Source organism: Microbacterium sp., assembly GCF_026393345.1.
Taxonomy (GTDB): domain Bacteria; phylum Actinomycetota; class Actinomycetes; order Actinomycetales; family Microbacteriaceae; genus Microbacterium.
In genome coordinates this window covers 1-49,059 of the sequence record NZ_JAPLAI010000029.1, presented here as the reverse complement: position 1 = coordinate 49,059, position 49,059 = coordinate 1, and the positions used below count along the sequence as shown (strand labels likewise).

At 69.4% G+C, this 49,059-nt stretch carries 48 protein-coding genes and 1 pseudogene; 33 read left to right on the top strand and 16 right to left on the bottom strand.

Annotated features, from left to right (window positions below):
• The 4 genes and pseudogenes from NT132_RS03715 to treS form a co-directional block, all read left to right on the top strand.
• Window positions 1-564 (top strand): annotated as a pseudogene (locus NT132_RS03715) (MFS transporter); the annotation flags it as partial.
• Window position 565: 1 nt separating this feature from the next.
• Window positions 566-1,021, top strand: a complete 456-nt coding sequence (locus tag NT132_RS03710; RefSeq protein ID WP_297784957.1) for a MarR family transcriptional regulator — start codon at window positions 566-568, stop codon at window positions 1,019-1,021.
• A 53-nt stretch (window positions 1,022-1,074) separates the two neighbouring features.
• Window positions 1,075-1,563, top strand: a complete 489-nt coding sequence (locus NT132_RS03705; protein ID WP_297784953.1) for a MarR family transcriptional regulator — start codon at window positions 1,075-1,077, stop codon at window positions 1,561-1,563.
• Between the two features lie 248 nt (window positions 1,564-1,811).
• The gene (gene treS, locus NT132_RS03700; RefSeq protein ID WP_297784950.1) at window positions 1,812-4,106 is read left to right on the top strand and encodes a maltose alpha-D-glucosyltransferase; all 2,295 of its coding nucleotides are present in this window, start codon (window positions 1,812-1,814) and stop codon (window positions 4,104-4,106) included.
• A 20-nt stretch (window positions 4,107-4,126) separates the two neighbouring features.
• On the opposite strand, the gene NT132_RS03695 is transcribed toward treS, so the two are convergent.
• The 6 genes from NT132_RS03695 to NT132_RS03670 all read right to left on the bottom strand — a co-directional run bounded on the left by NT132_RS03695 (window position 4,127) and on the right by NT132_RS03670 (window position 12,135).
• A complete protein-coding gene (locus tag NT132_RS03695; RefSeq protein WP_297784947.1) occupies window positions 4,127-5,371 on the bottom strand; it encodes a phosphotransferase in 1,245 nt (414 codons plus the stop codon).
• 131 nt (window positions 5,372-5,502) lie between these two features.
• Window positions 5,503-6,930: an NtaA/DmoA family FMN-dependent monooxygenase gene (locus tag NT132_RS03690; protein WP_297784944.1), complete on the bottom strand. Its 1,428-nt coding sequence runs from the start codon at window positions 6,928-6,930 to the stop codon at window positions 5,503-5,505.
• Window positions 6,927-8,642, bottom strand: coding sequence for an ABC transporter ATP-binding protein (locus NT132_RS03685; protein ID WP_366940349.1), 1,716 nt, complete (start codon window positions 8,640-8,642; stop codon window positions 6,927-6,929). The genes NT132_RS03690 and NT132_RS03685 overlap by 4 nt, the downstream gene beginning before the upstream one ends.
• A gap of 1 nt (window position 8,643) precedes the next feature.
• Window positions 8,644-9,501, bottom strand: coding sequence for an ABC transporter permease (locus NT132_RS03680; RefSeq protein ID WP_297784940.1), 858 nt, complete (start codon window positions 9,499-9,501; stop codon window positions 8,644-8,646).
• The gene (locus tag NT132_RS03675; RefSeq protein WP_297784937.1) at window positions 9,498-10,508 is read right to left on the bottom strand and encodes an ABC transporter permease; all 1,011 of its coding nucleotides are present in this window, start codon (window positions 10,506-10,508) and stop codon (window positions 9,498-9,500) included. The genes NT132_RS03680 and NT132_RS03675 overlap by 4 nt, the downstream gene beginning before the upstream one ends.
• Window positions 10,486-12,135 (bottom strand): ABC transporter substrate-binding protein, encoded by a 1,650-nt coding sequence (locus NT132_RS03670; RefSeq protein WP_297784934.1) that lies wholly within the window; start codon window positions 12,133-12,135, stop codon window positions 10,486-10,488. Before NT132_RS03670 ends, NT132_RS03675 begins: the two co-directional genes overlap by 23 nt.
• A gap of 239 nt (window positions 12,136-12,374) precedes the next feature.
• Between NT132_RS03670 and NT132_RS03665 the strand changes: the two genes are divergently transcribed.
• The gene (locus NT132_RS03665; RefSeq protein WP_297784931.1) at window positions 12,375-12,554 is read left to right on the top strand and encodes a hypothetical protein; all 180 of its coding nucleotides are present in this window, start codon (window positions 12,375-12,377) and stop codon (window positions 12,552-12,554) included.
• A gap of 247 nt (window positions 12,555-12,801) precedes the next feature.
• Here NT132_RS03665 and NT132_RS03660 read toward each other — a convergent pair whose 3' ends face one another.
• The 4 genes from NT132_RS03660 to NT132_RS03645 all read right to left on the bottom strand — a co-directional run bounded on the left by NT132_RS03660 (window position 12,802) and on the right by NT132_RS03645 (window position 16,259).
• On the bottom strand, window positions 12,802-13,191 hold the full coding sequence (locus NT132_RS03660; protein WP_297784928.1) for a nuclear transport factor 2 family protein: 390 nt from the start codon (window positions 13,189-13,191) through the stop codon (window positions 12,802-12,804).
• A 9-nt stretch (window positions 13,192-13,200) separates the two neighbouring features.
• The gene (locus NT132_RS03655) at window positions 13,201-14,031 is read right to left on the bottom strand and encodes a MoaF C-terminal domain-containing protein (protein WP_297784925.1); all 831 of its coding nucleotides are present in this window, start codon (window positions 14,029-14,031) and stop codon (window positions 13,201-13,203) included.
• A gap of 7 nt (window positions 14,032-14,038) precedes the next feature.
• Complete coding sequence (locus NT132_RS03650) at window positions 14,039-15,118, bottom strand: alcohol dehydrogenase catalytic domain-containing protein (protein WP_297784922.1); 1,080 nt, start codon at window positions 15,116-15,118, stop codon at window positions 14,039-14,041.
• Between the two features lie 175 nt (window positions 15,119-15,293).
• On the bottom strand, window positions 15,294-16,259 hold the full coding sequence (locus NT132_RS03645; RefSeq protein WP_297784919.1) for a helix-turn-helix domain-containing protein: 966 nt from the start codon (window positions 16,257-16,259) through the stop codon (window positions 15,294-15,296).
• A gap of 225 nt (window positions 16,260-16,484) precedes the next feature.
• Here NT132_RS03645 and NT132_RS03640 point away from each other — a divergent pair, with 225 nt between their 5' ends.
• Genes NT132_RS03640 through NT132_RS03610 form a run of 7 tightly spaced genes read left to right on the top strand, consistent with a single transcriptional unit; the run spans window position 16,485 to window position 24,027 of the window.
• Window positions 16,485-17,801, top strand: a complete 1,317-nt coding sequence (locus NT132_RS03640; RefSeq protein WP_297784916.1) for an ABC transporter substrate-binding protein — start codon at window positions 16,485-16,487, stop codon at window positions 17,799-17,801.
• Window positions 17,802-17,804: 3 nt separating this feature from the next.
• Entirely contained in the window at window positions 17,805-18,677 is an 873-nt protein-coding gene (locus NT132_RS03635) for a branched-chain amino acid ABC transporter permease (RefSeq protein ID WP_297784914.1), read from the top strand.
• Window positions 18,674-19,675, top strand: a complete 1,002-nt coding sequence (locus tag NT132_RS03630) for a branched-chain amino acid ABC transporter permease (protein WP_297784911.1) — start codon at window positions 18,674-18,676, stop codon at window positions 19,673-19,675. Before NT132_RS03635 ends, NT132_RS03630 begins: the two co-directional genes overlap by 4 nt.
• Window positions 19,672-20,370 carry an ATP-binding cassette domain-containing protein gene (locus NT132_RS03625; RefSeq protein ID WP_297784908.1) on the top strand — a complete coding sequence of 233 codons (699 nt, stop codon included), beginning with the start codon at window positions 19,672-19,674 and terminating at the stop codon, window positions 20,368-20,370. Before NT132_RS03630 ends, NT132_RS03625 begins: the two co-directional genes overlap by 4 nt.
• The gene (locus tag NT132_RS03620) at window positions 20,370-21,086 is read left to right on the top strand and encodes an ATP-binding cassette domain-containing protein (protein ID WP_297784905.1); all 717 of its coding nucleotides are present in this window, start codon (window positions 20,370-20,372) and stop codon (window positions 21,084-21,086) included. The genes NT132_RS03625 and NT132_RS03620 overlap by 1 nt, the downstream gene beginning before the upstream one ends.
• 10 nt (window positions 21,087-21,096) lie before the next feature.
• Window positions 21,097-22,605 carry a GMC family oxidoreductase gene (locus NT132_RS03615; protein WP_297784902.1) on the top strand — a complete coding sequence of 503 codons (1,509 nt, stop codon included), beginning with the start codon at window positions 21,097-21,099 and terminating at the stop codon, window positions 22,603-22,605.
• Window positions 22,606-22,632: 27 nt separating this feature from the next.
• Window positions 22,633-24,027, top strand: a complete 1,395-nt coding sequence (locus tag NT132_RS03610) for an aldehyde dehydrogenase family protein (RefSeq protein WP_297784899.1) — start codon at window positions 22,633-22,635, stop codon at window positions 24,025-24,027.
• A gap of 150 nt (window positions 24,028-24,177) precedes the next feature.
• Here NT132_RS03610 and NT132_RS03605 read toward each other — a convergent pair whose 3' ends face one another.
• Both NT132_RS03605 and NT132_RS03600 read right to left on the bottom strand, forming a co-directional pair.
• Window positions 24,178-25,314: a DUF1611 domain-containing protein gene (locus tag NT132_RS03605; RefSeq protein ID WP_297784896.1), complete on the bottom strand. Its 1,137-nt coding sequence runs from the start codon at window positions 25,312-25,314 to the stop codon at window positions 24,178-24,180.
• Between the two features lie 141 nt (window positions 25,315-25,455).
• Complete coding sequence (locus NT132_RS03600) at window positions 25,456-25,809, bottom strand: UBP-type zinc finger domain-containing protein (protein WP_297784893.1); 354 nt, start codon at window positions 25,807-25,809, stop codon at window positions 25,456-25,458.
• 46 nt (window positions 25,810-25,855) lie between these two features.
• Here NT132_RS03600 and NT132_RS03595 point away from each other — a divergent pair, with 46 nt between their 5' ends.
• The 7 genes from NT132_RS03595 to NT132_RS03565 all read left to right on the top strand — a co-directional run bounded on the left by NT132_RS03595 (window position 25,856) and on the right by NT132_RS03565 (window position 32,310).
• Window positions 25,856-27,487 (top strand): cyclic nucleotide-binding domain-containing thioredoxin-disulfide reductase, encoded by a 1,632-nt coding sequence (locus NT132_RS03595; RefSeq protein ID WP_297784890.1) that lies wholly within the window; start codon window positions 25,856-25,858, stop codon window positions 27,485-27,487.
• Window positions 27,488-27,618: 131 nt separating this feature from the next.
• Window positions 27,619-29,673, top strand: a complete 2,055-nt coding sequence (locus NT132_RS03590; RefSeq protein WP_297784888.1) for a DUF4862 family protein — start codon at window positions 27,619-27,621, stop codon at window positions 29,671-29,673.
• Entirely contained in the window at window positions 29,670-29,795 is a 126-nt protein-coding gene (locus NT132_RS03585; protein WP_297784885.1) for a hypothetical protein, read from the top strand. The genes NT132_RS03590 and NT132_RS03585 overlap by 4 nt, the downstream gene beginning before the upstream one ends.
• A 29-nt stretch (window positions 29,796-29,824) precedes the next feature.
• Window positions 29,825-30,037 (top strand): hypothetical protein, encoded by a 213-nt coding sequence (locus NT132_RS03580; RefSeq protein WP_297784882.1) that lies wholly within the window; start codon window positions 29,825-29,827, stop codon window positions 30,035-30,037.
• 69 nt (window positions 30,038-30,106) lie between these two features.
• Window positions 30,107-30,646: a YaeQ family protein gene (locus NT132_RS03575; RefSeq protein WP_297784879.1), complete on the top strand. Its 540-nt coding sequence runs from the start codon at window positions 30,107-30,109 to the stop codon at window positions 30,644-30,646.
• Window positions 30,647-30,736: 90 nt separating this feature from the next.
• Window positions 30,737-31,312: an NADPH-dependent FMN reductase gene (locus NT132_RS03570; RefSeq protein ID WP_297784876.1), complete on the top strand. Its 576-nt coding sequence runs from the start codon at window positions 30,737-30,739 to the stop codon at window positions 31,310-31,312.
• Window positions 31,309-32,310, top strand: a complete 1,002-nt coding sequence (locus NT132_RS03565) for a tocopherol cyclase family protein (protein WP_297784873.1) — start codon at window positions 31,309-31,311, stop codon at window positions 32,308-32,310. The genes NT132_RS03570 and NT132_RS03565 overlap by 4 nt, the downstream gene beginning before the upstream one ends.
• Before the next feature lie 7 nt (window positions 32,311-32,317).
• Here the strand turns inward: NT132_RS03565 and NT132_RS03560 are convergent, their stop codons facing one another.
• The 4 genes from NT132_RS03560 to NT132_RS03545 form a co-directional block, all read right to left on the bottom strand.
• Entirely contained in the window at window positions 32,318-32,485 is a 168-nt protein-coding gene (locus NT132_RS03560; protein WP_297784871.1) for a hypothetical protein, read from the bottom strand.
• Window positions 32,486-32,560: 75 nt separating this feature from the next.
• Window positions 32,561-32,839, bottom strand: coding sequence for a DUF6510 family protein (locus NT132_RS03555; RefSeq protein ID WP_297784868.1), 279 nt, complete (start codon window positions 32,837-32,839; stop codon window positions 32,561-32,563).
• The gene (locus NT132_RS03550; RefSeq protein ID WP_297784865.1) at window positions 32,839-33,561 is read right to left on the bottom strand and encodes a ferredoxin reductase; all 723 of its coding nucleotides are present in this window, start codon (window positions 33,559-33,561) and stop codon (window positions 32,839-32,841) included. Before NT132_RS03550 ends, NT132_RS03555 begins: the two co-directional genes overlap by 1 nt.
• Window positions 33,558-34,151 carry a sulfite oxidase-like oxidoreductase gene (locus NT132_RS03545; protein WP_297784862.1) on the bottom strand — a complete coding sequence of 198 codons (594 nt, stop codon included), beginning with the start codon at window positions 34,149-34,151 and terminating at the stop codon, window positions 33,558-33,560. Before NT132_RS03545 ends, NT132_RS03550 begins: the two co-directional genes overlap by 4 nt.
• Before the next feature lie 247 nt (window positions 34,152-34,398).
• Here NT132_RS03545 and NT132_RS03540 point away from each other — a divergent pair, with 247 nt between their 5' ends.
• From NT132_RS03540 to NT132_RS03475, 14 genes are all read left to right on the top strand, one after another.
• On the top strand, window positions 34,399-35,580 hold the full coding sequence (locus NT132_RS03540) for a substrate-binding domain-containing protein (RefSeq protein ID WP_297784859.1): 1,182 nt from the start codon (window positions 34,399-34,401) through the stop codon (window positions 35,578-35,580).
• A gap of 4 nt (window positions 35,581-35,584) precedes the next feature.
• The gene (locus tag NT132_RS03535; RefSeq protein ID WP_297784856.1) at window positions 35,585-37,135 is read left to right on the top strand and encodes a sugar ABC transporter ATP-binding protein; all 1,551 of its coding nucleotides are present in this window, start codon (window positions 35,585-35,587) and stop codon (window positions 37,133-37,135) included.
• Window positions 37,132-38,208 (top strand): ABC transporter permease, encoded by a 1,077-nt coding sequence (locus tag NT132_RS03530; protein WP_297784853.1) that lies wholly within the window; start codon window positions 37,132-37,134, stop codon window positions 38,206-38,208. Before NT132_RS03535 ends, NT132_RS03530 begins: the two co-directional genes overlap by 4 nt.
• A gap of 47 nt (window positions 38,209-38,255) precedes the next feature.
• Window positions 38,256-39,629: an aminomethyl transferase family protein gene (locus NT132_RS03525; RefSeq protein WP_297784850.1), complete on the top strand. Its 1,374-nt coding sequence runs from the start codon at window positions 38,256-38,258 to the stop codon at window positions 39,627-39,629.
• Between the two features lie 63 nt (window positions 39,630-39,692).
• Entirely contained in the window at window positions 39,693-41,066 is a 1,374-nt protein-coding gene (locus NT132_RS03520; protein ID WP_297784847.1) for an aminomethyl transferase family protein, read from the top strand.
• A 35-nt stretch (window positions 41,067-41,101) separates the two neighbouring features.
• Window positions 41,102-42,688 carry an FAD-binding oxidoreductase gene (locus NT132_RS03515; protein ID WP_297784844.1) on the top strand — a complete coding sequence of 529 codons (1,587 nt, stop codon included), beginning with the start codon at window positions 41,102-41,104 and terminating at the stop codon, window positions 42,686-42,688.
• 90 nt (window positions 42,689-42,778) lie between these two features.
• Window positions 42,779-43,396: a TetR/AcrR family transcriptional regulator gene (locus NT132_RS03510; RefSeq protein ID WP_297784841.1), complete on the top strand. Its 618-nt coding sequence runs from the start codon at window positions 42,779-42,781 to the stop codon at window positions 43,394-43,396.
• A gap of 216 nt (window positions 43,397-43,612) precedes the next feature.
• Window positions 43,613-44,695 carry an amidohydrolase family protein gene (locus tag NT132_RS03505; protein ID WP_297784837.1) on the top strand — a complete coding sequence of 361 codons (1,083 nt, stop codon included), beginning with the start codon at window positions 43,613-43,615 and terminating at the stop codon, window positions 44,693-44,695.
• 30 nt (window positions 44,696-44,725) lie between these two features.
• Window positions 44,726-45,628, top strand: coding sequence for an ABC transporter substrate-binding protein (locus NT132_RS03500; RefSeq protein WP_297784834.1), 903 nt, complete (start codon window positions 44,726-44,728; stop codon window positions 45,626-45,628).
• Window position 45,629: 1 nt separating this feature from the next.
• Window positions 45,630-46,310 carry a 4-carboxy-4-hydroxy-2-oxoadipate aldolase/oxaloacetate decarboxylase gene (locus NT132_RS03495; RefSeq protein WP_297784831.1) on the top strand — a complete coding sequence of 227 codons (681 nt, stop codon included), beginning with the start codon at window positions 45,630-45,632 and terminating at the stop codon, window positions 46,308-46,310.
• Window positions 46,297-46,860 carry a cupin domain-containing protein gene (locus NT132_RS03490; protein WP_297784828.1) on the top strand — a complete coding sequence of 188 codons (564 nt, stop codon included), beginning with the start codon at window positions 46,297-46,299 and terminating at the stop codon, window positions 46,858-46,860. The genes NT132_RS03495 and NT132_RS03490 overlap by 14 nt, the downstream gene beginning before the upstream one ends.
• Before the next feature lie 47 nt (window positions 46,861-46,907).
• Window positions 46,908-48,062, top strand: a complete 1,155-nt coding sequence (locus NT132_RS03485) for an alcohol dehydrogenase catalytic domain-containing protein (RefSeq protein ID WP_297784825.1) — start codon at window positions 46,908-46,910, stop codon at window positions 48,060-48,062.
• A 522-nt stretch (window positions 48,063-48,584) separates the two neighbouring features.
• Complete coding sequence (locus NT132_RS14345; protein ID WP_366940347.1) at window positions 48,585-48,905, top strand: hypothetical protein; 321 nt, start codon at window positions 48,585-48,587, stop codon at window positions 48,903-48,905.
• Window positions 48,906-48,919: 14 nt separating this feature from the next.
• Window positions 48,920-49,059 (top strand): ACT domain-containing protein (locus NT132_RS03475; protein ID WP_297784961.1); only part of this gene is annotated, 140 nt, incomplete at its 3' end.

Genomic DNA, 49,059 nt, shown 5'->3' with positions numbered 1-49,059 from the left:
GTCATGCAGAACCTGACCCTCATCGTGCAGAACGACACCCCGCCGCAGCAGCTCGGTGCCGCCTCGTCCAACGTGAACTTCTTCCGCACGATCGCGGGCACCATCGGCGTCACGATCATGGGCTCCCTCCTCTCGACGAGCGTGGGCAGCTACATCGCCGACGGCCTGGGCGGTTTCACGCCGACCACGGATGCGGAGCTCGCGGCACTGCAGAAGCTCGGTTCGGGCGACGTGCCGAAGGTCGCGGCCCTGCCTGACAGCCTCCGAGCGATCGTCGAGGGCGCCTACGGCCACGGCATCGCCGACGCGTTCATCATCGCGATTCCGCTCGCGGTGATCAGCATCGTTGCCATCGCCTTCATCAAGAACAAGCCGCTCTCGACAAAGACCGCCGCGGAGCAGCTGCGCGAGCAGGCGGAGGAGTCGATGATCGAGGTCTCGGAGGCCGAGATCGGCGCATCGTCCACCGGCACCGTCCGCATCCCGGGCGGATCGGACGCGGCTACGACCGCGACCGGATCGGTGCAGGTGCTCGAGCGCGAGGAACAGGCGCGCGAGCGCTGAGATGATCGCCATCGACGTGGACGCCACACCGGAGGTCGAGGACGCGCTCGCCGACTTACAGGGTGACCTCAACCTGGTGTTCGCCCGGGTGCGTTCGCTGTGGCGCGAGTCGGCGGCCGCGCTGCATCCCGAGCTGCAGGTCGCGGGGTACAAGCTGCTGACGTTCATCGACAAGGCGGGTACCGCCAACGCCCATCAGCTGGCCGAGCGCTTCGAGATGGACAAGTCCGTCGTCAGTCGCCAGGTGCGGATGCTCGAGGAACTGAACCTGCTCCGCTCGCGTGCGGATGAACGCGACGGACGGCTGCGCGTACTCAGCGCGACCCCGGCCGCATCTGTGGCTCTCCGGACGCTGCGGCATGAGTACGCCGCCCGGATGCGTGAGGGGATCGGAGAGCTGAGTCTGGCGGAGATCCGCGCCGCCTCGAAGGTCTTCAAACTCCTGTCTGAGGTGTGATCGAAGCCCCGCTGTCTCCTGTGTCAGCGGGGCTTCGCCGTACACTGGCGGCCATGACCTCCTCCCACGGCGCCGATCCGGGCGCGGCCGGCGGCGAGGTGCACGGCGGCCTCGACGCGCAGCAGGACGCGGCCGTCACCAGGGTCGAACACGAGCTGGGCCGGCTGATCGCGCGGATCCGCGTGGGCCTCCGCGAAGCCGCGGCCACTGTCCACCCGGAACTGCAACCGCTCGGGTATCAGGTGCTCACCTCCATCGCCTCGGGTAAGGCGACCTCCGCCGGGGAGATCATCGAACGGCTTCGGACGGACAAGTCGGCCGTGAGTCGCCACGTGCGTCAGCTCGAGCGGTGGGGGCTCGTCGAGAGTGTCCGGGATCCGGACGACCGCCACGCCCGCGTCCTGGTCGCCACCGATCTCGCTCAGGCGCGGGTCGCCCTCGCCCGGTCGCGATACGAGGAGCGGATCGGGGAGCGGCTACGGAACTGGTCCGCCCAAGACCTCGACCACTTCGCCGACCTGCTCTCGGACCTCGCCGGCTGACCCCCGGGTCTCCGATGCCCCGGGTCGATCGAACCCGCTCATCCGTCGCACATGAAGGGTGAGCGGTCGCCGTATCCGCGATCTGCGACGGGCGAACGGGCATCGAACCCGCTCATCCGTCGCGAAGGACGGGCGAAGTGACCCCGCATCCGCGATCTGCGACGGGTGAAGGCGCTACGTGCATAGTGCCTGCGGGAGATGGAGGCCAGTCCCTCCCGGTGCGCGGCGGAAGTCCCTAACGTGGAGGGATGGCGAGCGACGACACCCGGCCCGAGGACCTGTACACCGGCCCCATCGACCTGCCCGGGATGGCGGAGCTCGAGGACGAGGGCGACCAGGAGACGGTCGAGATCAGTTACGACGAGGCCCGGTACCCGGCCCGGCCCCGGCGGCTCCGGCCACGGGACCAGTTCCGCGGCGGGCGCGTGCGTCGGATCAAGACCGACCCTCGCACGGCCAACGGGACCAACCCGTCGTACGTGGAATGGCTGGTGCGGCAGTCGATGCTGAAGGATGCGGACGTCCTTGCCCGCCAGCTCGCCGGGCAGCCCGCGATGTGGCGGAACCCCTACGCCCGCCCCGACGCGCGACGGGCCATCGCCACGAGCGATGTGTGGTTCACCGCGTATCCGATCTCCCTCATCACCCGATCGGGGCAATCGTTCCTGGCGGCGCTCGGCGACGAAGAACTGTGGCGAGCGTTCGACCGTGTCGGCATCACCGCGGTCCACACCGGTCCGGTGAAGCGGGCCGGCGGGATCGCGGGATGGCTCCAGACCCCGAGCGTGGACGGGCATTTCGACCGCATCAGCACCGAGATCGACCCCGCGTTCGGCACCGAGGAGGAGTTTCGCGCGCTCTGCGACACGGCGGATGCCCACGGCGGGAGTGTCATCGATGACATCGTGCCGGGGCACACCGGCAAGGGGGCGGACTTCCGTCTTGCCGAGATGGGCTTCAAGGACTACCCCGGGATCTACCACATGGTGGAGATCCCGCCGGAGGACTGGGACCTTCTCCCCGACGTGCCCGACGGCGTGGACAGTATCAACCTCGACCCGGCGACCGAGCGCGTGCTCGCGGAGCGCGGGTACATCATCGGTGCCCTGCAGCGAGTCATCTTCTACACCCCGGGGGTGAAGGAGACGAACTGGAGCGCGACCGCCCCCGCGATCGGGCCGGACGGCATCACCCGACGCTGGGTCTACCTGCACTATTTCAAGCAGGGCCAGCCGTCCATCAACTGGCTCGACCCCACCTTCGCCGGGATGCGGCTGGTGATCGGCGACGCCCTGCACTCCCTCGGCGAGCTCGGCACGACCGCGCTGCGGCTGGACGCGAACGGCTTCCTCGGCGTGGAGGTGAGCGCCGAGGGCCTCCCGGCCTGGTCGGAGGGGCATCCGCTCTCCCATGCGGCCAATCACATCATCGCCGGGATGGTCCGCAAGGTCGGCGGCTTCACCTTCCAGGAGCTCAACCTCACCATCGAGGACATCCGCGACACCGGGGCCGTCGGGGCCGATCTCTCCTACGACTTCATCGGGCGCCCGGGTTATCACCACGCGCTCGCCACGGGGCAGACCGAGTTCCTGCGACTCGCCCTGAACACGTCACTCGACCTCGGGGTGCAGCCGGTGCAGCTGGTGCACGGGCTGCAAAACCATGACGAGCTGACCTACGAGCTGGTCCACTGGGCTGCGCGTCACGGCGACGATCTCTACCGATTCCGTGGCGACGAGATTCCGGGCGGTCAGCTCGCGGAGATCGTCCGCGCCGAGCTCACCGAGAGTCTTACCGGCACCGCCGACTACAACCGCGTCTTCACCCAGAACGGCATCGCCTGCACCTCGACGTCGCTCATCGCCGCGACGCGGGGGATCACCCGGCTCGATGACATCACGGACGCCGACGTGCCCGCCATCCGCGACGCGCACCTCCTGCTGTGCGCGTACAACGCGTGGCAGCCGGGCGTCTTCGCGCTCTCCGGGTGGGACCTCGTGGGGATGCTGACCGTCCCGGCCGCCGACATCACCGACCTCATCGCGTCCGGCGACACCCGGTGGATCGAGCGCGGTGCGCACGACCTGCTGGATATCGATCCGGATGCCACGCGGTCGGCTGCCGGGATGCCGCGGGGGCGAGCCCCCTACGGCCCCCTACCCGCGCAGCTCGACGACCCGGAGTCGTTCGCCTCACGTCTGGCAGGGATTCTCGATCTGCGGCGTGAGTACGGCATCGCGACGGCGTCGCAGGTTGACATCCCCGAGGTGGCACATGCGGGGATGCTGGTGCTGGTGCACCGTCTCGACGAGGGTGTCCCGAACGCGGACGCCCCCATCCAGGCGACCGTGCTGAACTTCTCGGGCGAGCCGACCGAGGGCACCGTGCGGTCAGAACATCTGATCCCCGGATACGACGTGGTGGATGCGGCATCGGGTCAAACGATCGGACGCGTCGACGATCTCAAGAGTTTCGCCGTCTCCCTGCCGGCCTACGGCGCGATGTTCCTCGTGCTCCAGCCCACCGAGCCCACGGACGACTGACGCGGGCCGCCCCTCATCGGCTACGCGGTGAGGACGCCTTCGATGGCCGCCACCGGTACCGGGAGCCACCCCGGCCGGTTGCGTGCCTCATACGTCGCCTCGTAGACGGCCTTGTCGAGGACGAGCGCGCGGAGCAGCACCGGGTCGATCTCGACCGCGCCGGGCGAGGAAACGTACGCGTCCAGGAACGCCTCACGGCACGCCCCACCCCAGCCGTCCGCATCCGGTCCGCCGCCCACGGCGCCGGCGTAGTCGAAGGATCGCAGCATCCCCGCGACATCGCGGGGAGCGAGGTCGGGGATCGCGCGCTCCTCCATCGGACGCAGAGGCTCCCCCTCGAAATCGACGATCCGCCAGCCGCCGTGCGGCACGGCGAGCACCTGCCCGAGATGCAGGTCGCCGTGGATGCGTTGCAGTCGCGGCCACGGACGCTCGAGGGCAGCGTGGTAGACGGCGTCGATCGCCGCGGCGCGGTCGGCCACCGCGGGCACCTCCGCCGCGGCGATCGCCAGCCGCCGCCGCCACGACGCTGCCGCCGCCGCGACGTGGTCGCGACCGGCTGCCACCGTCTCCAGTGCCGCGCCGAGCGCTCCGTGCACCCCGGCGACCGCACGCCCGAGGTCCCGTGCCGCCTCGGTGAAGTCCCGGTGCTCGGACGCCGCCTCCAGGGCGATCTGCCATCCGTCGCGGACCCCCGGGAGGAATTCCTGCGCAAAGCACAGCGTGCCGTGCGCCACCCCGGATGCCCGCCCCACGTCGGGCCACTCCGCATCCAGGCTGCCGAGGAACCGCGGCACGAACGGTGATCCCGCCCGGCTCAGCACTCGCTGCACCGTGACGTCTGGGTTCTCACCGTGGTGCAGGGTGCGGAACAGCTTGAGGATGATCGTGGGCGTGCCGTCCTCATCGAAGACGATGGAGGTATTGGACTGCTCTGCGCTCAGTACGCGGCACCCGGTGACCCGGCCGACGTCCACGCCCATCTCCGCCAGCAGCGCGACGGCGAAATCCTGATGCCGTGTCGCGTCGACGAGATAGCCGTCGGCGTCGTGGTGCACGACCGCGTCATCAGGGCCCGGCGCTGCGACCCGGGCCAACGGCACGTTGTACAGGGTCGGCAGCGAACCCGCGTCGTCCATGAGGAGGTATCGGGTGGCCGCCGTCGCCGGTTGGACGTCGAGCAACCGGAACCGAGGTTGGTGACTCTTCCCCGCGTACCACCGCTGCTGTCTGACCCAATCACCGAGCTCTGTTGAGAAGTCCACGCTTCACCCTGAGCCATGACGGGTCCGGAGAGAAAGGGCTGGACGGGTGCGGGGGCGGGGGAGTACCGGCGTGGGCGAGTCAGGACGTGTGGGTGGGTGGGTTCGATCATGCACCCACCCGCCCACCGCTATCAGGTCAGCTGGGGGAGACGTCCACCCGAGCGCAGATCAGCGGCTTCGTCCCAGGTGCGAGCGTGCGCGGAGAAGGCTCCCCGGTAGCGTGCCGCGGGATGGCGGTCGTTCAGCAGCGGCGAGCCGAAGAGCTTCTGTCGCAGCGGGCCCGGAGCGTACTCCTCCTGCGCGAGTCCGCGGGCCCGGAGGACGGGCAGCACCTTCTCGGCGAACTCCTCGAAGGACCCCGGCAATACCCAGTTGATGACGTTGATGCCGTCGACGCCCGCGGCCTGCCATTTCACCAGCTCGTCCGCGATCTGCTCGGGCGTGCCGACGACCCGGGATGCGCTCCGGGTGAGCAGCGCCACATCCTCCACGACGGGCTCCCGGTCGGGGACGGCCTGCGATGCCCAGGCCAGGAATCCGCGGGCAGTGTTGGTGTCGATGTCCTTGATCGGGGTTGCCGGGTCGTAGACGCGGCCGGTCTTGTCGACGAGCGCGGAGTGAGCGAGGTACCCCTCGTTGCTCACGAAACGGTCGTACTCCGCCTCCTTCTCCCGCGCGGCCTCCTCGGTGTCGCCGATGATGAAGCTCAGGCCCTGGTAGAACGTGATGTCCTCGGGTCGGCGTCCGGCTTCGACCGCCAACTGTCGGGTGTGCTCGATCTGACGGCGAGCGATCTCCGGTGAGGGCGCGATGATGAACGTCGCCTCCGCGTGCCGGGCGGCGAACCGGCGCCCGGACTCCGAGGAGCCTGCCTGGAACAGGAGCGGTGTGCGCTGCGGGGACGGTGCCGGCAGATGCGGTCCCTCGACGCGATACCGCTCACCCTCGTGGTGGATCTTGTGGATCCGCGAGGCATCGGCGTAAATACCCCGCTCCCGGTCCTTGACCAGCGCACCGTCATCCCACGAGCCCTCCCAGAGCTTGTAGACGACGTCGACGTACTCCTCGGCCCAGCGGTACCGCTCCGTGTGGTCGGTGAGCTGCGGCAGCCCGAAGTTGCGGGCGCCGTTGTCCTGCGTTCCGGTGACGATATTCCATGCCACGCGTCCCCGCGAGATGTGGTCGAGGGTCGATACCTGGCGGGCGAAGTTGAACGGGTGGTTCTGGGCGACGTTCGAGGTGAGGGCGAGGCCGAGGTTCGTGGTGGACACCGCGAGAGCCCCGAGAAGCACCGTCGGGTCGTTGCTCGGGATCTGCAGGCCATGGCGGGCGTAGACCTCGAAGTCGGCGTCCGCGTCGCCGTAGAGGCCGGTGACGTCGGCGAAGAACATGGCGTCGAACTTGGCCTCCTCCAGGGTGCGCGCCAGATCGATCCACAGGTCGACGTTCTCGAAGTCGACCTGGCCGGCGTCGGGGCGTCGCCACTGGCCGTGCTGGATGTGGGAGTTCGTGTTCATGACGAACGCGTTGAAGCGGAGGGGGCGGGCGGGGTCGGTCATGCGGAGGCCTTTCGTTCCAGAAGATCGGGGGAGGGCAGCGAGCCGATGAGCTGCTGGGTGTAGGGATGCTGGGGACGGGCGAAGATCTCGTCGGACGTGCCGGATTCCACGACCCGGCCGTTCGTCATCACCAGCACGCGGTCGCTCATGTGGTGGATGACGCCGAGGTCGTGAGAGATGAATAGGTAGCTCAGCCCGTAGTCGTCCTGGAGCTGCACGAGCAGATCGAGGATCTGTGCCTGCACGGAGACATCGAGGGCCGAGACCGCTTCGTCGAGCACGATGATCTCGGGCGACGCGGCGAGGGCGCGGGCGATCGCGACCCGCTGGCGCTGCCCGCCGGACAACCGTAGGGGGGAGCGCCCCCGCACCTCGGGCCCCAGGGCGACCTGGCCCAGGAGCGCCTGGACCCGCTCCCGCCGCTGCGCCTGATCCACGCCGGCGCCGGACGGAATGGCGTCGAGCAGGATGCGTTCCACACTCCACCGCGGATCGAAGGAACTCAGCGGGTCCTGGTAGACCACGGCGATGCGATCGCGCAGGTGTCGCCGGCGTGATTCGGGGACGGCACTCCAGGGATGACCGAGAAGCGTCACCTCCCCCTCGTCGGCGTCTTCGAGGGCGAGCGCGATCCGCGCCGTCGTGCTTTTCCCGGAGCCCGATTCACCCACGATGCCGAGCGTCTCGCCCCGCTGCAGCGTGAAGGAGACGCCGTCGACCGCGCGCGTCCGGGACCCGTCGCGTCCGATGAAGTGCCGCACCAGGCCGCGTGCCTCGAGGACCGGGGCGTTCAGGTCGCCGTGTGCGGCGCGGGAGGTCGCGGCGATGTGCAGGTCAGGCACGGATGCGGTCGCGGGCGCCAATCGTTCGCCTCGGGTGTGCCCGCCCGGGACGGCATCCAACAGAGCCTGGGTGTAGGGATGCTGCGGATCTCGCAGAACGCGCGCCGCCGGTCCCTGCTCGACGACCTCGCCTCGGCTCATCACAAGGATCTCGTCGGCCAATTCTCCGACGACGGCCAGGTCATGGCTGATCAGCAGGATCGATGCACCGCGGTCTTTCATCTCCGCGAGGAGCGAGAGCACCTGTGCCTGGACCGTGACGTCGAGTGCGGTCGTGGGCTCGTCCGCGATGATGACCGCCGGGTCGAGTGCCACGGCAGAGGCGATGAGCGCACGTTGGCGGAGGCCCCCGGACAATGCGCCGGCGCGCTGGCGGGCGCGGCGTTCGGCATCCGGGACGCCGACACTGGTCAGCACGTCGATGGCCTTTGCCCGTCGTGCGCGGCGGTCGCGCCACCCGTGCAGGCGCAGTGCTTCCTCGATCTCCGCCCCCACCGGCCGCAGCGGGTCGAGGGAGACGAGCGCATCCTGCTGGATGAAGCCGATCTCGCGCCCGCGGATGCGTCGCCACGATCGCGAGGAGCGGTTGCGCAGGTCTCGTTCGCCGAGGGCCACCTCGCCCCCGGTGACCACGCCGCCGACGCCGGTGAGACCCACGAGCGTGCGCGCCGTCACGCTCTTGCCCGACCCGGATTCACCGACGATCGCGACGCAGCGTCCCGCGTGCAGATCGAAGGAGACGGATCGCACCACCGACCGGACACCCGCGCTGCCCTCGAAACCGACCGACAGATCGCGGACGCGCAGGCGTGGTGTTCCCGTCGGTGCGGCCGGGGTGGTGTCGATGAGACTCTCGTCCAGCATGGTCATGTCACTCCTCCTTCTCGAGGTGGATCTGGATGGCACGCCCCACGGTCGTCGCGGCGAGCGCGAGGAGCAGGATGACCAGACCGGGGATGATGGTGAGCCACGGTGCCTGCAGCACGTATGCGCGGCCTGCGTCGAGGAGCGCACCCCACTCGGACGATGGCGGTGCGACGCCGAGGCCCAAGAAGGCGAGTCCGGAGGCCCAGACGATCGACTGCCCGATCGACATGGTGAACAGGGCGATGAGCGGGCGCATGGCGTTGGGCAGGATGTGCTGACGAATGATGCGCACCCGGCCGTGACCGAGGGCGCGCGCCGCCTCCACGTATCCCGCGTTGCGCGCAGCGAGGACCTGGCCGCGCACCATCCGCGCGTAGCCGGGCGCCGTGCTCAGCCCGACGGCGAGCACGGCCGTGCCGGCGGAGGGCCCGAGGATCGCCACCATCAGCAGGGCGAACAACAGGATCGGGAACGCGAAGGTGACCTCGATGACCCGGTTGACGACGGCCGCGGTCACCCGGTCGGCGAGCGCGGCGAGGGTGCCGAGGATGACGGCGATGACGAGCGCCAGGCCGGCCGCACCGACTCCGATCACCAGTGATTCGCGGGTGCCGTAGACCACCCGGCTGTACAGGTCGCGTCCGGCCTCGTCGGTGCCGAACCAGAACTGCAGGCTGGGCGCGTGCAGTGCATTCGCGAAATCCTGCGACGTGGGCGAGTGCGTCGCCAAGACCCCGGGTGCCACGGCGGCGAGGGCGAACAGCACCAGGGTGAGTGCGGACAGGATCACCCCGATCTCGGGCACGCGGCGACGGGGTGAGTCGGGCTCGGCGGCGATGAGTGACGGGTCGAGTGCGGTCATGACGCGGCCATCCTCGGATCGATGACGGTGTAGACGATGTCCACGAGAAGGTTGGCGACGACGTACACCAGCGCGACGAGCACGACGATCCCCGTGACGACGGGGAGATCGTGCGTGCCGACGGCGGTGACGAGGGTCTCGCCGATGCCGGGGCGGGAGAAGATTGATTCCACGATCACTGCCCCGGAGATCGTGGCGCCGAGCGCCCAGCCGGTGAGGGTCACCGCGGGGATCGCGGCGTGGCGGAGCACATGGCGCAACCGGATCTCGAGGTCGCCCATGCCCCGCATCCGGGCACTGAGCACGAACGGCTGATCCAACGCACGCTCGAACTCCGTGCGCGTGGCCTGCCCCATGAACCCGGCGAGGGGAATCGCAAGCGTCAGGGCGGGGAGGACGAGTCCCGCGATCCCGGTGCCGCCCATCACCGGGAACCACCGCAGCTGGAGTCCGAAGACGAGCAGCAGCAGGATGCCGAGCCAATAGGGCGGGATGCCGGCGACCAGGGTGTCCACGCCGGCACCGAAGTTCCGTACCCGGCGGCTGCGGCCCGCGGTGGCCGTGACCCAGACGATCATGATCAGCCAGGCCAGCGCGATGCCGGTCGCCGTCAGGACGAGCGTCGCACCGAGCTGCTCGGAGATGATGTCCCAGACGGGGCGGAACTGCTGGTACGACGTTCCGAGGTCGCCGCGCAGCAGCCCGCCGATGTATCGCAGGTACTGCACAATGACGGGGTCGGACAGGCCGAACTGCGCGATGATCGGGGCGAGTTCCTCGGGTGTGCGCTGCTGCGCCTGCCCGGTACGGATGTTCAGGATGGCGGTTGCCCGGTCTCCCGGCAGGGCCAGCTGGGCGAGGAATGCCGCCGTGGCGGCACCCCACAGCACCACGACGGAGCCTGCCAGCCGGGAGAGGACGCGGCGGACCCGCGGCGCGCGCAGTCGGGCGGGGATGCCCGATCCTGCGTGCGCCGCAGGGGCCTCACTCGACGAAGTAAGCGTCATAGAAGGTCGGTCCTCCCTGTGCGTGCTCCTGCCAGACACCCTTCAGGGAGGGGCTGACCGCGAGGGTGCTGAGCCGGTCGTAGAGCCCGACGGATGTGGCGTGCTCGGCGATGTAGTCCTGTGCCTGCCCGTACAGCTGGTTCTGCTTCTCCGCATCCGGCTCGGAGTTCGCGTCGAGGATCAGCTGCTCCAGCACGGAGTCGTTGTAGAACGCGCTGTTGGAGTAGTTGGGCTGCTCCTCGGTGCTCTGCCGCCAGTTGATGTAGAGGATGCCGGCGTTGACGCTCGTCCAGTACCCCACCGACAGGTCGTAGGAATCGGGGGTGCTGTAGTCGCCTCCCCACAGCTCTGCCTGGCTGAGCGGGAGCAGATCGACCTTGAAGCCCACGGCCTTGGCCTGCTCCTGGACCGCCTGCAGGATCGAGGCGCCGTCGGCGTTGATGATGGAACCGGCACCGTAGGGGAGCAGCACCTCCAGCAGCTCGCCGTCCTTGGACCGATAGCCGTCGTCGTCGCGGGTCCAGCCGGCCGCATCCAGCAGCCGGTTCGCCTCATCCGGGTCGTAGGTGTAGAGGTCCGCGGCTGCCTGGCTGTAGCCCGGGGTCGCCTGGCTGACGCCGCCGTTCCCTTCGTAGGGGATCACGCCCTGACCGATGGTCTCGACGATGCTCTCCCGATCGAGGGAAGAGACGAACGCCTTGCGAACGTTCTCGTCGACGAAGGGGCCCTGCGCTGTGTTGAACGAGATCTGCTGCGGCCGCCCCGGGGTCACGAACTTCTCCAGGGTGAAGCCGGCGTCGTCCAGCGTCTGCCACGACGTGGCAGGCACGTCGTAGATCGCGTTCGCCTCACCGGACTGCAGTGCGGCGACGCGCGTCGTCGGGTCACTGGTAAAGCGCCAGTCGACCTTATCGACGTAGGCGGGGCCGGTGTGCTGCGCATTGGCGGGCCACGACGTGTAGTCGTCGTTGCGCTCCAGAACGACGTTCTGGCCCCGGTTCCACTCGGCGACGGTGAACGCGCCCGATCCGATCGGGGCCTCGCAGTTCTCTTCGTCGGTGCGCGTCTCGAGCGCCTGCTGCGACTGGATGCCGAAATAGCCCTGTGTGAGGTTCTCGATGAACCGGGTGTAGGGGCGGCTCAGGTGGATCGCCACGGTGAGATCGTCGACGGCCTCTGCGGACTCGTAATAGCCCCCCAACCACACGGCCGCGGTGCTGTTGCCGCCCGCGACCCAGTAGTCGAAGTTGTACGCGACGGCTTCCGCATCGACCGGGGTCCCGTCGGTGAACGAGACGCCGTCCTTCAGCGTGATCGTGTAGGTCAACCCGTCGTCGGACACCTCCCACGACTCGCCGAGCCAGGCGACCGGTTGGCCGTCGTCATCCAGCGAGAACAGGCTGTCGAGCACCTGATAGGAGATGTAGGCCTGCTCGATCCAGCCGCCGAAGATGCAGGACGGCTCCTGCTGGTGCGCGTACACGATGGTTCCGCCGTCGATGCGTTCGGCATCCGCGGCCGGCTGGACGGCCGCCGCCGTGCCACAGGCGGTGAGGGCGAGGAGGGAGACCGCGCCGAGCGAGAGGAGGGCGAGGCCGCGGGTGCGGGTGGAGCGGGGCAGTGGCACGACACTGACCTTTCGATGGGATGCGGGGGCACGCGAGAAGCGTGTTGGTCTGCCTGGCAGGCTCGCACCGGTCGCCGCGGGCGCGCTCCGGTCGGCGACGCGCGTGGTTATCTGTCGTCACGCAGCTTCACGTTGTGGCGGCCGGTGCTCGGCGGCGCTACTGTCGCGCGCCCGAGTGTGCGGGCGGACTGGCCGGCGTCGACCTGCCCGCAATCCGGCCGTCATGCCAGAGTGCTCTCATGAGCTGGCCCGCCGCGGATTTCGCCCCGGATGCGGACGCGCTGGTGTCGTGGTGGGTCGTCGACGCCCTCGTCGACGCCCTCGTCGGCACCCCGGTGGAGGCAGCGCTCGCCGCGTTCGTCCCGGGGTGGCTGAGCGGGACGTGGCCCTTCGAGCGGGTGCGGTTCGGCGTGGAGTGACCCGCCGCGCTGCCCCTCACGACGGATGAACGCAGGAGCCGTCCGGGTTCGCCCGTCGCACATGTCGGGTCCGGCGCCGGCGCACCGACCCTTTGCGACGGGTGAACGCAGGGGTGTCCGGGTTCGCCCGTCGCGCATGTCGGATCGCGGAGCGCCGCATCGGCCCTTTGCGACGGGTGAACGCGGGGGTGACGGGTGAACGCGAAGGCGACGGATGAGCGCCCGAGCGAACGGACGGCCGCGAGTGTCAGTGGCGCGCCTGATCCACCGGCAGTGTGTCGGTGATCTGCTCGAAGTGGGTCACGACGCCGTCCTGCAGCCGCCAGAGGTGCGCGACCCGTGCCCGGAACGCCTTCCCCGTCGCCGTGAACGTGCCGGTGTAGGTGCCGACGCCGACGACGGCATCCCCGGCGTCGAGCACCTCGTCGACGGTGAGGCGGTAGTCGTCGTACTCGCCGGCCAGACGGAGGAAGACATTCTGTTTGACCGCCTCGGGGCCGATGTAGAGCCCCGCCGCCGGGAATCCGTCGGCCTCTCGCCACTGCACGTCGGGCGCGAGGGGCGCCAGCATCCCCTCGAGGTCTCCCGCGTCCGAGGCGGCGTAGTGGGCGCGGATGATGTCTGCGTTCGTGGTCATGTCGGTCCTTCAGACGGGTTCGATGTCGGGGTACGTGACGGAGCCGAGCGGATAGATGTGGCCGCCCGCCCGGCTGTGCTGCGCGTTGCCCTGGCCGTTGATGCCCAGGAACACGCCGGTGGTGCGCAGCTCGTAGCCGAGATCGTGCAGCCACACGCTGGCCACCGGGATCACGAATTCGCGGAAGCAGAACAGGTAGAGCCCGTGCTCGAACTTCCACACCGTCGACATGTCGACGTCGCCGTGCCCGCGCTGCTCGCCCTGCACGCACTGCCAGGCGTACCGCTCCGACGACAGGTACACGTGCTCGTACAGATGGTTCGGGCTGTACCGGTAGACGTTCCGCATCCCGATGAGATCGCGGCTCGTGCCGGGTTTCGCTCCGGTGACGCTCACTCCCTCGACGATGCCCGCGGCGAAGGTCTGCCCCACCTGGGGCACACCGGGCGTGGGTTCCGGTGCAATCGCGGAGTGCGTGAGCAGCGCGCGCCCGGTGACGCGGTTCCAAACGACGGTGATGGCCTCGCGTCCGCGCGAGGTGAGCGGCAGATTGAGGAAGGTGACGTCCGGCCGGACCTGGACCGCGTCGTACGGATCCCGATTCCCGCCGGATGCGGACAGCAGCCCGTCCGAGGACCAGGTGGCGTTCTGATCGTCGTCGAAGACGATGTTGAGGGCGGTCTCGCCGTCGAAGCGGAAAGACACCGAGATGCCGGTGAGGTCGACGGCGGGCAACCGGTAGGTGTCGATGCCGGCGGCGAAGTCGTCGTAGGTCTTCCACTGCGACCGGTCGGCGGCGTCGGTGCGGCCGCCCACCTCGATGGTGTGCGAGTGCGTCATGTTTCTCCTAGGGGACGAGCACGGCCTTGATCAGGCCTTCCGTGCGGTTCTCGATGTCGGCGAAGGCCTGTTCCACGTCGGTCAGCGGGTACACATGGGTCACGAGTGAGGAGAACGGGAACCTGCCCGACGCCAAGAGCTCCAGCGCAGGCTCGAACCCACCGGAGGAGAGGAAGCTCGGCAGCACGTCGATCTCCCGGGTGAGCAGCAGATCGTCGCTGGGAATCTGCAACGTCGGCCCCGACCCGCATGCCCCCGCGAGCACGACTCGCCCGCCCCTGCGCACGATCCGCAGTGCATCTCGTTGCGCATCCACCGAGCCGGCCGCCTCGATGACGACGTCCGCTCCGCGCGGCAGGATGCCGTGGACCGCCGTGACGAGGTCGTCCCCGCGTGCGGCGACCTGCGCGGTCGAACCGAACGCCCGAGCGAGGGTCCTGCGCTCCGCGCGACCCCCGACCACGATGACCGTGCCGGCACCCGCCGCGCTCGCCGCAGCCGCGCAGAGCAACCCCACCGGCCCCGGGCCGATGATCACGACGCTGTCGCCCAGTCGCACACGACCGCGCGTCACTGCATGGCACGCGACGGCGAGCGGCTCGACGAGGACGGCCGCATCCGGATCCACGGAGTCCGGGATGCGGTGGACGATCGCCTGCGAGGGGACCACCATGTGCGTCGCGTAACCGCCGGAGTACGGCAGCGTGTCCGCCGGGATGTTGACGCCGAGCTGGCGGCCGGGACCGGGGGTGTCCAGGTCCTGCGCGCACAGGTTGTATCGCCCCTCCCGGCACCGTTCGCACCGCTGACACGGCACGAGCATCTCCACCGCCACGTTCTCACCGGGGACGAGTCCGCGGTGGTCGTCGCTTCCGACCTCGTCGACGACCCCGATGAACTCGTGACCCGGGACGAGGGGGAACGGGTCTCCGATATGACCGTCGCGCAGATGGAGGTCGGTCGCGCAGATCCCCACGCGGGTGACGCGGACGACGAGTTCGCCGGCGCCCGCTTGCGGGCGCGGAACAGCGCGGATCTCGACCGCTCCCGCACGGGGGAACACGACCTGCACGGTCGATTCAGTCATGTCGGGGCTCCATCTCCGTCGATGTGCAACCCAGTCAAGGCGGGACCGGATGGCGCCGCTTGTGCGTCAGGGAACAGCGCTTGCACACGCGTGCAGGCGTCGGTGCGGCGCGAGCGGGTGACACATTGACGTTCCCGATCAGTGCGCCGGTGTCGGCAGGCCGGACGCCGCAGGGTCAGGACAGGGCGTCCGCGCGGAAGGCGCTCGGGGTCTGCCCGTAGGCTGCCTTGAACAGCCGGGAGAAGTGGGCGGCGTCGGAGAAGCTCCAGCGCGACGCGATGCGGGTGAGGGTCTCCTCGGCCAGTCGAGGATCGCCAAGATCGGTCTTGCACCGCTCCAGTCGTTGCTGGCGGATGCGTGCCGAGACGGTCGTGCCCTCGTTCTGGAACAGCGCGTGCAGGTAGCGCACCGAGATGTAGTGGTCGGCGGCGATGCTGTGCGGGGACAGAGCGGGATCGGCGAGGTGGGTGTCGATGTAGTCCAGCACCCTGTCCAGCAGGACCGGCCTCGGCTCCGCATCCGTCTCGAGCTGCTCCCGCAGCAGGATGGACACCAGATCGACCATGTTCCGAGCCAGGCGCCCCGCGACCGATGACCCCAACCGACCCATCTGCCCGGTGGCCTGCCGGAGCATCGTGGTCACGATCTCGCCCATCGGGTCGTCCCGGCCGAGCGCCGTGGCCGTCAGCCGCCCGATGCTGTCCTCGTCGAGGGAGACCATCCGCTTGGGGAACATCGCCACGATCGTGCGGAAGCTGTCGTCGAAGGCGAGCGTGTACGGCCGGGTCGTGTCGTAGATGGCGAGGTCGCCCGGGTTCAGCACCACGTCACGGCCGTCCTGGCAGAGATACCCCGTGCCGCTGAGCATGAGGCTGAACTTGTAGTTCGGCGGGGTGCTGCCGTCCTCGCACAGCCGCCGGGTGCGCTCCACCACATGCGGGTCGGCGACCACCTCGGTCAGTCCGATGCCCTGCAGCGACTGCCCCTGCACGGTGGCGTGGAAATGATGCGGGCGTCGCGTGGTCACGGTCAACGGCACGAAGGACCGGTTGACCACCTCGCGGAAATCGCTGACGCCGCCCAGGCGCAGGATCTGCGCGGAGCGCGTGGGGACCGGCCCGGTCGGAACGCTCGGGCGCATCGTTCACCTCCTGCTGTCGACGGTGACAGTACCCCATGTATACACCGCGGCCCTGCCGATACCTACCCGACGGGGCGGGCTCCGGCTGCGGGCGGGCGGGCTCTGTGCACGCATGCGCAACCCCCGTTCACGCTCGTTCAATCCCCGCAGACGGATGCGGACGAGTCTGGGATGGCGGCTGAGTGACACCCCTGTGCCGCAGCACCCGTACGAAGGAGTACAGCCATGAATCGCACTGTGAAGGGCCTCGGTGCCCTGTTCATCGGTGCCACACTGGCGGCGTCGCTCGCCGGATGTGTGGCAGACGACAGCCCCGGCGGAGGCACCGCCGCGCCCGGTGGAACCCCGACCGATCTCGCCTGCGGTATGGCCACCGGCGAAGCCGCGACCGGCGACCCCATCAAGGTCGGCGCGATCGCCACAGCCTCCGGCGGCGTCGACTTCTCCTCGTCGCCACTGTCGGCGAAGGCGTTCTTCGACTGCGTGAACGATAACGGCGGCATCAACGGCCGGCCGATCGAGTACGACTTCGAGGATGACGCACTCGACCCCACGAAGACCGCCCAGCTCGCGGCAGGACTCGCCGGAGACTCCGACGTCGTCGCCCTGGTCGGAGATGCGACCTTCGTGGGCTGTGACGTCGCGAACGTCGAGTACAGCAAGGCCGGTCTCTACTCGATCACCGGCGTCGGCGTCCCGCAAGCCTGCTTCGAGTCCTCCAACATCGCACCGGTCAACGCCGGCCCTCGCACCTCGGCGCTCGCGCTGCTGCAGTACATGGAACGCGAAGACCTCCTCGGCGGCGGCTTCTATTCGATCGGCCTGAACACGCGCGGCAACGGCGACTGGGTCGCCGCGGGCATCCGCGACTACGCCGACGAAGCAGGCATCGACCTCGTCGGCGAGACCCTCAGCGACCCCGCCGAGAGCAACTGGCTGCCGCTCGTGGGACAGATCCAGTCCTCCGGGGCCTCGGCCCTCGTGGTCGCGGACCCGGCCCCCATCACTGCATCTATCCTCGCCGCCGCCGAGCAGCAGGACGCCCGCGGCGACATCGCATGGTCCTGCACCGCGTCCTGCTACGACAAGCAGTTCGCCAGCGAGCTCAGCGACTACTGGGACGGCTTCCTGGTCAACTCCGAGCTGCAGCTCGTGACCGCCACCGGTGACGACAGCGACCTCTGGAACGGCGTGATGGACGCGTACGCGTCGGCCGATACCCCGCGCGACACGTTCAGCCAGGCCGGATTCCTTGCGGCGAAGATCTTCACGGACACCCTACTGGCCGTCGAAGACCCCGCGACCCTCGACCGGGAGACGGTCTCCGAGGCGCTCCTGGCGATCCGCGGCTACGAGTCGAGTCTCCTCTGCAGCCCGTGGTACTACGGCGAGGCCGACGAGCACCACGCCAACCACGCCACCCGCAACGCCAAGATGGAGGGCGGCGAGTGGGTCGAGGTCGAAGGCTGCACCGAGGTCGTCGACCCCGCGATGGACGGCATCCTCGAGCGGGAGCAGTCCGAAGGCCTGTTGGAGCGCTAATCGATGAACGTCCTGCCATTCATCCTCGCCGGCCTCGTCATCGGCTCCGTCTACGCGCTGTCCGGCGTCGGAGTGCTCGTGCTGTACCGCACGACCGGTGTCCTGAACTTCGCCCACGGGGCGATCGGAGGACTCTCGGCGATGATGGCATGGCAGTTCATCGACTCGCGCATGCAGCCCCCGGTCGCGATCGCTCTCAGCATCGCGACCGGGGCTGTCGTCGCCCTCCTGTTCGGGGTCCTCGCCGGCCCGTACCTCGCACGTATCGACGAGTTGCGCAAGGCCACCGCGACCCTGGGCCTCGCCCTGGTGCTGCTCGGGATCATGCTCTTCGCCTGGAACGACAAGGCGCGCACTCTCGGGCTCGCCACGAGCAAGATGGCGTTCTCCCTGCCTGGCGCGCGGGTGAATCTCACCCAGATCATCTGCCTCGCACTCGCGCTGGTGGTGGTCGTGGGCACCTGGTTCGCTCTCGCCCACACCTCGGCCGGCGCATCCATGCGAGCCCTGGCCAGCGACCGGGAACTCGCGGCCGTGCTCGGGACCAACGTCCGGGCGGTGGAGCTCACGGCGTGGACGATCTCCGGTGCCATCGCCGGGGTCTCCGGCATCCTGCTCGCCGATCAGACCCGGCTGGAACCGGCCTTCCTCACCTTCCTCATCATCCCCATCCTCGCCACCGTCGTCGTCGGCCGGTTCCGCTCGTTGTGGCTCGCCCTGCTGGGTGGTCTCGGAATCGGGCTGGTGCAGTCGCTCGTCTCCGCCAACCCAGCCACCAGCGCCTTCAGCACGGCGGTGCCTTTCGTGATCGCCACCATCGTCATTCTCATCGCCCGCAGACGGCGGTTCATCTCGATCTCGGTGGTGCGCTCGTGAACCGCTCTGCGTTGACGGCATTCGTGCGTCACAACAGCCTCGGGGTGGTCGTCGCCGTCATCGCTCTCGCCGTCGTGCCGCTCGTCGCGGGCGCGTACTGGACCCGGGTGCTCACGGTGTGCGCGATCTACGCGATCGCCGCCGCCGGCGTGGCCGTGCTCTATGGACGTGTCGGACTCGTCTCGATCATGCAGGTCGGGCTCGTCGCGATCGGCGGCTGGGCCACGTTACGGATCTGGCACGCCACGCACCTGCCGTTCGAGATCGTCATGATCCTCGCCGCGATCGTCACCGGCGTCATCGGGACGATCGTCAGCCTGCCCGCCCTGCGCCTGTCCGGCCTCAGCCTCGCGATCGTCACCCTCATGGTGGCGGGGGCGATCGAGGTTCTGATCAGCGCGAGCGGGTTCCCCAACGGCGGCCCCGGCTTCCTCGGACGCGTCGAGGGCGGAACCCTGCCGGTCGCCATGCCGCGGCCCGCGCTCGCGCCCGACGACCCCGCCTACTTCCGGTACGTCGTCGTCGTACTGCTCGTCGCGTTCCTGTTGCTGAGCTGGCTCCTCGCCTCCAAGCCCGGACGGTCGTGGGCGGCGATCCGTCAGGGGGAGGCCGGTGCCATCTCGGTCGGCGTCGGCGTCACCCGCTACCGGCTCCTCGCGCTCGCCGTCGTCTCCGCCCTCACCGGCATCGCCGGGGCGCTGCTGGCCGCGAACGCGGGACTGCTCGACCCGGTCTCGTTCAAGGCCCAGCAGTCGATCCTGCTGTTCGCGACCGTGCTGATCGGCGGCACCTTCACGCTCGGTGGCGCGGTGATCGCCGGGTTCTTCTTCCAGGGCGTCCCCCCGCTCCTCGACGCCTGGGGGGTCAACGGCAACCTCATCTTCGTCATCCTCGGCCTCGGTCTCGTTCAGACCATCACGACCGCGCCCGGTGGTATCGCCGGTCAGCTCTCCGCGCTGTGGACGAGAGTGCGCGCCCGGAAGAAGGCGGACCGATGAGCCTCGCGATCGAGAACGTCACCGTCCGGTTCGGCGGCGTCACGCCCCTCGACGATGTCAGCTTCACGTTCGAACCCGGCGTGTGCGGGATCATCGGACCCAACGGCGCCGGGAAGACCACGCTGTTCAACGTGCTCAGCGGGTTCGCTCTGCCGGTCGCGGGGTCTGTGACCATGGCGGGCGAGGCGCTCCTCGCCATCGCGCCGCATCGGCGCGCCACCTGGGGGCTGAGGCGTACGTTCCAGCAGGAACAGGTCATCCGCACCCTCTCGGTGTGGGACAACGCACGCCTGGGAGCGGACCACACCGGTGCCTCCACCACGGAGGTGCAGGCAGCCCTCGACTATGTCGGCCTGACCGGTCTCGACCGCCCCGGCAGCCGCCTCACCATGCTCGAGCGTCGACTCGTCGAGGTCGCGAGGTGCGTGATCGGCGCGCCACGGCTCGTGCTCCTGGACGAACCGGCGGCGGGTCTCGACCCCGCCGAGTCGGCGCAGCTGCTCGAACTCATCACCGGCATCCCCGGCAGGTTCGGTGCACTCGTCCTGCTCGTCGACCATGACATGGACCTCGTCCGGGCAGCCTGCGGCACGGTCGCGGTGCTGGACTTCGGCAAACGGATCGCTTTCGGACCGACCGCGGAGGTCCTCGGATCAGCTGCCGTCAGACGGGCCTACCTGGGAGTGGAGGAGTGATGGGCGAATTGACGATCACCGACCTCAGGGTGCGCCGTGGCGGCCGCGAGGTCGTGCACGGGGTGGACCTCGCGGTCCGAAGCGGCGAGGTGACGGCCCTGCTCGGCGCCAACGGTGCCGGAAAGTCGTCCACCGTGCTCGCGATCGCCGGGCTCGTGCGAGAGATGTCCGGAACGGTCGCCGTCGACGGTGTGACACTCAAACCGGGCAATCCCACCCGGACCCGTCGCTCGGGCGTAGCGACGGTGCAGGAAGGACATCGGGTGTTCGCCGACATTTCGGTCGCCGACAACCTGAAGATCGCCGCCCTGCCGCTCCCGGCGAAGGAGCGTGCCGACGCCGTCGAGGCCGCCCTCGACCTCTTCGCCGAGCTGCGGGGCATGCCCGGGCGCCTCGGCGGTCAGCTGTCCGGCGGGCAGCAGCAGATGCTCGCTCTCGCGTCCGCCCTCGTCGGGAAGCCGTCCTTCGTCGTGATCGACGAGATGTCCCTCGGCCTGGCGCCGGTCATCGTGCAGCGCCTCATCCCCGCCGTCCGGGCCATCGTCGCATCCGGAGTCGGAGTGCTCCTGATCGAGCAGTTCACCCGGGTGGCGCTCGAACTCGCGACGACGGCCACCGTGCTCGCGCAGGGTGATGTCACGCTGCGCGCCCCGGCCGCGGATCTGCAACGCGACCCCGATCAGCTGAGCCGGGCGTACCGGCTCTCCGAAGGATGAAGGAAATGGAATGACCCACTACGACGTCGTCATCGTCGGCGCCGGAACATCCGGTTCGATCATCGCCCGCCGGCTGGCGGATGCGGGCAAGAAGACCCTCATCGTCGAAGCCGGCGGCGACAACCGCCGCGCCGACGTGCAGGACGTCGGCCGGCTCAATCAGCTGTGGCACGGGGATGCGGACTGGGACTACTTCACGGTGCCGCAGCCGCACGCCGCCGACCGCCGCATCCACCTGCCCCGGGGAAAGGTCCTCGGCGGATCCCACTCCCTCAACGCCGCCATCTGGGTGCGGTGCGCTCCCGCCGACTTCGACGGCTGGGCAGCAGCGGGTGCCGAGGGATGGGCATGGTCGGACGTCGAGCCGGTGTACCGGCGCATCGAGCGATGGGCCGGGACACCCTCCCCGCTCCGTGGCACGGACGGACTGCTGCCGGTGGAGGAGAACCAGCCGATGCATCCCGTGCAGGAGTCGATCATCGCCGCGGCGGTGGAGGAAGGGCTCCCGCTCAACTCGGATTACAACGGTGAGAGCATCGAGGGCGTCTCTCGCCAGCAGGTGACGATCGAGGACGGCGACCGTGTGTCCACCTGGGACGCCTACGCCCAGCCCGCCGTCTCGGCCGGAAGGCTCGACGTGCGCACGGGTGCCGCGGTGCTTCGCGTGGTGTTCGACGGTACCCGCGCGACGGGGATCGAGGTCTACGGCCCCGACGGCTCCGAGACCATCACCGCGGATGAGATCGTTCTCTCGGCGGGTGCGCTCGGCTCGGCAGAGCTGCTGCTGCGCAGCGGTATCGGACCCGCCGGCGACCTGGAGGCCCTCGGCATCCCGGTGGTGGCGGACCTCCCGGTCGGGGAGAACCTGCACGATCACTTCCTGGTGCCGGTGATTTTCGGCACGGAGCGGGAGGTGGAGCCGCCTCAGCCGCATCGCTCGGTCACGCAGAGTCACTGGTTCTGGAAGAGCGATCCCTCGCTCGAGGTCCCCGACACCCAGCCGATCACCTTCAGCGTCCCGATGCTGGAGCCTGACATGGAACCGATCCCGTGGGGGTTCTCCCTCATGGCCGGCATCATCTCCACCAAGAGCCGGGGCACGGTGAAGCTCGCCTCGACGGACCCCGCGGACGGGCTGCTCATCGATCCGCAGGTGTTCGCCGATGAGCGCGACCTGCAGAGCATGCTCGCCTCGGTCGAGCAGTGCCGTCGTGTCGGTTCGCGTCCCGCGCTCGCCGAGGAGTGGGGGGCGCGCGAGGTGTACCCCGGACCCGGGGTCACCGGCGAGGCGCTCACGAACTACGTCCGGGAGCGCGTGATCACCTACCACCACCAGGTCGGCACCTGCCGCATGGGGACCGATGCCCGCGCCGTCGTCGACCCGACCCTGCGGGTGCGCGGGATCACCGGTCTGACCGTCGCTGATGCCTCGGTCATGCCCACCATCACGACCGGCAACACGAACGCCCCTTCCGCCGTGATCGGTGAGAAGGCGGCGGAGTTCCTGCTCGCCGATTGACCACCCCGGAAACCTGAAGGAGTCACCATGACACTGATCGAACGAGTGACCGTGGCCGACGGTCGCGAGATCCCGGACGCCGCCACCGGCGAGATCATCGGGCGCACCGCGAGGCACACGGTCGCCGACCTGGAGCGGATGTACCAGGCCGCGCGCCGTGCACAGAAGGGGTGGGCCGCCCTCTCGCAGGAGCGCCGCGACGCCTATCTGCTCGCTCTCGCGGACGCCATCGACGCCGAGGCGGAGCAGCTCGCCGTGCTGCTGTCGCGTGAGCAGGGCAAGCCGTTGGAGGGGCCGAACGCGCGTTTCGAGATCGGCGCGTGCTCGGCCTGGTTGCGGGCGACCGCAGCCACCTCCGTCCCGAGCGAGGTGCTCGTGGACGAGCCGGGGAACCGGTCCGAGCTGATTTACAAGCCGGTCGGAGTGGTCGCGGCGATCGGGCCGTGGAACTGGCCGCTGATGATCATGATCTGGCAGGTCGCGCCCTCGCTGAAGATGGGGAACTCCGTCGTCGTCAAACCGTCGGAGTACACGCCGCTGTCGGTGCAGGCGCTCGTCGCCGTCATGAACGACGTGCTGCCGGAGGACGTCCTGCACGTCATCTCCGGTGACCGGGAGGTGGGTGCAGCGATGGCATCGCACCCGGGGTTCGACAAGATCATGTTCACCGGATCGACCGCGACCGGGAAGGCCATCATCAAGAGTTCGGCCGACAATCTCACTCGCCTGACGCTGGAACTCGGCGGCAACGACGCCGGTATCGTGCTGCCCGGCACCGACATCGCCACGCATGCGGACGACCTGTTCTGGGGAGCATTCCTGAACACCGGCCAGACGTGTGCGGCCCTGAAGCGCCTGTACGTCCACGAGTCCCAGTACGAGGAGGTCGTCGATGAGCTCGCGAAGCGGGCGGCCGCCACGCCGATGGGGGTGGGGCTGGACGCGGGCAACGTCCTCGGGCCGCTGCAGAACCGACGGCAGTTCGACATCGTCAAGCGGCTGGTGGACGACGCACGGGATCGCGGGGCGCGCATCGCAGCGGGCGGTTCACCGGCCCCCGAACTCGGCCCCACCTTCTTCCAGGCGACGATCGTGGCGGATATCGAGGACGGCGCACCGCTCGTGGACGAGGAACAGTTCGGTCCGGCACTGCCCGTCATCAAGTACACCGACGTGTCCGATGCCATCGCTCGGGCGAACGCGCTCGACGCGGCGCTCGGTGCGTCCGTGTGGGGGGATGACCCGGATGCGGCGCGGCAGGTCGCCCTGCAGCTCGAAGCCGGGACCGTGTGGATCAACGCGCACGGCGGCATCCACCCCATGGTCCCGTTCGGCGGGATCAAGGGGTCGGGTTACGGCTTGGAGTTCGGCGTGGAGGGACTCAAGTCGGTCGCCGTACCGATGGTGATCACGACGGCCTGACCGCGCGGCCCCCCGCGTCGCCGTTCGCCCGTCGCGGATGCGGGGTCGTGTGAGCGGAGATCAGCCATATGTGACGGTCCTGCCCACGTGTCGCATGATGCGCGTCGAGGGTGCACCAAACGACAAGTGAGCGGGACCATCCCCCCGGCGTTAGGGGCGGGTGGCGGGGAGTGCCTGGAGCGCGGGGAAGGCGCGGAGCACCATGTCGACCAGGCGGTCGAGCGGTCGCGTCAGCGCGTCGGTGACCGGCATGCCGGGCTCGCGCTCGTACTCATCGATCACCGCGCTGATCTCGGCATCCGCCATGTGTTCGTGGTTCACCGTGACGCCGATGACGGTGGTGTCGGCGAACGCCTCGATGAGGGCGATCTCGCTCGCCACGGTCGGCATCGAGATCTCCGGGAAATCGCCCAGGGTGACGCGCTTCGGGGCGTGCTGCACGATGACGCCGGCCGGGCGGCTGCCACGCAGGATGTACGCGGAGGTCAGGTAGGCGGGGTGGCTGAGCGCACCCTGCCCTTCGACGACGATCACATCGGGGTGCTCGCCCTCCCAGGCCGCGACGACCTGGTTCTCCACCTCGCCGGCACAGAACTGCGGGACCATCGCGTCGAGCGCGACGCCGTACTTCCCGCCCTGGATGAGGGTGGTCTGGCCGGTGCCGACCAGCACCGCGCGGATCCCGCGGGCGTTGAGCGACTGCACGAGCAGGGTGGCGGTGGTGCGCTTGCCGATGGCCCCGTCGGTGCCGAGCACCGCGATCCGCGGACACGGCACGTCGAAGATCCGTCCCGAGAACTGGTGCAGGTCGCGCTTGTCCTTCGGACGGCGGACATCGGTGATGGTGACGCCAGCGCGGAGGCTCGCAGCAGCGAACTCGATGTCGTCGCCCAGGAACTCGTGCAACCCGTTGATGAGGTGCATCCCGCGTGAGATGCCCTCGAGCAGCACTGTCCGGTGCGCCGGGGAGAGCAGTCCGTCGGAGGGGGCGAGCCCGCAGATGAGGTAGTCCGGCACGTGGCCGGCGTGGGCGATCGCCTCGTCCAGGTTCGCCAGCAGCGGGATGCGGTTGGCGCGGCCGTCGAGCACCATGCCGGCGTCGGCACCGGCGCGCGTGCTGTCGAGCACGCTGAGGATGTCGTACTTCTCGGAGTGGCGGACGAGACCGTTCGCGGTCTTGCCGTCCTGCTCGCCGAACTGGCCTTCGCAGAACACGACCGCGGTCGAGCCGATCGGAAGGGACGGGACGAGCACGTCGGATGCGGCGGAAAGGGGGAACGGGGGCATGAGTAATCCTCTGAGTGATTCAGAGGAGGCGACCGTCACTGCCCAACGGTCAACGAGAAGTCTTCCCTGATCCGGCATTCGCCGGTGCCGCCACCCTAGCGGTCCCGGCCGAGCATCGGCTGGGACGCCGTCGGATGGGCCTCAGCCGCGCTCGGCCAGCAGCTCCCGCCAGTCGTCCGGCACCGCCCCCGCGGGGCCCGGTGACGGTTGGCTCTCCGGACGGTTCGACGGCGGCGCCAGGTCGGGCCCCTCGAAGGACTCCTGCGCCTCGTAGTCCCAGAACCAGGACTCGCCCGGTTCGAAACTGCGGATGAACCGGTGCCCGGTGGTCTGGAAGTGGGCGGTCGCGTGACGGCCGAGCGACGAATCGCAGCATCCGATGTGCCCGCACGTCGCGCACCGGCGCAGATGCACCCACCAGCCGCCGCTGTCCTCGCATTCGACGCAGCCGGATCCGGACGGGGGGACGGAAGTATCGATCGGGGCCTCGACCATGCGGGCACTCTACGCCAGGGTGGGAGGTGCACGGAGGAGGACAACGATGGCTGAATTCGTCGAAGACCCGCGACTCGCCCCGAGCCTGTCCGAGGAACAGTGGGAGCGGCTGTGCGCCCGCGCCGTGCCGCGGACGGTCGCCGACGGCGACCTCGTGTTCCGCACCGGCGAACGGGACTACCCGATGATCCTGGTGGAGGAGGGTGAGGTCGAGCTCGTCCGAGACCCGCTCCGATGGTTGGGTGAGGAAGTCGTTGCGCGGGTGGGGCCCCGCTCCTTCGTCGGCGAGCTCGGATTGCTCAACGGGCAGAGCGCGTTCCTGTCCGCCCGCGCCGTGGGCCCTGGGCGGGTGCGGAGCCTTGCCCGTGCCGACCTCCGCCGCGTGCTCGCGGAGGACGACGAGCTCGGCGACATCATCCTGCACGCCCTCTGGGAGCGGCGCGAGTCGCTGCGGAAGGGCACCGCGGCATACACCCTCAAGTTCGTCGGCGACGCCACGAGCCAGGAATTCCTCGCGCTCCGCCGCTTCGCCGAACGGTTCGACCTGGTGCACACCGCGGTCGGGCTCGCGCCGGACGAGGTCATCGAGAACCCGGCTCACCGCATCGATCCCGCCGATTTCCCGGTCGCCTACATTCAGGGTGAGCCGCTCGTCCGCGCCACCCCGGGCATGGTAGCGGAGCGTCTCGGCCTCGCCTATGAGCGCGGTGAGGAGGGGGTCGTGGACGTCGTCATCGTCGGTGGGGGACCTGCGGGACTCGCCGCCGCAATCTACGCCGCCTCGGAGGGACTGAGCGCCGTGCTGCTGGATGCGGTGGCCCCAGGCGGCCAGGCGGCCGCGACGAGTCGGATCGAGAATTTCCTCGGGTTCCCGTTCGGGGTGAGCGGCGGCGCGCTGATCGGGCAGGCCACGCTACAGGCGATCAAGTTCGGCGTCCGGGTGTGCGCTCCGTGCGAGGCGGCCGCACTGCGCTCCGTGGACGGCGGCGTCGAGGTCACTCTCGCCGACGGCGGCATCATCCACGCGCGTTCCGCGGTGGTGACTTCCGGTGCGCACTACCGTCAGCTGCCGCTGGAGCGGTGGGAGGACTTCGAACGCGGCGGCATCCACTACGCCGCCACACCGCTGGAGCTGCGCCAGGTCGCGGAGTCCCCGGTGGTGGTGGTCGGCGGGGCGAACTCCGCGGGACAGGCGGCTCTCTTCCTCGCGGCCAACGGCTGCCCCGTCCATCTGGTCGTGCGTCGCGGCGACCTCGGCGCGACCATGTCGTCGTACCTCGTCGACCGCATCCACACCGACGCCCGCATCCAGGTCCACACGCGCTCGAACGTCGTCGGACTCGCCGGCGCCGACCGGTTGGAAGCCGTCGAGATCGACACCGCCGGGTCCGTCGCGGCGCGGGGACTCTTCTGCTTCATCGGCGCCGACCCGGCGACGGGGTGGGTCTCGATGCTCGACCGGGACGACGCGGGGTTCATCCGCACCGGCACCGATGTCACGACACAGACGCTCGACCATTGGCAGCGGATGGGCCGCGAACCGTTGCCGTTCGAGACGTCGATTCCGCGGGTCTTCGCGGCGGGGGACGTCCGACGCGGGTCCATGAAGCGGGTCGCCGCCGCGGTCGGCGAAGGATCGAGCGCCATCGCCTCGGTGCACCGCGCTCTCGCCGGGTGATGCGTGCCGCTCAGGCCTGCCGCACCACTTCATCGACCGAGACCGTTCGACCGAGAGCCGCCGCGCGAGTGAGCGCTTCGGCCGTGGCGATCGAGGCCCGGGCGGCGGTGCCATCGGGATATCGTGACTCGATGACCTCCGACGCCGCGCCCGCTCGCCCTCGCTTCCTTCTCAGCGCCTACGCGGCGTCGCCGGCACACGGCCGGTGGGATCCCGATCTCGAGGGCGAGCTATTGCCGGCGCTGGTGGCGCTGCCGGACGTCGTGGGGCTGGAGGTGCCGTGGATGGGCGCGCTCCATCCCCACGATCCCGACTGGTTCCTGCGGCATATCCCTGCCGGGACGCGTCTGGCCGTGACGCCCCTTCCCTTCATCATGGGCCGGTGTGCCGCGGACCCGACCTACGGCATCGCCTCGCCAGCGGCGGCGGGCCGTGAGGCTGCGATCGCCGATCTGCGCCGTCTCGCGGCGGACGTTCGGACCCTCCGGGAGGCCTCGGACGCAGACGTGGCTGTCGTCGCGCTGCACACGGCACCGCGCGGCGGAGCGGACGCCATCGCCCTCGCTGCGTCGTTGACGGAGATCGCGGGTATGGACTGGGACGGAGCGGAGCTCGTGATCGAGCACTGCGACGCACTCGTGCCGGGCCAGCCCTTCGAGAAGGGCTTCCTCCCGGTGGGGGAGGAACTCGCCGTCATCGCGGCGACCGACGTCCCGATCGGTCTCTGGCTGAACTGGGGTCGCTCCGCGGTCGAGCTCCGCGACGCGGACGCCGTGACGGCACAGATCGCCGAGGTCGCCGCATCCGGCCGCCTGCGCGGACTCGTCTTCTCCGGTACGGCCGGCACCGACGGGCTCTACGGCGCCGCGTGGTCGGACGCCCACCTTCCCCTTCTCGCCGCCGAGCCGGATTCCGGCTCACTGCTCGACGACGCCCACGTGCGTGCCGCGCTGGCCGCCGCCGGTGACGTCCCGTGGCTCGGCCTGAAGGTGAGCCGGCGGGCGCACGACACCACCGCGGCCGATGTCGTCGGCACCATCAGCCGCAACCTGGACCTGGTCCGGGCGACGTGGGACGCGGGTGACCGCGCCCGCGACGGCGTCGTGGTCGAGGCGGGTGTCGGCGACGACTGGCAGCCCGGCACGGACGAGATCGTCGACGCGACGACGATCGCCGGCCCGGATGCCCTGCTCACCCCCGGCATGGTCGACATCCACAACCACGGCGGGGCGGGGTCCGCCTATGACGAGGACGAAGCCGGCATCCGGCGCGCGCTCGCGGCGCACGCCCGACACGGCGTGACACGGTTCGTGCTGTCTCTCGTCAGCGCAGCCCCCGCGCCGCTCCTTGCCCAGGTGGACCGCATCGGCGGGATGGCTGCGGCGGAGCCGGGCATCCTCGGGGTGCATCTCGAGGGCCCGTTCATCGACCACGGCCACTGCGGCGCCCACGACCCGGCCGTCCTCCGCGCACCCGAGCCCGTCGAACTGGACGCCCTACTCGCGACCGGTCTCGTGCGACAGGTCACCCTGGCGCCCGAACTCGACGGCGGACTCGATGCCGTCCGGAGGATCGCGGCCGCCGGTGCCGTCGCCGCGGTCGGGCATACCGACGCGGATGTCGATATCACGACGCAGGCCATGGATGCGGGGGCGACCCTGCTGACGCACACGTTCAACGCCATGCCGCCCCTGCATCACCGACTTCCGGGTCCGGTGGGCGCCGCTCTCACCGACGAGCGGATGACGCTCGAGGTCATCGCCGACGGGCGTCACGTGCACCCCGACGTCGTGCGGATGCTGTTCGCCGCCGCGCCGGGACGCGTCGCGCTCGTCAGCGACGCGATGGCCGGCGCCGCGGCGCCCGAGGGCGAGTACATGCTGGGCACGCTCGCCGTGACCGTCGCCGACGGCGCTGCCACGCTGCGGGGCACGGATGTGCTCGCCGGGTCGACGCTCACGCTCGACCAGGCCGTGCGCAACGCGGTCTCGTGGGGTATCCCGCTCGCGGCGGCGGTGGCCGCGGCGACGCGGGTGCCCGCGCGCGCCATAGGGCGGGGCGACCTCGGGCGCGTCGCCCCGGGCTCCCGGGCGGATCTGGTGCTGTGGGACGCCGACCTCACCCCCCGCGCCGTCTGGCGAGACGGTGAGCGTCTCCCCCTCTCACCTGACGAGGGCGGCGTATGACCGCGGTGCCGGTGGCGCCGCCCCTGCAGGCGGGACTCGTCGCGTTCGGCGCGGCGCTGCCGACCGACATCGGGCTCCCGGGCGGGCTGCTGGCCTATCGGCGGCCCGGGTGCTGTTCCTGACGTCCACCCCGTCGAACCGATCGCCGGCGATGAGTCCTCCGCCGTGCAATGACGCCATCCCGCCGGGGGAGCGCGCGGAGCTTCCCGCCGACCTGTGGCGTCGCGGCAACCGGGCCGAGCTTCATGTCTGGTCCGGGGGATTCCACGCGTTCGACTGCGCCGTGGAGGATGCGTCCGTCTCCGAGGAGTCGCACCGCGTGCGCGGCGAGTGGATCCGGCGGTGGCTCGCCGGAGAGGTGTGAACCCGCTCAGCGGCTCGCGCGCTCCGCACGGGCGCGGGCAGTCGCGCTCCGCCGCGTAGGCTCGGTCGAATGGCGACCGGCGCAATGATCCACACGTTCACCGTGCAACTGGCGGACATGGACCGCGGCGTCTACGACGAGCTCATCCTGCGGGTCGCGCGGCACCCGTCCGAGACCGACGCCTACATGATGACGCGGGTGCTCGCGTACTGCCTCGAGGCCTGCGAGGGCATCGCGTTCAGTGAGGGTCTCTCGTCGCAGGAGGAGCCCGCCGTCGTGGTGCGCGACGCCACCGGCCGGCTGATGGCGTGGATCGCAGTGGGCGCCCCGGCTGCGGAGCGCCTCCACCACGGCAGCAAGCTCGCCGAACGGACGGTCGTCTATACGCACCGCGACCCGGCGAAGATGCTCGCATCCTGGGCCGGGAAGAAGATCCACCGGGTGGAGGACATCACGCTGCGCAGCTTCGACCCCGGTTTCATCGACTCCGCGACACCTCTGCTCGAGCGCCGCAACACGATGAGCCTGTCGGTCACCGAGGGACAGGTCTACCTCGACCTGAACGGCACGACGCTCACCAGCAGCATCCACACCGTCCCCCTCGTCTGACATCGGTTCCCCTCGTCACGTCCGCAAGGGGGTGTCCGGTTCGGGACGCGGCGGGCACACTGGTTCTCCTCACCCACGAAGGGAGCCGTCATGTCGTACCAGGTGGGCTATTTCGTCGGCAGTCTGTCGTCCACATCGATCAATCGCATCCTTGCCCGGGCTCTGATCCGGCTCGCTCCCGACGATCTCGACTTCACCGAGATCCCGATCGGCGATCTTCCGCTGTACAGCCCTGACTTCGACGCCGACTACCCGCCGCGGGCGCGGGCGCTGAAAGATGCCATCGCCTCGATGGACGCCGTCCTGTTCGTCACCCCCGAGTACAACCGGTCCATCCCGGGTGCGCTCAAGAACGCGATCGACTGGGCGTCGCGCCCCTGGGGCCAGAACTCGTTCGATCACATCCCGGCCGCCGTCATCGGCGCCTCGATCGGGGTGATCGGCACGGCGGTGGCGCAGCAGAGCCTGCGTGCAGTGCTCGCGTTCTGCAACGCGCGGCAGATGACCTCGCCCGAGGCGTACATCCACTTCACCCCGGAGGTCTTCGCCGAGGACGGAGCCGTCCACAACACCGGCACCGAAGAGTTCCTCCGGGCCTACATGGCCGAGTTCCGCGATCACATCCAGCGCGTGCTCACCGTGCTCCCGCGCTCCGCCGACGCATGAGGTCGCCGGCGGCGTGGCTTCGCGGTGTGCGGCATCCCGAGGCGTTCCACGGGCGCGGCGTGACGCGGGGCTTCTTCGAGGGTTGGTACGTCAAGCTCGTCTCGGCCGACCGTTCGCAGCGGTGGGCGGTGATCCCCGGTGTCTTCCGCGGGCTCGACGGCGGCCGGACCGATGAGGCGTTCGTGCAGGTGCTCGACGGACTCACCGGGCGCTCCTGGTACCACCGGTTCGCACCCGAGGAGTTCGCCGCCTCCGACCGGCGGTTCGACGTCCGGCTCGGCGGCAATCGGTTCACGGCCTCGAGCGTGCAGCTGGACCTGCCCGGGCTCCGCGGCCGAGTCGACTACACCACGCCGCTGGCGCCGTGGCCGGTCACCGCGCGGGAGCCAGGGATCATGGGCTGGTACGGCCTCGTGCCGTTCATGGAGTGTTTCCACGGCGTGGTGTCGTTCGGTCACGGCGTCGCGGGGGCGCTGGAGATCGACGGCGTCGAGCACTCCTTCCACGGTGGGCACGGGTATATCGAGAAGGACTGGGGGCGTGCCTTCCCGGACGGCTACGTCTGGATGGCCAGCAACCACATCGACGCAGACACGGGTGACGGAAAGGATGCCTCGCTCGTGGCATCCGTCGCGATCATCCCCTGGCTCCGCGGGGCGTTCCGCGGGTCGGTCATGGGGCTGCGCCACGGCGGTCGCCTGTATCGGTGGACGACATACAACCGGTCCCGCGAGGTCGAGCTCACGATCGACGACACCCGGGTGCGGTGGCAGGTGGAGGGGCCCGACGGCACGCTGGAACTGGATGCGGAGCGCGTCCGCGGGGGCCTCCTCCATGCGCCGCTGCGCACGGCCATGCATCAGCGCGTGGAGGAGACGCTCGATGCGCGCGTCCGGCTGCGACACGTGTCGCCGAGCGGGACCGTCCTGCTCGAGGGCGTCGCCGAGTGCGCCGGACTCGAGGTCTACGGCGACACCCGGCGACTCCTCGCGCTCTGAGGCGGGATCAGCCGGCCGAGCCCTTCTCCGCGGCGAGGCGATCGGCCTCTGCGCTGTCGATGATGTCGTCGTTCGCGTCCTCGTCGAGCACCTCTTCGCCGTCATCCTCGCGGATCGGCTCGTCAGCAGCGTCGTCGTCCAGTGGGGCCGGGGGCGGGAATGCGCCTGTGGACATGGGGTCTCCTTCCGTCGGTGACCGTCACATTAGGGGCGCCGCCGTGGCACCGACAGGGCTTGACGGATGCGGCGACTACCCCGCGATGACCGTGACGGGCCCGGCGACACGGACCGTGACCCGGTCGCCGTCGCGCAGGATCGTCCAGGCGGTGCGGGTGCACTCCCGGCAGCGCACGATGTACGCCGTGTCGTCGGCCTCGACGACCCAGCAGGCGAGCGGGGTGCGCGCGTGACACGATCCGCATTCCACCAGGAGTTCGCTCACGTCCCGGTCGCCGAACACTGACAGCGATCCGAGGATCGCGTTGCCGTCGAGTCGTTGCGACCGGCGGGGCCGGAAGTCGTCAGACATCACTTTCCTCCGAACCTCTCGGTGCGCACGCGAGCGGGGTCGTGCCCCGCAGCGACGAGCGCGTCGGCGACCGCCTCGACGAACGATGTCGGCCCGCACACGAATGTCAGCGGACGCGCATCGGGTGCCCAGGACGCCGCGGCCACCCGCGCCGGGGTGAGCCGCCCGACGGGCCCGCTCCACCCGTCCGGAGCGGACCGCGTGTACGCCCACGTGAGCTCGAGCGTTCGCGCGCCGAGCTCCTCGATCTCAGACCGGTACATGGCGTCCTCAGGGGAGCGGACCGAGTACAGCAGCCGGAAGGGTGCCGCATCCGCGCGTCGGTCCCGCGCCCGCGTCATCGCCAGCAGTGGCACGATGCCCGACCCGCCCGCGATGAGTTGCACCGGCGACGGGTCTGCCGCATCCCACACGAAGTAGGCGCCGAGCGGTCCCTTCACCTCGAGCATGTCGCCGATCTCGGCGATCTCGCCCAGGTAGGGCGAGACCTCCCCGTCCGGAACGACGTCCACCCCGAGCTCCAGCGAGGTGCCGGGGCCGGAGGACGCGATCGAGTAGGAGCGCTCGGCCTGATAGCCGTCCTCCGCCGTGAGGCGCACGTCGAGGTGCTGCCCGGGTTCGTTCCCGGGCCAGCCGGGGACTTCGACGGTGAGCACACGGGCGTGGGCGGTGGTCGGCTGCACGTCGGTGATGCGTGCCGGCAGCCACCCGGTGGTCCTCACCAATACCGCTCCTCGGTCCACGGGTCGCCGTGCATGTTGTAGCCGTTCTGCTCCCAGAAGCCCGGGTCGTCGTGTTCGTGCATCACGATCCCTCTGACCCACTTCGCGCTCTTCCAGAAGTACAGGTGCGGCACGAGCAGGCGTGCGGGACCACCGTGCTCGGGTTCGAGCGGCGCGCCGCCGAACTCGAACGCGACCCAGGACTTGCCGCCGAGGAGGTCCGCCATCGGGACGTTGGTCGTGTACCCGCCGTAGGAATGCGCCATCGCGAACTCCGCCGAGGTGTCCACCTTTTCGAACAGGGTGTCGAGCGAGACGCCCCGCCAGGTGGTGCCGAGCTTGGACCACCGGGTGACGCAGTGGATGTCGGTGTCGACGGTCTCGATCGGCAGCGCCATGAGTTCGTCCCACGACCAAGCCGTCGTGCCCCCGGTCTCCGTCCGGATGCTGAACGACCAATCGTCCAGCGACACCCGGGGCGTCGGGCCGGCGGAGAGCACCGGGAAATCGTCGGTGAGGTACTGGCCGGGCGGGATGCGGGGATCCTCTTCCCGACGCCTCGAGCCGAATCCGCGAGTGAACGATGCCATCAGAACCTGCCTTCGAAGAAGAAGTGTCGATCGACCGAGGCGTGGATGAGGCGAGGGTATCGCGTCGGGGTGGGCCGCCGCACCACTGTTCGCGCGGTTTCCCGTGGATCCGTTGACACGACCGGGACCACAGTGGGATACTGCTCAGTACACGGAATCCGAACGGTATTTCAACTGGTCGGATCTCTTGTCCCTGGCAGGCAAGGACGTCTGCCATCCGACAACGCTGTCGTTAGAGAGAGGCAAGATGATGCGTACGTATCGATTGCGAGGCGCAGGCCTCGCATCTGCAGTCGCCCTGGTGGCGCTGGGTGTGGCCGGCTGTTCCTCCACCGGTGGGAGCGAAGGCGACGGCGGCGACGCCGCGGTCGTCTACCGCGACGCCGACGGCAACTGCTCGGGGGAGCCGCTGGAGGGCGTCGACCTCGACGCCGCCCAGGAGCTCGTCTCCTACTTCGAGGAGGCATCCACCGGGCTCCCGCAGACCGAACCGCTGGTCGAACCCATCGACCCGACCACCACGGTCGCCTACCTCGACAACGGCTCGGCCGTGTCCTCGATCATCTGGTCGAGCCTCGAGCAGGCCGGCGCCACCGCGGGCGTGCAGCTGCAGCGTGTGGACACCGGCCTCGATGCCCAGAGCATCAACGCCGCCGTGAGCACGGTCGTCGAGAGCGCGCCCGACATCCTCATCGCCGCCGCCGTCGACGCCACCTTCTTCCAGAGCCAGCTCGAAGCCCTGCAGAGTGCGGGGACCACCGTCGTGTACGCCGGATCGAGCAACGCCGAGGACTTCGGGCTGCTCGATTCCCACTCCGGGCACGGCGCTTCCGTCGTGAACGGACAGGTGCTGGCGGCATCCGCTCTGGCGTTCACCTGCGGCACGGCCACGGACTTCGTGTTCTACAGCATCCCCGAGCTGAGCTTCTCGCAGGTGCAGCTCGACGCGGCGAACGAGTATTTCGCCCAGACGTGCGCCGACTGCACCCTTCGCGTGGTCGAGATCCCGGTCACCACCATGGACACGACGGCGGGCGATGCGATCGTCAGCGACCTCCAGGCGCACCCGGAAACCGCCTTCTTCATCACCCCGGCCGACCAGATGCAGATCGGTCTAAAGGCCAAGCAGGATCTGGCCGGAATCGACGTGCCGGGGATCGGCCAGTCCTCCCTGCCGCCGAACATCGAGCAGATCGCGAACGGCCTGCAGATCGCCGGCTATGCGGTCGACTACAACGAGTACACCTGGTTCATGCTCGACGAGGGTCTTCGCCGAAACATGGGCATGGAGGTCGCGTACGACGACTGGAAGCCGTGGGTGAAGGCGATCTCCCGTATCGTCACGCCCGCGACGGCTGCGGACTATCCGGAAGGGTTCGTCGCGTACCCGGAGATGCCCGACTCCTTCGCCGAGCTGTGGGGCAAGTAGGACGATGACGACGACCGCGCCGCTTGCACCACGCACGGCAGAGACCGCGCCGCTGATGCAGGCGGTGCGGCTCGTTAAGGACTTCCCCGGCCTTCGGGCGCTCGACGAGGTCGACCTTCATGTCGACAGTGGCGAGATCCTCGCCCTGGTCGGGCACAACGGATCGGGCAAGTCGACCCTCGTCAAGATCCTCGCCGGCGTGTACAAGGCCGATGGGGGAGAGGTCCGCTTCGCGTCGCTGGGGGGCGAGACGACCGGACTGCACATCATTCATCAAGACCTCGGGCTCGTCGGGGAGCTCAGCACGATCGAGAATCTCGGCATCATCGACGGGCGGGGGCTCGGTGCGTTGAGTCCCACCCGTCGTGCCCGGGAGGTCGCCCGTGCGAGGCAGATGATCTCCCGGTTCGGCGAAGCGTTCGATGTGACCGTGCCCGTCGGGGCGCTCGCGCCGGCACAGCGGGCGATCGTCGCGATCGCGCGTGCCCTGGACGGATGGGCCCACCCGCGCAACGTCCTCATCCTGGACGAACCCACCGAGGCGCTGCACGCCACCGAGACCGACATCCTCTTCGAGGCCGTCCGCCGTGTCGCGGCGGCGGGCGCGGGCGTGGTCTTCATCTCGCACCGTCTCGACGATGTCATGCGGCTCGCGAGCCGGGTTGCCGTGCTGCGCGACGGCCGGAAGGTCGCCGACGTGGCGACGGGGTCGCTGTCCCATGACGAGCTCATCGAGTTCGTCACCGGCGCGTCCGCGGCGGAGACCCGCGCCGCCAAGCCCCACCGGGTCAACGGGGACGTCGCGCTCGACATCACGGGTCTCACCGGTGCCGGCATCCAGGGCGTGGACCTTCGGGTGCACGCCGGTGAGGTCGTCGGCGTCGCGGGCGTGCTCGGCTCCGGGCGCGACATGGTCCCGGCGCTCGTCTTCGGCAGCACCCCCTCGCACGCCGAGCGGTTCACCGTCGCCGGTGCGCCGTACGCGCGCCGCGCGCCGCGCGAGAGCGTACGGCGGGGGCTCGCCTTCGTCGCCGGTGACCGGGGCCGCCTCGGGGGCATCCGTGCGATGAACGCCAGGGAGAACATCACGCTTCCGGAGCTGAGGAGCATCACCGGCCCGGTCGGGGTGCTCCGCGCACGAAAGGAGAAAGAGCTGGCCCGTGAGCTCGTCGCGCGCTACGACGTCCGCCCGGCGCGGACCGAACAGGCCTTCTCACAGTTCAGCGGCGGGAATCAGCAGAAGATCGTGTTCGCCAAGTGGCTTCGGAACGCCCCTCGGGTGCTCCTCCTGGAAGAACCGACGCAGGGTGTCGACATCGGCGCAAAGCAGGCGATCTACGACGAGATCGACGCGGCCGCCGAGCGGGGCGTCGCGGTGCTCGTCTGCTCGTCGGATGCCAAGGAGTTGGTACGCCTCTGCGACCGCGTGCTGGTCCTCCGGGATGGCCGGGTCGCCGCCGAGCTCGAGGGCGACGCTCTCACCGAGGCGGCGCTCGTCATGCACGGCTATGGCTTGGCCGATACGTCGTCGGAACGAAAGGAACGCTCTGCATGAGCACCGAAACATCTGTACGCGGGGGATGGCTGAAGGCCCTGTCCTTCCGGAATATCAGCGCGATCTACATCTTCCTCATCATCTTCGCGATCTTCTCGATCATCACCCCGCGCACCTTCCTGCAGGAGGGGGTGTGGCGGACGCTGCTGGATGCCCAGGCGGTGACCGTCATCGCCGCGATCGCGGTGATGATCCCGCTGGTGACCGGCTCCTTCAACCTGGCGATCGGTGCCGAAGTCGGTTTCGCCGGCATCCTCATCGCGGTGCTGCAGGTACGCATCGGCATCCCCTTCGCCGTGGCGATCCCGCTCACCCTGCTGATGGGTGCGCTGATCGGCCTGATCTCCGGGCTGATCATCACGAAGGGGCGCATCGACTCGTTCATCGCGACGTTGGGACTCAGCTCGATCCTCCTCGCAGGTCTCGCGTGGATGTCGTCGAACAAGCAGGTGATCGGACTCCAGGACGGCTTCCGGGGGATCGCGACCGGCACGGTGCTAGGGATCACCGTGCCGACGTACCTGATGCTGCTGCTGGCGGTCGTCGCCTGGTATGTGCTGGAGCGCACCCCCGTCGGTCGCCGCATGTACGCCGCCGGGTACAACCCGGACGGCGCGCGTCTCGCCGGTGTCCACGTCACGCGCGTCAAGATCGGCGCCCTGGTCGCCGGCGGTGTCATCGCCGCGATCGCCGGTGTCCTGCTCACGTCCCGGCTCAATACCGGGGAACCGACCGTGGGGCCCGGGCTGCTGCTGCCGGCGCTGACCGCCGTTTTCCTCGGGTCGACGCAGTTCAAGGGCGGCCGGTTCAACATCTGGGGGACCGTGATCGCGGTCTACGTGCTCGCCACCGGCATCAAGGGTCTGCAGCTCGTCGGTGCGCCCCCCTACATCAGCGACCTGTTCAATGGGGTGGCGCTGCTCGCCGCGGTCGGCCTGTCCCAGTGGGAGAAGACGTCGGCCCGGACCGCGGCCATCCGCCGGTCGCTCCCGCTCCGCCGGCGTGCGGGCCGTGGCACCACCGGCATCCCGACCGCGGCGTCACCGGAACGCGCGACCAGTCCCGCACCCTGACCCTCACGAACTTCCCGTCTCCCAGACCCGTACGAAGGAGTACCGAAATGACCCCGCACGACCCGCACCCCACCCTCGAACAGCGCATCCAGGAGGCGGGCGGCCCCGTCTCGCTCCTGCGCGGACCCGGCCAGTTCGGCCCCTACGTCTTCCCCGGCATCCCGCCGGAGTTCACCAACTGGCGGGACGAGGTCCGCGCCTGGAAGAACGGGGTGGCTCTCCTCGAGCAGTCGTACCACATGTCCGAACTGCACCTGCGGGGCGACGAGATCATCCCCTTCCTCGCCGGCATCGCGATCAACAAGTTCGACCCGTTCCCGGTCCGGCGGGCCAAGCAGCTCGTCGTCGCCAGCCCCGACGGGTACCTGATCGGCGACGCGATCCTGTTCCACGAGGAGGCGGACTTCCTGCGCCTCGTGGGTGCGCCGTTCGCACTCGACTGGGTGCAGTTCCAGGCGGAGCTCAGCGACCGGGACGTGACCGCGGAGCTGCATCACAACTGGTCGGTCGTGGAGGCGCCCCGAGACGTCTTCCGCTTCCAGATCCAGGGCCCGAAGGCCCTCGAGCTCGTCACCGAGGTGATCGACGGGGATCTTCCCACTGTGGGCTTCTTCGGCATCGCGGAGGTCTCCGTGGCCGGCAAGCAGATCCGCGTCCTGCGGCACGGGATGGCCGGTGAGCCCGGGTTCGAGTTCTACGGCCCGTGGGCGGACCAGGATGCGGTGCGGGACGCTTTCGCCGTCGGGGGGGAGAAGTTCGGCCTCCGCAAGGTCGGCGCGCTCGCCTACTCCACCACCGCGCAGGAGTCGGGGTGGCTTCCGCTCCCCCTGCCCGCCATCTACCACAGCGACGAACTCCGTCCGTATCGCGAGTGGACGAGCGCGTTCTCACTCGAATCCTTCGGCTCGCTCGGCGGCAGCCTGCGCTCGGACGACATCGAGGACTACTACGTGGATCCGATCGAGGCGGGGTACCAGAACCTCATCGACTGGGATCGTGAGTTCATCGGCCGGGATGCGCTCGCCGCCCGCGCGGCGGATCGCCGCCGAACGAAGGTCACCCTCGTCTGGAACGACGAGGACGTCGAGGCGGTGAACGACTCGGCCCTCTTCGGTGAGGGCGACCGGGCGCAGTTCCTGGCGCTGCCTTCGCCGATGTACGCGACCTGGGCGGCCGACGCGGTGCAGCATAACGGCACGACCGTGGGCTTCTCGCAGTACATGTCCTACTCCGCCAACGCGCGGCACGTGCTCTCCCACGGCATCATCGACATCTCGCTGGCGGAGCCCGGCACTGAACTCACGCTCCTGTGGGGCGAGCCGGACAGTGCGCGCGACAACGTCGGGCGCAACTCCCTCCGGGAGATCCGCGTGACCGTGGCGCCGTCGCCCTACTTCCAGAAAGTCATCAAGGGACGCTGATCGGCATCCCGCCCCTCCTCAGTGCACATCGTCCGCAACGAAGCGGACAGGAAAGGACCACCCATGAACATCCCCGCATCCGCCACCCTCGAGAGCCTGATCCAGACCGCAGGCGGACCCGTCCCGCTGCTGCGCAGCTCCGCCCTCGGCCCCTACGTCTTCCCCGGCATCCCGGCCGAATTCACGAACTGGCGTGACGAAGTCCGGTCTTGGAAAGACAGCGTGGCGCTCCTGGAGCAGTCGTACCACATGACCGAACTGCATCTCCGCGGGCCGGAGGTCATCCCCTTCCTCAAGGAGTTCGCGGTCAACAAGCTCGACACGTTCCCCGTGGGGCGCGCCAAGCAGCTGGTGCTGGCGGCCCCCGACGGCAATCTGATCGCCGATGCGATCATCTTCCATGAGGACGAGGACTTCTTCCGGATCGTGGGTGCTCCGTTCGCCAGCGACTGGCTGCTGTTCAACGCCGAGCGCACGGCGCACGAGCTGACCGCCGAGAAGAACGACAACTGGTCCGCCGTGGTGGCGCCGCGTGACGTCTTCCGCTTCCAGATCCAGGGCCCGAACGCACTCGCGCTCGTCACGGAGGTGGCGGGCGGCAGCGTCCCGGACGTCAGCTTCTTCGGGATCGGCGAGCTGCGCATCGCCGGCAAGACCGTTCGTGCCCTGCGTCACGGCATGGCGGGCACGCCCGGATTCGAGATCTACGGGGCGTGGGACGACCAGGATGCGGTGCGGGCGGCGTTCCAGGAAGCGGGCGCGGCGTACGGCCTGCGAAAGATCGGCGCCCTCGCGTATTCGACGACGGCTCAGGAGTCGGGTTGGATGCCGATGCCGCTGCCGGCCATCTACCAGGGCGACGCGATGAAGCCCTACCGGGAATGGCTGAACGGATACTTCCTGGAGACGATCGGTTCTCTCGGCGGGAGCCTCGTGTCGGACGACATCGCCGACTACTACGTGGACCCCATCGAAGTCGGCTACGGCGCCCTCGTCGACTGGAACCGCGAGTTCCTCGGTCGCGATGCGCTGCGCCGGAAGGCCGACGATCAGCGCCGGACCAAGGTGACGCTGGAATGGAACGACGAGGACGTGAGCGACATCCTCGCCTCCTCCCTCTTCGGGCCGCAGCGCGGTGGGCGGTTCATCGCACTTCCGAACCCGATGTACGCGACGTTCGAGTCGGACGCGGTGCTCAGCGGCGGCGAACGGGCAGGGGTCTCCCAGTGGCCCTCGTACACCGCGAACGGCAGACGCATGGTGTCGACCGCGCTGGTGAACCTGGAGAACGCGACCCCCGGGACGGAGCTCACGCTGCTGTGGGGCGAGCCGGATTCGGCACGGCCGACGGTCGACGCCCACGACGTTCGTGAGATCCGCGTCACCGTGGCGGCGTCGCCGTACTTCGACAAGGTCATCAAGTCCGGCGTCCAGTGACGTCGGCCACCGGAAGAGCTGAGAGCACCCGCACCATGACAGACGCACAGACCACGCTCGGTCTGCCGGCCATCCCGGATGAGCTCGTTGCGGCGCTGATCGATGTCGTGGGCAGGGACGGCGTCCACGTCGATCGTGCCCGCATCGACGAGTTCAAGGACGCCTACTGGATCCCGGGCGACGAGACGTACGCCGCGTCCGCGGTGGTCCAACCGACCACGGTCGAGCAGGTGCAGGACATCGTGCGGCTGGCCAATCGCTTCGAGGTTCCGCTGTGGCCGCACAGCCAGGGCAGGAACCTCGGGCACGGCGGCCCATCCCCTCGCGTCCGCGGTGCCATCCAGCTAGGGTTTCAGCGGATGAACCGGGTGCTGGAGATCGACGACGAACTCGCCTACGCCGTGGTGGAACCGGGCGTGACGTGGCAGGACCTGCACGACGCGGCCCGCGAAGCCGGCTACGCGCTGCTCACGCCGTGCCCCGATCTCGGCTGGGGCTCCATCATCGGCAACTCGATGGACAGCGGCCACACCTACCAGCACTACGGCGCCGACTACCTCATGCCGACCGGGTTCGAGGTGGTCCTTCCGGACGGCGAGCTGCTGCGCACCGGCCAGGGCGCGCTGCCGGGGAGCACCAGCTGGCACACGTACAAGCGCAGCCTCGGCCCGGCGCTCGACCCGCTGTTCATCCAGTCGAATCTCGGCATCGTCACCAAGATGGGCGTCTGGCTCAAACGGCTCCCGGAGGCGTATGCGCCGGTGACGCTCGTCGTGGAGGAGGATGCCGACCTCGAAGCCGCGGTGGATGCGATCCGCGAGCTCCGCCTCGCGGGCGTGCTGGAGGGTGTTCCGGCGATGTACTCCACCCTCCGAGCGGCGCACATGATCCGGGATGCTCCGGTGCCGCCGCGGCCGGAACCCTTCACGGCGTCCGAACTCCAGGAGATCGGCGCCCGCGCCGGTGTCGGTGCCTGGGCGGTGCGCACGTCCGTCTGGGGCGACCGGGAACTCATCGCCTACAAGCTGCGCCGCATCTCGGCCGTGTGGGAGGCGATCCCCAGTGGCCGGGTGGAGGCCGCGGACGTCTACTCGAGTGACGAGTACGACGCCCTCACGGGCTCGGCCGCCCAGATCGGCATCGGCATCCCGACGCTCAAGGCACTGGAGAGCACGCCGCCGCACATCGCCCATCTCGATATCTCGCCGGTCGTGCCGTTGCGCGGCAACGAGATACGCCGCGTCGTCGAGCAGCTGCGTCGCAACTACGCCGAGGCGGGGATGAACTTCGGCGCCGGCATCATGGTGGTCGGGGAACGGTCCGCCGTGGTCATCGCCGGCATCCGATACGACAAGACGGACGAGTCATCCGCACGCGGAGCGTTCGCGCTCGGGCGCCGCATGATCCTCGAACTCGGCGAGCTCGGGTACGGCGACTCCCGCCCGCACATCGAGTTCATGGACCTCGCCGCCGAGCAGTACTCCTATAACGACCACGCCTATCGCCGTTTCGTCGAACGGATCAAGGATGCCGTCGATCCGCAGGGAATCCTCGCGCCCGGTCGCCACGGCATCTGGCCGAGCGCCTATCGCCGTGGACTCAAGGCGAGGCCGCCTGTGTAACCGACCGGGGTCACGATGCCGGCGCGCTACCCTGAGACGGGCCCCGGCGACGTGTCGGCGGTCTCGCCGAGCGGAAGAGGAGCGGGGCTGATGGCCAGGCTGACACGCGAACAGAGTCAGGCGCTCACCCGCTCCCGCATCCTGCAGGCGGCGGGTGACGTCGTGGCCCGCTATGGCTACGACGGGGCGTCCGTCGACCGCATCGCAGAAGAGGCCGGCTACTCCAAAGGGGCGTTCTACTCGAACTTCGCCTCGAAGGAGGACGTCCTCAATCAGCTCCTCGCCGGCTACATCGGCACCGCGGTCGACGACCTCGATGCCGTGATCGCCGGTCGGACGGACGCTCACGAGATCGTCGAAGCCGTCGGGCAGTGGAGCGACGAACGCGATCTCGAGCTCAAGTGGGGTGTGCTCGCCATCGAGTTCCTCCGCCGCGCGCGGCGGGACGGCGCCCTGACGGATGACCTCCGGCGCCCGTTCGTCGACCAGTGGCGGGGGGTCGGTGCGCTACTCCTGGAGAAGCTGTTCCCCGGCGCGGAGCCTCCGGTGGACGCGCTCGATCTGGGCGGGACCGTCCTCACCCTGACGTACGGCGGCATCTCCGGATTCCTCGGCGCCAACACGGCGGGCGGGATGGTGCGGCAGGTACTGACGGCGCTCGTACTCGCGTACGGCGCTCCGACCCAGCCGCCTACCACCTCGCACTGAGGTCCGTCCCTCTCGCCGTCGCCGTTGCGCCGCGGTGGCGCTCGCCGCTGCGCGCATTCGCCGTGTGCGCGGGCGGCTCGGTGTCCTTCCTTGACACCCACCTGCACATTGAAATACCGTGTAGTATCTAGAAACTAGAAGGTACTCCACTTGGGTGCCTGAACGACGACGTTCCGCGCTGCACAGCGCTTCGGATATATCTGCGATGGAGGAGATATGCCGCACCCGCACGACCTCCCCGCATCCGGCGAGTCCGACCCGGCGAAGAACGCCGGAGCCGAGCTCGTGATCGATTGCCACGGGCATTTCACCACCGAACCGGCCGCGTTCCACGACTTCCGTCGCGCCCAGATCGCCCACGCCACGGGCGGCCCGCGTCCGTCCGTGTATGCCGGGATCGACGACGAGGAACTGTCCCGGATCATCGGGGCCAACCAGCTGCGCGTGCAGCAGGAGCGCGGAACCGACCTGACACTGCTGTCCCCTCGGGCCTCGGGCATGGGACACCACATCGGCGGCGCGGACCTGGCGCGGGAGTGGGCCCGCGTGTCCAACGACACGATCGCCCGCATCCGCGACCTGTTCCCGGACAACTTCGCCGCCGTGTGTCAGCTGCCCCAGACGGTCGAGGGCGACCTGTCGCCCGTCATCGCCGAACTCGAACGGTGCGTCGAACTCGGCTTCGTCGGCTGCAACGTGAACCCCGATCCGTCGGGAGGGCGGTGGAGCGCGCCGCCGCTGACCGACCGCTGGTGGGATCCGCTGTGGGAAGCGCTCGCCGCGCTCCGCGTGCCCGCCATGATCCACGTCTCGGCGTCGTCGCTCGCCGCCGTCCACACCACCGGCGCGTCCTACCTCTCCGCGGACACGACGGTGTTCATGCAGCTGCTCGAGGGGGACCTGTTCGAGCGTCACCCGGATCTTCGCCTGGTCATCCCGCATGGGGGAGGCGCCGTGCCCTACCACTGGGGTCGGTTCCGGGGGATGGCGCTCGCGCGGGGCAAGGCGCCTCTGGAGCGGCACCTCCTACGCAACGTGTTCTTCGACACCTGCGTCTATCACCAGGCGGGGATCGACCTGTTGTTCGAGGTGATCGACCCCGCGAACATCCTGTTCGGCTCGGAACTGCTCGGCGCGGTCAAGGAGATCGACCCCGAGACGGGCCACCCTTTCGACGACACCCTGCGCTACATCGACGAACTGCCGTTGAGCGCTTCCGACCGCCGTGCCGTGCTCGCCGGGAACGCCCGCCGGGTGTACCCGCGGCTCGACGCACAGCTGACCGCGCGCGGGCGCTGACCACATCCACGAGGGAAGAAGGACGACACCATGGCACGGACAATTCGACTCGCCGGTGGGGCACAGGGGTTCAACTGGCTCCCTGTCTTCGTCGCGGAGCAGGAGGGCCTGTTCGCCGAGCACGGTCTGGAGATCGACTACCTGCGCATGGGCTCCGTCGACAAGGCCACCGCCGCCGTCCGGGATGGCGAGGCCGATCTGGCGATCACGCCGCCGGAGGGGGCGATCGTCGACTCCCTCGCCGGCGGGCCGCTGCGCATCGTGGGGTCGAACTCCGAGCGACTGCCCATGTCTATGGTCGCGCGGGCGGGCATCTCGACCCTGGCCGATCTTCGCGGGGCGCGGATCGGCACCTCGTCGCTGACGGAGGGAACCGCGATCTACACCCGCGCCATGCTCGAAGCGGTCGACCTGCACTACCCCGGGGATTACGAGTTCGTCCTGTCCGGGGTGCACACCGCGCGATGGGCGGCCCTCGAGAACGGGGACATCGATGCGGCGCCGCAGCCGGCGCCGTGGAATTTCCTCGCTCAGGAGCGGGGGTACGAACTCGTCGGTGAGGTCTCGGACGCCATCCCGTCGATCATCTTCGCGGCGCTCATCGCGAGCGAGGGATGGATCGACCGCAACCCGGAGGTGCTCGAGCGCCTCCTCGCCGTGCTCTCGCAGGCGCACGCCGTCGTCAACGACCCCGCCAACGACGAGATCACCCGTCCGATCTATCAGCGCATCACGACACCGGATCATCCGGAGCTCGCCCGGCGCGGACTCGATTACACCCGGGGCCTCGGGATGTGGCCCGCGGGCCTGCAGGTCTCCCCCGACGCGCTCGACGCGACGATCGACGTCATGCTCCGCGCGGGCCTGATCGCCGAGGACCGTCGTGCGGACGCCCGGAACGCCGTGGTCCCGCGGCCGGCCGGGGAGCAGTGAGATGGCACGCGTGATGACGGGCGTACCGCGCAATCCGCTCGCCCTGCTCGATGCCTTCGCCGAGATCGGCGTCGCCACCGTCCATGAGGCCCAGGCGCGCACCGGACTGCTGAGTACCCGCCTGCGGCCGCGGCTGGGAGGCGTGTCGATCGCGGGCAATGCGCTCACCTGCGAGGTGGCGCCCGGCGACAACTGGATGATCCACGTCGCGCTGGAACAGGCGCAGCCCGGGGACATCCTCGTCGTGTCGCCCACGTCGCCCTGTGACGACGGCTATTTCGGGGATCTCCTGGCGACCTCCGCGCAGGCCCTCGGCATCCGGGGGATCGTCATCGACGCCGGGGTGCGGGACATCGCCACGCTGCGCGCGATGGGCTTCCCGGTATGGAGCAAGACCATCAGTGCACAGGGGACGGTCAAGGAGACCCTCGCCGACGTGCAGGTGCCCATCGTGTGCGGGGGGCGGGCCATCGCGCCCGGAGACGTCGTCGTCGCCGACGACGACGGCGTCTGCGTGGTCCGGGCGGCCACGGCCGAGGGGGTGCTCGCGGTCGCGCGGGACCGCGTCGCCGCAGAGGAGGAAAAGCGGGTCCAGTACGCCTCGGGACGGCTCAGCCTCGACGTCAGCCCCGCCCTGCGAGAGGGACTCATCAGAAAGGGACTGCGTTATGAATCGTTTTGACCACCCGTTCGTGCCGCGACGGGTCGTGACCGGCACCGTTGACGGTGCGTCCACCTTCCTGAGCGACGGGCCGGCGGAGAACACCTACCGCTACGCATCCGTGCCGGGCATGACCGCGTCCGTGCTCTACGCCACGGCGTCCCCGGCGACGCTGCCCGTGGGCGGGGACGAGATCGCCCCGATCACCCGGCCGACGCTGCCGAAGCCGGGGGAGACCGTCGTCATGATCGTCACCTTCCCCCCGGACACCGTGTACTTCTCGCCCGACTTCGATCCCGTGCGCAGCGCCCGCGAACAGCACGACTTCTACCCGGAGTTCGCCGCGAGCTTCGACCCGGACGCACCCGGCGTGCACCAGACCGCCTCGGTGGACTACGACATCGTGCTGGACGGTGAGATCTGGCTGGAGCTCGACAGCGGCACCAGGCGATTGTCCGCCGGTGACGTCGTCATCCAGGGAGGCGCCCGGCACGCGTGGCGGAACGCCGGCGACACCACCGCGACCATGTGCTTCGTCCTCATCGGTGCCGAACCGGCCCGCGCCGACTGACCGTATCCACCCCCAACCCCACGACAACGACGTACTGGAGAACCGAGATGTCCACCACACTCCCCGAGCGCTCGCTCGGACAGCAATCCGCATCCCCGCTGACCATGCGCGCCGCCCGCCTGCATCAGGTGGGTGAACCCATGGTGATCGAAGAGGTCGAACGCCCCCGCGCCACCGGGACCGACGTCGTCGTCGCCGTCAAGGGATGCGGGATGGTTCCTAACCTGGCGAACGTGCTCGCCAACTGGGAGACGTGGTACCCGCACGAGCCGCTGCCGCCTCGGCCGGCCATCTTCGGGCTCGACCCGGTCGGCATCGTCGAGGAGGTCGGCGACCAGGTCGTGGGCATCTCGCCCGGAGACCGGGTCTACGTGAACCCGTCCCGGTCGTGCGGCGCGTGCCACGCGTGCACGTCGGGTGCCCCGCAAAAGTGCGATTACTGGACCTTCGCCGGCTACTTCGGCTTCAACCAGCGGAGCCTCGAGATGTACGCGCGATACCCGCACGGCGGCTTCTGCGAGTACATGCTCGCCCCGCAGGCGGCCATGGTCCGACTCCCCGACAACCTGGAGTTCCGCGACGCCACCCGGCTCGGCTACCTCGGCACCGGCTACTCGGCCGTTCGCAAGCTCGGACCTCTTGCGGGGAAGACACTCATCGTCAACGGCGCGACCGGCACCCTGGGTGTCGGAGTCACCATGCTCGCCCTCGCCCTCGGGATCTCCCGGGTGTTCGCCGTCGCCCGAGGTGTGCCGCTGCTCGAGCGCCTGCGGGAACTCGCCCCGCATCGCGTCGAGATCTTCTCCAACACGGACGGCGGGACGGCGGAATGGGTCCGCTCCCGGACCGAGGGCATCGGCGCCGACTTCATGATCGACACGCTCGGAGCGGTGGCCTCCCTCGACTCCTTCAAGGACGCCATGCTGGGCGTCGCCCGTGGCGGGCGGATCGTCAACATCGGCGGCACCGCGGGTGAGCTCGCCCTGGACGTCAAGTGGCTGATGGACGAGTCGCGCGAGCTCATCGGATCGGCATGGTTCTCCACCGCGGAGGGCCTGGAACTGGCCGACATGATCCGGTACGGCGTGGTGGACATGTCGCCGCTCCGGCCGAAGTCCTGGCCGTTCGAGCAGATCAACGAAGCCATCAACGGCGTGACCAGCGGCGACGGCGGCTTCACCAGCTACCTCGTCGAGATCTGAACAGGGAGAGAACACCATGTCACGACACACCCCCGCTGCCGCCTCGGCGGCAGCCGTCGCACTGATCCAGGACTACTCGCTGGAGATGACGGGTAAGGATGTTCCCGGACTGGAGGAGGCGCGTGCCGCCATCCCCGCCGGGACGAAGATCAACGTCACGTTCCTCGGCAACGAGGACCTCGACATGCGGGTCGCGGCGGCGAAGGCCGTGAAGGACTTCGGATTCACCCCGGTGCCGCACATCTCCGCCCAAGGACTTCGGATTCACCCCGGTGCCGCACATCTCCGCCCGGCGCCTGTCGAGCCAGGAGCAGCTGGAGGAATTCCTCAGCCGCCTGCAGGAAGTCGGCGCGACCGAGCACGTGTTCTGCGTCGGCGGCGACCCGGCCGAACCCGAAGGCCCCTACCCGGACTCGCTCAGCGTCATCCTGGCGTCACCTGGAGGACAAGTCCGCGGCGCTGACCGAGCAGGGACTGGATGCGGTCATCCTCACCCAGTTCGCGTTCGACACCGAGCCGGTGATGCGGTGGATCGGCAGCGTCCGTGACCGCGGCATCACCAGCGAAATCCGCATCGGCACCCCAGGACCTGCCGGCATCAAGCGTCTCCTCGGCTTCGCCCGCCGCTTCGGCATCGGCGCGAACGCGATGATCGTGAAGAAGTACGGCTTCTCCCTGACCAACCTCATGGGCACCGCCGGTCCGGACAAATTCGTCACCGACCTGTCCGGCCTGCTGGCACAGGACCCCCGCTCGGGAGATGTCAGACTGCACTTCTACACCTTCGGCGGACTCCTCGCGACGGCTCAGTGGGCCGGCGAGTACGTCGCCGCGCAGTCCTGACCCGGGAGCACGACATGACCGTTCACACCGAAGCCCTCCGCGACCACGCCTGCCTGATCGTGCACGGCCCGGACCAGCCCGGCCTGGTGGCCGCGGTGACCGCGCTGATCACGCGCAACAAGGCGAACATCGTGACGCTCGACCAGTACTCCGA

Excerpts from the sequence above, each read along its gene's own strand:
- NT132_RS03525 (WP_297784850.1), top strand. The coding sequence starts at position 38,256 with ATGACCCCGCACGACCCGCACCCCACCCTCGAACAGCGCATCCAGGAG.
- NT132_RS03530 (WP_297784853.1), top strand. The coding sequence starts at position 37,132 with ATGAGCACCGAAACATCTGTACGCGGGGGATGGCTGAAGGCCCTGTCC.
- NT132_RS03565 (WP_297784873.1), top strand. The coding sequence starts at position 31,309 with ATGAGGTCGCCGGCGGCGTGGCTTCGCGGTGTGCGGCATCCCGAGGCG.
- NT132_RS03555 (WP_297784868.1), bottom strand. The coding sequence starts at position 32,839 with ATGTCTGACGACTTCCGGCCCCGCCGGTCGCAACGACTCGACGGCAAC.
- NT132_RS03615 (WP_297784902.1), top strand. The coding sequence starts at position 21,097 with ATGACCCACTACGACGTCGTCATCGTCGGCGCCGGAACATCCGGTTCG.
- NT132_RS03680 (WP_297784940.1), bottom strand. The coding sequence starts at position 9,501 with ATGACCGCACTCGACCCGTCACTCATCGCCGCCGAGCCCGACTCACCC.
- NT132_RS03625 (WP_297784908.1), top strand. The coding sequence starts at position 19,672 with ATGAGCCTCGCGATCGAGAACGTCACCGTCCGGTTCGGCGGCGTCACG.
- NT132_RS03690 (WP_297784944.1), bottom strand. The coding sequence starts at position 6,930 with ATGACCGACCCCGCCCGCCCCCTCCGCTTCAACGCGTTCGTCATGAAC.
- NT132_RS03510 (WP_297784841.1), top strand. The coding sequence starts at position 42,779 with ATGGCCAGGCTGACACGCGAACAGAGTCAGGCGCTCACCCGCTCCCGC.
- NT132_RS03535 (WP_297784856.1), top strand. The coding sequence starts at position 35,585 with ATGACGACGACCGCGCCGCTTGCACCACGCACGGCAGAGACCGCGCCG.
- treS (WP_297784950.1), top strand. The coding sequence starts at position 1,812 with ATGGCGAGCGACGACACCCGGCCCGAGGACCTGTACACCGGCCCCATC.
- NT132_RS03505 (WP_297784837.1), top strand. The coding sequence starts at position 43,613 with ATGCCGCACCCGCACGACCTCCCCGCATCCGGCGAGTCCGACCCGGCG.
- NT132_RS03495 (WP_297784831.1), top strand. The coding sequence starts at position 45,630 with ATGGCACGCGTGATGACGGGCGTACCGCGCAATCCGCTCGCCCTGCTC.
- NT132_RS03710 (WP_297784957.1), top strand. The coding sequence starts at position 566 with ATGATCGCCATCGACGTGGACGCCACACCGGAGGTCGAGGACGCGCTC.
- NT132_RS03665 (WP_297784931.1), top strand. The coding sequence starts at position 12,375 with ATGAGCTGGCCCGCCGCGGATTTCGCCCCGGATGCGGACGCGCTGGTG.
- NT132_RS03575 (WP_297784879.1), top strand. The coding sequence starts at position 30,107 with ATGGCGACCGGCGCAATGATCCACACGTTCACCGTGCAACTGGCGGAC.
- NT132_RS03485 (WP_297784825.1), top strand. The coding sequence starts at position 46,908 with ATGTCCACCACACTCCCCGAGCGCTCGCTCGGACAGCAATCCGCATCC.
- NT132_RS03640 (WP_297784916.1), top strand. The coding sequence starts at position 16,485 with ATGAATCGCACTGTGAAGGGCCTCGGTGCCCTGTTCATCGGTGCCACA.
- NT132_RS03490 (WP_297784828.1), top strand. The coding sequence starts at position 46,297 with ATGAATCGTTTTGACCACCCGTTCGTGCCGCGACGGGTCGTGACCGGC.
- NT132_RS03600 (WP_297784893.1), bottom strand. The coding sequence starts at position 25,809 with ATGGTCGAGGCCCCGATCGATACTTCCGTCCCCCCGTCCGGATCCGGC.
- NT132_RS03590 (WP_297784888.1), top strand. The coding sequence starts at position 27,619 with ATGACCTCCGACGCCGCGCCCGCTCGCCCTCGCTTCCTTCTCAGCGCC.
- NT132_RS03520 (WP_297784847.1), top strand. The coding sequence starts at position 39,693 with ATGAACATCCCCGCATCCGCCACCCTCGAGAGCCTGATCCAGACCGCA.
- NT132_RS03540 (WP_297784859.1), top strand. The coding sequence starts at position 34,399 with ATGATGCGTACGTATCGATTGCGAGGCGCAGGCCTCGCATCTGCAGTC.
- NT132_RS03580 (WP_297784882.1), top strand. The coding sequence starts at position 29,825 with ATGAGTCCTCCGCCGTGCAATGACGCCATCCCGCCGGGGGAGCGCGCG.
- NT132_RS03620 (WP_297784905.1), top strand. The coding sequence starts at position 20,370 with ATGGGCGAATTGACGATCACCGACCTCAGGGTGCGCCGTGGCGGCCGC.
- NT132_RS03610 (WP_297784899.1), top strand. The coding sequence starts at position 22,633 with ATGACACTGATCGAACGAGTGACCGTGGCCGACGGTCGCGAGATCCCG.
- NT132_RS03675 (WP_297784937.1), bottom strand. The coding sequence starts at position 10,508 with ATGACGCTTACTTCGTCGAGTGAGGCCCCTGCGGCGCACGCAGGATCG.
- NT132_RS03570 (WP_297784876.1), top strand. The coding sequence starts at position 30,737 with ATGTCGTACCAGGTGGGCTATTTCGTCGGCAGTCTGTCGTCCACATCG.
- NT132_RS03645 (WP_297784919.1), bottom strand. The coding sequence starts at position 16,259 with ATGCGCCCGAGCGTTCCGACCGGGCCGGTCCCCACGCGCTCCGCGCAG.
- NT132_RS14345 (WP_366940347.1), top strand. The coding sequence starts at position 48,585 with ATGCGGTGGATCGGCAGCGTCCGTGACCGCGGCATCACCAGCGAAATC.
- NT132_RS03685 (WP_366940349.1), bottom strand. The coding sequence starts at position 8,642 with ATGACCATGCTGGACGAGAGTCTCATCGACACCACCCCGGCCGCACCG.
- NT132_RS03705 (WP_297784953.1), top strand. The coding sequence starts at position 1,075 with ATGACCTCCTCCCACGGCGCCGATCCGGGCGCGGCCGGCGGCGAGGTG.
- NT132_RS03605 (WP_297784896.1), bottom strand. The coding sequence starts at position 25,314 with ATGCCCCCGTTCCCCCTTTCCGCCGCATCCGACGTGCTCGTCCCGTCC.
- NT132_RS03500 (WP_297784834.1), top strand. The coding sequence starts at position 44,726 with ATGGCACGGACAATTCGACTCGCCGGTGGGGCACAGGGGTTCAACTGG.
- NT132_RS03595 (WP_297784890.1), top strand. The coding sequence starts at position 25,856 with ATGGCTGAATTCGTCGAAGACCCGCGACTCGCCCCGAGCCTGTCCGAG.
- NT132_RS03585 (WP_297784885.1), top strand. The coding sequence starts at position 29,670 with ATGACCGCGGTGCCGGTGGCGCCGCCCCTGCAGGCGGGACTCGTCGCG.
- NT132_RS03655 (WP_297784925.1), bottom strand. The coding sequence starts at position 14,031 with ATGACGCACTCGCACACCATCGAGGTGGGCGGCCGCACCGACGCCGCC.
- NT132_RS03635 (WP_297784914.1), top strand. The coding sequence starts at position 17,805 with ATGAACGTCCTGCCATTCATCCTCGCCGGCCTCGTCATCGGCTCCGTC.
- NT132_RS03660 (WP_297784928.1), bottom strand. The coding sequence starts at position 13,191 with ATGACCACGAACGCAGACATCATCCGCGCCCACTACGCCGCCTCGGAC.
- NT132_RS03515 (WP_297784844.1), top strand. The coding sequence starts at position 41,102 with ATGACAGACGCACAGACCACGCTCGGTCTGCCGGCCATCCCGGATGAG.
- NT132_RS03545 (WP_297784862.1), bottom strand. The coding sequence starts at position 34,151 with ATGGCATCGTTCACTCGCGGATTCGGCTCGAGGCGTCGGGAAGAGGAT.
- NT132_RS03560 (WP_297784871.1), bottom strand. The coding sequence starts at position 32,485 with ATGTCCACAGGCGCATTCCCGCCCCCGGCCCCACTGGACGACGACGCT.
- NT132_RS03650 (WP_297784922.1), bottom strand. The coding sequence starts at position 15,118 with ATGACTGAATCGACCGTGCAGGTCGTGTTCCCCCGTGCGGGAGCGGTC.